The sequence below is a fragment of the Pseudoalteromonas sp. NZS37 genome (assembly GCF_015864265.1).
In the GTDB taxonomy this organism is placed as follows: Bacteria; Pseudomonadota; Gammaproteobacteria; order Enterobacterales; family Alteromonadaceae; genus Pseudoalteromonas; species Pseudoalteromonas arctica.
The window spans coordinates 115,344-173,014 of sequence record NZ_JADYXL010000003.1 but is presented as its reverse complement, the minus strand read 5'-3'; the positions used below and the strand labels follow the sequence as shown (position 1 = coordinate 173,014).

At 39.1% G+C, this 57,671-nt stretch carries 52 protein-coding genes and 1 pseudogene (2 of these 53 cut by a window edge); 17 read left to right on the top strand and 36 right to left on the bottom strand.

Annotation, left to right across the window (positions count from 1 at the left end; all coding sequences use genetic code 11):
• Positions 1-1,157: the 5' portion of an alpha/beta hydrolase gene (locus I6F47_RS06730; RefSeq protein ID WP_197183549.1), read on the bottom strand. Its footprint begins 625 nt before the window's first position; the window shows 1,157 of its 1,782 coding nt (coding positions 1-1,157); the start codon lies at positions 1,155-1,157; its stop codon lies off the left edge, out of view.
• Positions 1,158-1,327: 170 nt separating this feature from the next.
• Between I6F47_RS06730 and I6F47_RS06725 the strand changes: the two genes are divergently transcribed.
• The 3 genes from I6F47_RS06725 to I6F47_RS06715 all read left to right on the top strand — a co-directional run bounded on the left by I6F47_RS06725 (position 1,328) and on the right by I6F47_RS06715 (position 9,334).
• Positions 1,328-3,352, top strand: a complete 2,025-nt coding sequence (locus tag I6F47_RS06725) for a winged helix-turn-helix domain-containing protein (protein WP_197183548.1) — start codon at positions 1,328-1,330, stop codon at positions 3,350-3,352.
• 322 nt (positions 3,353-3,674) lie between these two features.
• Positions 3,675-6,335: a glycoside hydrolase family 16 protein gene (locus I6F47_RS06720; RefSeq protein ID WP_197183547.1), complete on the top strand. Its 2,661-nt coding sequence runs from the start codon at positions 3,675-3,677 to the stop codon at positions 6,333-6,335.
• A gap of 65 nt (positions 6,336-6,400) precedes the next feature.
• Positions 6,401-9,334, top strand: a complete 2,934-nt coding sequence (locus tag I6F47_RS06715; RefSeq protein ID WP_197100817.1) for a TonB-dependent receptor — start codon at positions 6,401-6,403, stop codon at positions 9,332-9,334.
• Positions 9,335-9,385: 51 nt separating this feature from the next.
• Here the strand turns inward: I6F47_RS06715 and I6F47_RS06710 are convergent, their stop codons facing one another.
• The 8 genes from I6F47_RS06710 to exaC form a co-directional block, all read right to left on the bottom strand.
• Entirely contained in the window at positions 9,386-10,858 is a 1,473-nt protein-coding gene (locus I6F47_RS06710; RefSeq protein WP_165721693.1) for a S41 family peptidase, read from the bottom strand.
• Positions 10,859-11,031: 173 nt separating this feature from the next.
• Complete coding sequence (locus I6F47_RS06705; RefSeq protein ID WP_165721694.1) at positions 11,032-11,403, bottom strand: DUF3703 domain-containing protein; 372 nt, start codon at positions 11,401-11,403, stop codon at positions 11,032-11,034.
• 104 nt (positions 11,404-11,507) lie between these two features.
• A complete protein-coding gene (locus tag I6F47_RS06700; protein WP_165721695.1) occupies positions 11,508-12,746 on the bottom strand; it encodes a cation:proton antiporter in 1,239 nt (412 codons plus the stop codon).
• A 189-nt stretch (positions 12,747-12,935) separates the two neighbouring features.
• Positions 12,936-13,484, bottom strand: coding sequence for a DoxX family protein (locus I6F47_RS06695; protein ID WP_165721696.1), 549 nt, complete (start codon positions 13,482-13,484; stop codon positions 12,936-12,938).
• Between the two features lie 24 nt (positions 13,485-13,508).
• Positions 13,509-14,336 carry an HvfC/BufC N-terminal domain-containing protein gene (locus I6F47_RS06690; RefSeq protein ID WP_165721697.1) on the bottom strand — a complete coding sequence of 276 codons (828 nt, stop codon included), beginning with the start codon at positions 14,334-14,336 and terminating at the stop codon, positions 13,509-13,511.
• Positions 14,336-15,259 carry an MNIO family bufferin maturase gene (bufB, locus tag I6F47_RS06685; protein ID WP_165721698.1) on the bottom strand — a complete coding sequence of 308 codons (924 nt, stop codon included), beginning with the start codon at positions 15,257-15,259 and terminating at the stop codon, positions 14,336-14,338. Before bufB ends, I6F47_RS06690 begins: the two co-directional genes overlap by 1 nt.
• Positions 15,249-15,596, bottom strand: a complete 348-nt coding sequence (locus I6F47_RS06680) for a BufA1 family periplasmic bufferin-type metallophore (protein WP_024591926.1) — start codon at positions 15,594-15,596, stop codon at positions 15,249-15,251. The genes bufB and I6F47_RS06680 overlap by 11 nt, the downstream gene beginning before the upstream one ends.
• Positions 15,597-16,343: 747 nt before the next feature.
• The gene (gene exaC, locus I6F47_RS06675; protein WP_197183546.1) at positions 16,344-17,864 is read right to left on the bottom strand and encodes an acetaldehyde dehydrogenase ExaC; all 1,521 of its coding nucleotides are present in this window, start codon (positions 17,862-17,864) and stop codon (positions 16,344-16,346) included.
• A 172-nt stretch (positions 17,865-18,036) separates the two neighbouring features.
• Between exaC and I6F47_RS06670 the strand changes: the two genes are divergently transcribed.
• On the top strand, positions 18,037-18,930 hold the full coding sequence (locus I6F47_RS06670) for an AraC family transcriptional regulator (RefSeq protein ID WP_024607712.1): 894 nt from the start codon (positions 18,037-18,039) through the stop codon (positions 18,928-18,930).
• Positions 18,931-19,014: 84 nt separating this feature from the next.
• On the opposite strand, the gene I6F47_RS06665 is transcribed toward I6F47_RS06670, so the two are convergent.
• The 4 genes from I6F47_RS06665 to I6F47_RS06650 all read right to left on the bottom strand — a co-directional run bounded on the left by I6F47_RS06665 (position 19,015) and on the right by I6F47_RS06650 (position 21,458).
• The gene (locus tag I6F47_RS06665) at positions 19,015-19,467 is read right to left on the bottom strand and encodes a nuclear transport factor 2 family protein (RefSeq protein ID WP_197183545.1); all 453 of its coding nucleotides are present in this window, start codon (positions 19,465-19,467) and stop codon (positions 19,015-19,017) included.
• 157 nt (positions 19,468-19,624) lie between these two features.
• Positions 19,625-20,005, bottom strand: coding sequence for an STAS/SEC14 domain-containing protein (locus I6F47_RS06660; RefSeq protein WP_024605388.1), 381 nt, complete (start codon positions 20,003-20,005; stop codon positions 19,625-19,627).
• Positions 20,006-20,103: 98 nt separating this feature from the next.
• Entirely contained in the window at positions 20,104-20,796 is a 693-nt protein-coding gene (locus I6F47_RS06655; RefSeq protein ID WP_165721701.1) for a cupin domain-containing protein, read from the bottom strand.
• Positions 20,797-20,837: 41 nt separating this feature from the next.
• Positions 20,838-21,458, bottom strand: coding sequence for a glutathione S-transferase family protein (locus I6F47_RS06650; RefSeq protein ID WP_165735586.1), 621 nt, complete (start codon positions 21,456-21,458; stop codon positions 20,838-20,840).
• A gap of 389 nt (positions 21,459-21,847) precedes the next feature.
• Here I6F47_RS06650 and I6F47_RS06645 point away from each other — a divergent pair, with 389 nt between their 5' ends.
• Positions 21,848-22,366 carry a TetR/AcrR family transcriptional regulator gene (locus I6F47_RS06645; RefSeq protein WP_024597781.1) on the top strand — a complete coding sequence of 173 codons (519 nt, stop codon included), beginning with the start codon at positions 21,848-21,850 and terminating at the stop codon, positions 22,364-22,366.
• A gap of 88 nt (positions 22,367-22,454) precedes the next feature.
• Here the strand turns inward: I6F47_RS06645 and I6F47_RS06640 are convergent, their stop codons facing one another.
• The 5 genes from I6F47_RS06640 to I6F47_RS06620 all read right to left on the bottom strand — a co-directional run bounded on the left by I6F47_RS06640 (position 22,455) and on the right by I6F47_RS06620 (position 29,292).
• Entirely contained in the window at positions 22,455-23,924 is a 1,470-nt protein-coding gene (locus I6F47_RS06640) for a carbon starvation CstA family protein (RefSeq protein WP_197100832.1), read from the bottom strand.
• Between the two features lie 257 nt (positions 23,925-24,181).
• Positions 24,182-25,099, bottom strand: coding sequence for a carbohydrate kinase family protein (locus tag I6F47_RS06635; protein ID WP_076924267.1), 918 nt, complete (start codon positions 25,097-25,099; stop codon positions 24,182-24,184).
• 2 nt (positions 25,100-25,101) lie between these two features.
• Positions 25,102-26,625: a mannitol dehydrogenase family protein gene (locus I6F47_RS06630; protein WP_165721705.1), complete on the bottom strand. Its 1,524-nt coding sequence runs from the start codon at positions 26,623-26,625 to the stop codon at positions 25,102-25,104.
• Positions 26,626-26,685: 60 nt separating this feature from the next.
• Positions 26,686-28,407, bottom strand: a complete 1,722-nt coding sequence (locus tag I6F47_RS06625; RefSeq protein ID WP_024591939.1) for a purine-cytosine permease family protein — start codon at positions 28,405-28,407, stop codon at positions 26,686-26,688.
• Between the two features lie 210 nt (positions 28,408-28,617).
• Entirely contained in the window at positions 28,618-29,292 is a 675-nt protein-coding gene (locus I6F47_RS06620; RefSeq protein WP_165721706.1) for an HAD family hydrolase, read from the bottom strand.
• 427 nt (positions 29,293-29,719) lie between these two features.
• Here I6F47_RS06620 and I6F47_RS06615 point away from each other — a divergent pair, with 427 nt between their 5' ends.
• Complete coding sequence (locus I6F47_RS06615; RefSeq protein ID WP_024593258.1) at positions 29,720-31,246, top strand: catalase; 1,527 nt, start codon at positions 29,720-29,722, stop codon at positions 31,244-31,246.
• Between the two features lie 99 nt (positions 31,247-31,345).
• The gene (locus I6F47_RS06610; RefSeq protein WP_165721707.1) at positions 31,346-31,861 is read left to right on the top strand and encodes an ankyrin repeat domain-containing protein; all 516 of its coding nucleotides are present in this window, start codon (positions 31,346-31,348) and stop codon (positions 31,859-31,861) included.
• Positions 31,862-31,933: 72 nt separating this feature from the next.
• Here the strand turns inward: I6F47_RS06610 and I6F47_RS06605 are convergent, their stop codons facing one another.
• Positions 31,934-35,089, bottom strand: a complete 3,156-nt coding sequence (locus I6F47_RS06605; RefSeq protein ID WP_165721708.1) for a M1 family metallopeptidase — start codon at positions 35,087-35,089, stop codon at positions 31,934-31,936.
• Complete coding sequence (locus tag I6F47_RS06600; protein WP_024593255.1) at positions 35,083-35,946, bottom strand: ABC transporter ATP-binding protein; 864 nt, start codon at positions 35,944-35,946, stop codon at positions 35,083-35,085. The genes I6F47_RS06605 and I6F47_RS06600 overlap by 7 nt, the downstream gene beginning before the upstream one ends.
• Positions 35,947-36,289: 343 nt before the next feature.
• On the opposite strand from I6F47_RS06600, the gene I6F47_RS06595 reads away from it, so the two are divergent.
• On the top strand, positions 36,290-37,798 hold the full coding sequence (locus I6F47_RS06595) for a sensor histidine kinase (protein ID WP_165721709.1): 1,509 nt from the start codon (positions 36,290-36,292) through the stop codon (positions 37,796-37,798).
• Positions 37,792-38,472: a LytR/AlgR family response regulator transcription factor gene (locus I6F47_RS06590; protein WP_165721710.1), complete on the top strand. Its 681-nt coding sequence runs from the start codon at positions 37,792-37,794 to the stop codon at positions 38,470-38,472. The genes I6F47_RS06595 and I6F47_RS06590 overlap by 7 nt, the downstream gene beginning before the upstream one ends.
• A 61-nt stretch (positions 38,473-38,533) precedes the next feature.
• Here the strand turns inward: I6F47_RS06590 and yddG are convergent, their stop codons facing one another.
• A complete protein-coding gene (yddG, locus tag I6F47_RS06585; protein ID WP_197183544.1) occupies positions 38,534-39,448 on the bottom strand; it encodes an aromatic amino acid DMT transporter YddG in 915 nt (304 codons plus the stop codon).
• A gap of 448 nt (positions 39,449-39,896) precedes the next feature.
• On the opposite strand from yddG, the gene I6F47_RS06580 reads away from it, so the two are divergent.
• The 7 genes from I6F47_RS06580 (at position 39,897) to I6F47_RS06550 (ending at position 47,502) form a co-directional block, all read left to right on the top strand.
• Positions 39,897-40,550, top strand: coding sequence for a TetR/AcrR family transcriptional regulator (locus tag I6F47_RS06580; protein ID WP_024597735.1), 654 nt, complete (start codon positions 39,897-39,899; stop codon positions 40,548-40,550).
• 3 nt (positions 40,551-40,553) lie between these two features.
• The gene (locus I6F47_RS06575) at positions 40,554-41,036 is read left to right on the top strand and encodes a putative 4-hydroxy-4-methyl-2-oxoglutarate aldolase (RefSeq protein ID WP_197183543.1); all 483 of its coding nucleotides are present in this window, start codon (positions 40,554-40,556) and stop codon (positions 41,034-41,036) included.
• Positions 41,037-41,373: 337 nt separating this feature from the next.
• The gene (locus tag I6F47_RS06570) at positions 41,374-42,579 is read left to right on the top strand and encodes an amidase family protein (protein WP_165721713.1); all 1,206 of its coding nucleotides are present in this window, start codon (positions 41,374-41,376) and stop codon (positions 42,577-42,579) included.
• A complete protein-coding gene (locus I6F47_RS06565) occupies positions 42,576-44,159 on the top strand; it encodes a gamma-glutamyltransferase family protein (protein WP_165721714.1) in 1,584 nt (527 codons plus the stop codon). The genes I6F47_RS06570 and I6F47_RS06565 overlap by 4 nt, the downstream gene beginning before the upstream one ends.
• Positions 44,147-44,971, top strand: a complete 825-nt coding sequence (locus I6F47_RS06560) for a sulfite exporter TauE/SafE family protein (RefSeq protein WP_024593246.1) — start codon at positions 44,147-44,149, stop codon at positions 44,969-44,971. Before I6F47_RS06565 ends, I6F47_RS06560 begins: the two co-directional genes overlap by 13 nt.
• Positions 44,972-44,974: 3 nt before the next feature.
• On the top strand, positions 44,975-46,204 hold the full coding sequence (locus I6F47_RS06555; RefSeq protein WP_165721715.1) for a pyridoxal-phosphate-dependent aminotransferase family protein: 1,230 nt from the start codon (positions 44,975-44,977) through the stop codon (positions 46,202-46,204).
• A 14-nt stretch (positions 46,205-46,218) separates the two neighbouring features.
• Positions 46,219-47,502: an allantoate amidohydrolase gene (locus I6F47_RS06550; RefSeq protein ID WP_165721716.1), complete on the top strand. Its 1,284-nt coding sequence runs from the start codon at positions 46,219-46,221 to the stop codon at positions 47,500-47,502.
• A gap of 118 nt (positions 47,503-47,620) precedes the next feature.
• Here the strand turns inward: I6F47_RS06550 and I6F47_RS06545 are convergent, their stop codons facing one another.
• From I6F47_RS06545 to I6F47_RS06480, 14 genes are all read right to left on the bottom strand, one after another.
• A complete protein-coding gene (locus I6F47_RS06545) occupies positions 47,621-47,923 on the bottom strand; it encodes a hypothetical protein (protein WP_033023834.1) in 303 nt (100 codons plus the stop codon).
• 44 nt (positions 47,924-47,967) lie between these two features.
• On the bottom strand, positions 47,968-48,216 hold the full coding sequence (locus I6F47_RS06540) for a DUF1272 domain-containing protein (protein ID WP_197100837.1): 249 nt from the start codon (positions 48,214-48,216) through the stop codon (positions 47,968-47,970).
• A complete protein-coding gene (locus tag I6F47_RS06535) occupies positions 48,210-48,572 on the bottom strand; it encodes a 2OG-Fe(II) oxygenase (protein WP_101216351.1) in 363 nt (120 codons plus the stop codon). Before I6F47_RS06535 ends, I6F47_RS06540 begins: the two co-directional genes overlap by 7 nt.
• A gap of 223 nt (positions 48,573-48,795) precedes the next feature.
• A complete protein-coding gene (locus tag I6F47_RS06530; protein WP_197117236.1) occupies positions 48,796-50,334 on the bottom strand; it encodes a glucan biosynthesis protein in 1,539 nt (512 codons plus the stop codon).
• Positions 50,335-50,836: 502 nt separating this feature from the next.
• The gene (locus I6F47_RS06525; RefSeq protein WP_007584346.1) at positions 50,837-51,133 is read right to left on the bottom strand and encodes a YcxB family protein; all 297 of its coding nucleotides are present in this window, start codon (positions 51,131-51,133) and stop codon (positions 50,837-50,839) included.
• A 501-nt stretch (positions 51,134-51,634) separates the two neighbouring features.
• Entirely contained in the window at positions 51,635-51,952 is a 318-nt protein-coding gene (locus I6F47_RS06520) for a hypothetical protein (protein ID WP_165721719.1), read from the bottom strand.
• Between the two features lie 114 nt (positions 51,953-52,066).
• A complete protein-coding gene (locus I6F47_RS06515) occupies positions 52,067-52,369 on the bottom strand; it encodes a hypothetical protein (protein WP_165721720.1) in 303 nt (100 codons plus the stop codon).
• A gap of 129 nt (positions 52,370-52,498) precedes the next feature.
• Positions 52,499-52,846, bottom strand: coding sequence for a hypothetical protein (locus tag I6F47_RS06510; RefSeq protein WP_024593237.1), 348 nt, complete (start codon positions 52,844-52,846; stop codon positions 52,499-52,501).
• A gap of 553 nt (positions 52,847-53,399) precedes the next feature.
• Positions 53,400-53,804: a GNAT family N-acetyltransferase gene (locus I6F47_RS06505; protein ID WP_024593236.1), complete on the bottom strand. Its 405-nt coding sequence runs from the start codon at positions 53,802-53,804 to the stop codon at positions 53,400-53,402.
• A 327-nt stretch (positions 53,805-54,131) separates the two neighbouring features.
• Entirely contained in the window at positions 54,132-54,554 is a 423-nt protein-coding gene (locus I6F47_RS06500) for a hypothetical protein (RefSeq protein ID WP_024593235.1), read from the bottom strand.
• Positions 54,555-54,632: 78 nt separating this feature from the next.
• Entirely contained in the window at positions 54,633-55,031 is a 399-nt protein-coding gene (locus I6F47_RS06495) for a hypothetical protein (RefSeq protein WP_165721721.1), read from the bottom strand.
• A 265-nt stretch (positions 55,032-55,296) separates the two neighbouring features.
• Positions 55,297-55,662 carry a hypothetical protein gene (locus tag I6F47_RS06490; RefSeq protein WP_033038240.1) on the bottom strand — a complete coding sequence of 122 codons (366 nt, stop codon included), beginning with the start codon at positions 55,660-55,662 and terminating at the stop codon, positions 55,297-55,299.
• 163 nt (positions 55,663-55,825) lie between these two features.
• A complete protein-coding gene (locus I6F47_RS06485) occupies positions 55,826-56,338 on the bottom strand; it encodes a hypothetical protein (RefSeq protein ID WP_024596157.1) in 513 nt (170 codons plus the stop codon).
• A 105-nt stretch (positions 56,339-56,443) separates the two neighbouring features.
• Positions 56,444-56,836 carry a hypothetical protein gene (locus I6F47_RS06480; protein WP_331458553.1) on the bottom strand — a complete coding sequence of 131 codons (393 nt, stop codon included), beginning with the start codon at positions 56,834-56,836 and terminating at the stop codon, positions 56,444-56,446.
• Between the two features lie 269 nt (positions 56,837-57,105).
• On the opposite strand from I6F47_RS06480, the pseudogene I6F47_RS20755 reads away from it, so the two are divergent.
• Positions 57,106-57,347: pseudogene (locus I6F47_RS20755) on the top strand (IS110 family transposase); the annotation flags it as partial.
• 15 nt (positions 57,348-57,362) lie between these two features.
• Here I6F47_RS20755 and I6F47_RS06475 read toward each other — a convergent pair.
• Positions 57,363-57,671: the 3' portion of a hypothetical protein gene (locus I6F47_RS06475; RefSeq protein WP_165721722.1), read on the bottom strand. 105 nt of this gene lie beyond the right edge of the window; the window shows 309 of its 414 coding nt (coding positions 106-414); the start codon falls outside the window, past its right edge; the stop codon is at positions 57,363-57,365.

The following is a 57,671-nucleotide window of genomic DNA, read 5'->3' as shown; positions in this document are numbered from 1 at the left end:
TTTGCACTGGCAAAGCTAACAATAATTAGCTCCTTTTCATTAAGCAGTCCTAACGTTTTATCTAATGCAGGCACAAAAGAAGCATACGATGGTTGCTCAGCAGGGCTACTAAAACCGCTTCCAAAGCGTTCTATGACGTGTACACGATGAGTTTTTGCTATCAATGGCTGCAGTAAAGCAAACCAAGCACTGTCACTATGAAAGTTTTTATTAAAGCCCGATAAAAGAATAATCGCGGGCCCCGAATGTTCAAGGCCCATGCTACGTACATGTACATCGTTTTTTTGTTGTTGATCAACGCGATATAATTTTGAGTAGGTATCGAGTTTAGTTTTACTTACTGTATCAAAAAAGCTTATTAATTCATCCGTGGTGTTAAAACTACTAAATGCCCAACTATGCCCACCGCCTTCAATTGCTACCAATTGGTTGATATAGCTATCATTTTTAAATGTATATTTAGCGATTGCCTGACTTTTTTCTAATTGTACACCCGAATCAATACTGTTTTCTTTGGCTATTAGTTCAATAGCAAGCCTACTTGGGATTAATCCAAAATTTGAATGAGTTTTACCTTCAAAGGGTAAAGTCTGATCATTTGTGCCATGTACCATCATGTAGTTGGTGTGATTTACTATCTCGCATCGTTGAGACAACTGCTCTGACATAGGTGAGGCAACTGATGCTATGGCCGCAAACTTTAAACTACTATTACACATTAAATTTTGTGTAAATAAACCTCCTTGAGAAAACCCGACCGCAAAAAGCTCTCCATCAATAATGTTGTATTTAGCTTTAACGTCATCAACAACATTTTCGACAAACACTAAATCATTAATGCCTAATCGATGAGGTTTATTGCAATCACATCCTTCATTCCACTCTTCAACTTTTGATTGTGGGTAAACAACTATATAATTTTCTGATGCGGATTCAAACGCAGCCATACTCTGCATATTTTTAGCGCTCTGCCCAGAACCATGAAAAGCTAATAAAAGCTTATAAGATTTTTTTGTATCAAAGTTATTACGTGGTGTTGCAACATAATAACTTCGATTTTTTAATTTAACTTTAGTTAAATCCTTGGGCTGGGTACTTGTTAAACTCGAATCCTTATTAGTACCATTACAACCGGCCATTAATAATGTGACAGTCATTATTTTCAATAATAAATATAAATAAGTACGCATCTTCTCTACTCTCATTAAATATGAGTTGGTAGCAAATCATATACTTATTTGTTGTTGCCATAGTTGACGCTTATGTTTTTGTTATATTTATGTTATGTTTTAAAAAGCAATGTAATTTCAATATGATAGAGAACCCTATGGCTGTCCATATTTCTGGTGTTATTTTTGACGAAGAGCAGCGAACATTAAAAAATGACAGTCAAACTAGAAAACTTGAACCAAAAGTATTCAGTTTATTAATTACTTTACTAGCAGCTAATGGGAAAATTGTCACTCGAGACCAACTCATAGTTGAAGTCTGGAATAATCGGGTTGTAGGTGAGGGGGCGATCAATCGAACCGTGTCTTTATTGAGAAACCATTTTTCAGCGTTAACTAATGAAAATATTATTGAAACTGTCCCAACTCAAGGGTATCGGTTAGTTGCTACTGTAACGAACACAGATATTTCTCACGATGAAATGCCTGTTGAGCAAAAGGTTGCTTTTAAAAGCCCATCATTCAAGAAACCTGTGCGCAATATCAAAAAAGCATCAATTATTGCAATTATTATAGCTCTGCTATTAATTACCCTTTTTAGCACACTCTTCAAAGTTGAAAAATTAATCACGCCAAATAAATTATCACTTGTTAGTGCGCCATTGATTGGTTTGCAAGGTAGAGAATATAAGCTCTCGGCCACCCAAACTGGGGGACTCATTTTGTTCCATCACCTTGATGAGGATGACCGTCAATCGGTTTATTTATATGATACAAAAACACATACTCAAAACAGTGTACTAACAAATTCGTTGGCGACGATAAGTGCTGATGGAGAATACATCGTTTATGCAACACACATTGATGAACAATGTTTAATTTCGACTTATCATGTACACACAAAGAAAAAGCAGTTTTTATTTTCATGTGATGAGTTTCCCACCTCACTAGCTTGGGGGAAAAACAATACATTTTACTTCAATAAACGTTTTAGTAAATCTCATCCATATCAAGTATATAGCTATAATATAAACACGAGTAGATTAAGACAAATTACAAATCCAAGTAGTAAAAACAATACCAAGGGCGATTTTGATTTCTCCTACAATCACCATAGTAATCAACTTGCTATTGTTCGTTATATAAGCGAAAACGACTCAAAAATAATTATTAAAAATGAAGAAGAAAAATTAAACGAATACGTAGTTAATCTGCGTGTAAAAAGCCTTGTATGGCATTCTAAAAACAATACTTTGGTTATCGCAAACAACAACACTATTTTCTCTTTAGAAGCCGCGAGTGGTGAATATTATTCGATAAAAAAATTAGATTTTACAATTAACTCTTTAGCTATTATCCCAGCTAAATTGAATGCCTCGCTATTAGTAAGTAGCCTCAATGTCGTAAGCGAAATTGTAAAATATAACACTATTAACAATAGTCAACATGTGTGGCAGCAAAGTGCGCGCACAGAGCTGCTTCCTCGTATGTATGCAAACACTCAAACTTTTTTGTCTACGCGTTACAAAAGCCATCACTTTTGGAGAGTTGAAAATGACGAGGCCCAATTAATTGATATCGATTTACCCTTTGATCTACAGTTTGTCCGCTACGAACTATCTGATGATGGCAGCCGTATTTTATTTACTAAGCACGGCGATGTTTTTGAACTAAATTTAAATAAAAATACCTATCAAAAAGTGTTTACTAAAAACCACAATAGTTATGTTGCTAATTACGACGCACAAAATAACATTATTTATAGCACAAACGCTTCTGGACAATGGCAACTGTGGTTGTATCAACGAAGTACCGATACACACAGTCAATTAACTTCAAATGGGGGTTATAGCGGCAGAATCGTAGATCAATACCTCTATTACTCTAAATTTAATGTAGATGGTTTATGGCGTAAAAATTTAACAGCAACAAGTGAAGAACTTGTTATTAAAAATTTCAATCGAATCAACTGGCTCAACTGGCAAGTTATTGGTCACCAATTATACTTTTACCGAGAAGCAACAGGAATTTGGACTTTTAATATCAATACTCAAAAAGAGAATTTGATCATGCCAAAACCTGATGGTTTTGTTCACCAGTATACAATGGCGCCTGATCAGCAACATATATTCTGGGTACGCCTAAAAACCATTCAAGGTGATATTTATCAATATACCTTTTAATTATAGTTTTTAAATACAGGTCGTGTGTTTTTCAAATATAAAATAGTAAAAATGCTTTACTATAAGCTTTTTAGCAATACATATGTAAATAAGTAAACTGCTTACGCTCCTCGTATTTATGTATTTTTCAGTCGTACAACTGGTCTTACCGTAAACTAATTGTAAATAAAATAAACAAATATGTTGACCATTTGCGTACTCCACAATATCATTTGTAAGCGCTTACAAAACACATATCAAAATGTAAGCGCTTACAGCATGAAAAAACAAAGCTCAAAAAACAATTAATCTGACAATAATCTGTTGAAACCGGGGTTCAGTTATGAACATTGAAACAACGCACATTACACGTTTACTTGCCGCTATCTCTTTAGTTACGTTAGCTGGCTGTGGTGGCGACTCTGCCACTAAATCAAATTTTGAAAATGTAGATGCCTCTGAGCCAGTTTCAGATTGGCAAATGGTTTGGAGCGACGAGTTTGAAGGCTCAGCCATTGATACAAACAAATGGAACTATGAATTAAACTGCGATGGCGGTGGTAACAACGAGAAACAGTGTTACACCGACAGCGAGCAAAATGCATTTATTGCAGACGGTGTGTTAAACATTGTTGCCCTACCCGCTGAGGAAGGTGCAGAAAAACCTTACACTTCAGCACGCTTAAATACGCGTTATAACGCCGACTTTACGTATGGCCGTTTTGAAGTGCGCGCCAAACTTCCATCAGGACAAGGTAGCTGGCCAGCATTTTGGATGCTACCAACTGATGAGGTTTACGGCACTTGGCCTCGTTCTGGCGAAATAGATGTTTTAGAATCAGTAAACCTTAAAACACCGGATGAAGACGGCGGTATAGAGTCTAGTATCCACGGCACCCTTCATTACGGACGCGCGTGGCCAGATAACAGCTATACAGGGCAAGAATTTAAATTCCCTGAAGATACTAATCCTGCTGATGACTTCCACACGTATGCTGTTGAATGGCAAGAAGGTGAAATTCGCTGGTACGTAGACGGTTACCTTTATGCAACTCAGCGTCAATCTGAAGTTCGTACTAATGCAAGTGGCGAGGCTGTAGGTCTAAAACATCGTGGCTGGTTTGCAGAATATTTTGAACAAGGTTCTGGCGAGCTTGAAACTCACTGGGATAGCGCACCATTTGATAAAGACTTTCACTTATTGCTAAACCTAGCAGTAGGTGGTGACTGGCCTGAAAACGTAAATGATTTAGGTGTAGATGCTAGCGCATTTGAAAATGGCCAAACCTTTGCTATTGATTACGTACGTGTTTATCAATGTGCATCAAACCCTGAAACAGGTAAAGGCTGTGAAACTATTCGCCCTGGTTACAATAGCCTAGATGATGCTTTGCTTGAAGGCGATGCACCAATTCCTAGCCCACCTTCGACAGGCATTGCAACACCATTAACTATTTTTGGTGAGTCATTTAATCCAAACTGGCCTGCATGGGATTGTTGTGGTGGTTCTACTCCCGCTATTGTTGCAGATGAAACCCAAGGTGATGTAGTTGAATTTGTAGTAGGTGCAGAACCCACAGTAATGGGCTTTATTAGCCGTGAAATTTTTATTACTGACGAAGCAGGAAAAGCTAGCCCATTTGATGCATCTCCAATGCTGGATGAAGGTTACGTTCGCTTTAAAATGAAAGTAACAAGTGCACCAGGCACAGCTGATGCAGCTTGGCTTGTAAAACTTGAAAGTAATGAAGGTTCTAGCGCAGTAGAAATGCCAATTACAGATAGTCTTGAAGGCGTAAGCCCTGTTGTTGGCCAATGGCAAACTTATACATTTTTACTAAAAGATTTAGATGCTGCAGATTTAGATATTAGCGCAATTGATGTGATCATGGTGTTTCCAGCATGGGGCGCAGGTGAAGGCGCTGTTTATTTAATTGACGATGTTGAGATTACTCAAGATAACTTAGGCGTATCACCTGAGCTTACTATTTTTGAAAATGAGCAAAATCTAGCATGGCCAATGTGGGATTGTTGTGGTGGCTCAACCCCAGTTGAAGCCATGGATGATGAAGAACATGGTCTAACCGCAGAGTTTAGCATTGGTGCAGAGCCTACTGTAATGGGCTTTAATAGCCGCACATCGTCAGGTGGCGCAGGCGAATCGTTTGATGCTAGTAGCATTTTAGATGAAGGTGTTATTCAATTTGATTTAAAAGTAACCTCAGCGCCTAGCGATCCAGCTACACCGTGGTTGTTTAAAGTTGAGTCAAATGAAGGTGACTCTGCAGTAGAGCTTGAATTAACGGCAAGTGTTGAAGGCGAAGCACCAGTTACTGGCGAGTGGCAAACATATACATTTAAACTCTCTGATCTTGCAGCTGCTGGCTTAGATGTAAGTACTATAGATGTATTAATGATTTTCCCAGCATGGGGTGCAGGTGAAGGCTCTGTTTACCGTGTAGATAACGTTAAAATTTATAATCCAAATGCAGCGCCAGCTGCAACGGGTGAGCTTACTGTATTTAAAGATGCAGCGGCCGAGCAATGGAGTATTTGGGATTGTTGTGGTGGCTCTACACCAACAACAGAAACCGATGATGACGCGCATGGCGCAGTAGCGCAATTTAGCATTGGTTCTACTGCTACAGTAATGGGCTTTATAGCTGATGAAGACGTATCGTTTGATGCCTCTGCAATACTTGAAAATGGTGTAGTTCAATTTGATATGAAACTAGTCTCTGCGCCTTCAAATATTGATGCTCAGTGGCTATTTAAAATTGAATCAATTGGTACATCAAGCGCAGTAGAGCTTGCTTTATCAAGCAGTGTTGAAGGCCAAGCACCTGTAACGGGCGAATGGCAAACATACACCTTCCCTCTTCAGCAATTGTTTGATGCAGGCTTAGACATTAGCGCATTAAACGTAATTATGGTTTTTCCTAGCTGGGACATGGGCGATGGCGCGCTTTACCGTATAGATAACGTGATTATTGCAAATCCATAAAACACACACCAATGGGCGCTTAGCGCCTATTGCTACACAACAACATTTTATAAAGCAGAGCTATTATGAACACATTCAATTTTAAAAAGAGCCAACTTGCGGCTTCTGTGTCTCTCATCATTGCTGCGAGCACATTAAACACAGCTATCGCTGCAGAAGCAGACATATCAGCAAAGCCTGATGTAGAAATTATTGAAGTAAAAGGTATTCGTGGTTCACTTATTCGTTCTATGGATATGAAACGCGACTCTTCGGGTATTGTAGATGCTATCTCGTCTGAAGAAATGGGTAAATTCCCAGATACAAACTTAGCAGAATCATTACAGCGTATTACCGGTGTATCGGTAAGCCGCGCTAACGGTGAAGGTAGCCAAATTACAGTACGTGGTTTTGGTCCAGAGTTTAACTTGATTACCTTAAATGGCCGCCAAATGCCGGGCACAGGTTATACACGCTCGTATAACCTTGAAAACGTTGCCTCTGAAGGCGTAAGTGCGCTTGAAGTGTTTAAAACAGCTCGTGCAGACGTGCCAAGCGGTGGCTTAGGTGCAACGGTTAATATTTCTACTGCGCGACCTTTTCAAAAGCCAGGTCAAAATTTTTCGGCAACCGTTAAAGCAAACCACGACTCGTCGAACGAAGCTGGCGATGACGTAACACCAGAGTTTTCTACTGTTTACAGCAATACCTTTGTAGATGACACTTTTGGTTTCGGTTTTTCATTTTCGCACCAAGAGCGTGACTTTCAAAAACAAAGTGCCAATATTCAAGGCTGGCAGGCAAACGTAGACTTACCTGAATTAGATAGCAGCAACGTAGTTGATAACCGCACAGATTCTGCAGGTAACTACTACTTCCCTAAAGACATGAACTACTCTATTGAAGATGTAGAGCGTGAACGTACAAATGGGCAAGTTACTTTTCAATACGCACCGGTCGATGGCTTTGTAGCAACACTTGATTACACAGCAAGTAAAGCTGTAACTGGCTCTCAAAGCATTGGTTGGGGTATTTGGAACGACTTTGGTAGCAATATAAATGGCTACGAACTAGATGAAAATGGCACTGCAGTATATGCAGACATTAGCGGTAATGACGCGTCATTCACAGCTAATAAAGGCACTACAGAAGTAAAAGCCCGCTCTCTTGGTTTAAACCTAGATTGGGAAATTAACGACACGTGGCACGTAGAGCTTGATTACCACGACTCTAAAAACGAAACCGATAACGGCGCCGACAACGGGCTGGGAAGTGCAGGCCAAGTAATTTTAGGGTCTGATCAGCTAGCTAATAAAATTTATGATTACCGCACGGGCGAAGTACCTAGTGCACAAGTTAATTGGTTAAATGGCACAAGTGAATTAACGCCTGGCGAAATTGATTCAAACTTTAGTCAGTTTACTCACTCGCCGGGTGAATCAAACATTGAACAATTACAGCTGCACACAACATGGTATAACGAAAGCTATGACATTGGTTTAGTTAAAGTTAAATTTGGCGCATCACGTACAGAACAAAACACAGGTGGTTACACCGCGTGGAGTGGTTTAGTAGGTGGCCCAGGTTTTAACCCATCATATACAGAAATATTCCCAGACGGCATGTTTACCCGTAATGATACATCAGGCCTTTTAGATCAGTTTGATGGCGGCGGCAGTGACTTACAACCTGGTTACTACTATACCTATGACTTTGACGAAGCTGTTGCACGCCAAATTGCTTACTTAACGGCAGATGTTACAGGTGGCGATGCATATGCCGCTAATGCATACGCAGACGGAATAGATAGCGAGAGCTACGTAGAAGAAATCACTAATAGCTTTTATGTTCAATCAAGCTGGGAGTTTGACGTAAGTAACTACTACGTAAAAGTAAATGCAGGCCTACGCTATGAGCAAACAGACGTAACCAGTACTGTACGTCAACGCGTTGAAGATCAAGTTAACTGGATCAGCGCTTCAGAGTGGATCATGCAATACGCTGCTGGCGGCGATGATAACTTCTTAGAGCAACAAGGTGATTACGATGTTTTACTGCCTTCAATCGACGTAAGTGTTGATTTAACTGAAGACGTAGTAGCCCGCGTATCTTGGGGTAAAACAATGTCGCGTGCACCACTAGGTAATCTAGCCGGTGGTCGTAGTTTAACAGGCAGCCCAAAACCAGGTTCTCGTACAGGTGGCCAAGGTAATACAAACTTATTACCGTTTGAATCAACAAACCTTGATTTATCACTTGAGTATTACTACGCAGAAGGCAGCTACGCATCTGTTGGTTACTTTAAAAAAGATGTTGATAACTTTATTCAAACCACCATTACGCAAACCACTATTGATGGCTTGCACGATATTTTAAACGGCCCTCGTTACTTACAAGCCGTAAGCGATATTGAATCACGTGGCGAGCAAGCAACAACCGACGCTATTTTTGCACAAATGATTGCCAGCGGTTACGGCAATGCAAATGGCGTTATTGAGCCAAACAGCGACGATCCGCTAATTACATGGAATATTAGCCAGCCACAAAACACCGACAGTAAATCGGTAGATGGTTTTGAAGTTGCAGTTCAGCACTTAATTGGTGAAACCGGTTTTGGTGTTGGTGTTAACGCAACATTTGTAGATGGCGACGTTGAATTTGATAGCGAAAGCCTAGATCAACAAGCACCGCTTACAGGCTTAAGTGACTCAGCTAACTTCCAAGGCTTTTACGAAAAAGACGGCCTATCGGTTAAAATCACTTACGCATGGCGCGACTCATACCTAATTGGTGTAGGCCAAGCACAAGGCTCAGCTGATGCACCGCCGCAATATGCTAAAGCCTACGGCCAATGGGATATGAGCGTTAACTACGATGTAAACGAAAACGTAACGGTATTTTTTGATGGCATAAACTTAAACAATGCAACCGAAGAAGGTTACGGACGTTACGAAGAGCAGTTCTTATTTGCTAATCAATACGGTCCGCGTTACTCAATTGGTGCACGTTACACGTTCTAAACTATTTCCTAGTTAGAAGGTTAAGCCGCTTGTTACAACAAGCGGCTTTTTTTATAGCGTTTTTATTTGCTCAAGCAACACATTGGTTGTCCAATCAAGGCCGTTATACGCCACATCGGGTTTGTAGTAAGCCCCTGCCCCTCGCGCTCTGTTTACGTATACTTTGTTAGGTACAATCACTTTGCCTAAGCCTGAAGGTAAATCAGCTAAACGTACCTCCATATACATAGAATCAGCACTACTTGGTGCACCAAATAACGTTGTATTTTCAAAAAGCTTAAACTTATCAAGTGCATCTAAACAAGCACTAGCACATTGCGGCGGAACAATAACAAACACCTTGGTTTTAAAGTCACTCACTAAAGGTGTATGTGGTATGTTATTTAGCGTATTAGTTTCTTGTTCTACATAAAACGGGGCATCATTTTCAAGTGATAGAGCCATGCCAGCAGCGACGGTTTTAAGAGTTTTCAGTACTTCGGGTTGATCTTTTACAACGCTAAATAAAGACTCTACATAGTCAGTATTATCTTTTGATGCTCTCCACCATACTTGCGTGTTTTGAGAAGTATTATTTGCTTTTTGCTCTACTACTTTTTGGCCCCATAATCCTTTTGCTATTTGTGAGCTCCAATAAGATGAGCCACCTTGGTTATGGCGCAAATCTAATACCACGGCTTTTGCAGTAAGTAGCTTGCTACGCTGCTGTTGTATTTTTTCAAATACTTTATTGTAGGCAGCAGTTTGTTTTTCGGTTGATGAAAAGCTAGGCATAGCAATCCAAGCAATGTTTTTTTCAGGCCAGGTTAAATCAATGGGGAGTTCATCACCGTTATAAGCATTTTCTAAATGCTTGCTTGCTGACTTAGGCCTCACAGACCAATTTAATACGTGTGTATAGGTATCGCCATTGGCTTTAACAAATTCGCATGCTTTTAGGGGAGTTAAAAATGGATTGCCCTCGTCAATTAGTAACCGCCAACCTTGCTGCCACCAGTGCCCAGGTTGTGCCACTTCACTATGAAACTTAAATATTCTCTCACGCATTAAGGTATCAGTGCTTTGCCCATCACATTGGCTTACAACCTCGCCTTTGCTAATATTGCTGGCTTCGCTGTAATACACTTTTAGCGCATCACCTCGCCAAACAGCACTAAAGCCTGGCCAGCGGCGCGCGGGTCTATCTACGCTTGAAAACGCACCAGCATGACCATCTTGCAACACAGTGCTAAGGCGTGCAATTGCCGCAACATGAACTTGCGGTCCGCTCGCTTGAGCCGACAATGTAAGCGCCTCTGCTTTTGCTTGTTTTAATAAATCAGGGAAAGTTGGGTTATTAACATCAAACATACCAGGGTGATTTTGTGCAGATATACTGTAAGCAGCTTCTATATCACTATTTGTAACACTGCGCCACTGCTCTGGCGTTGTGGGTACAGCTTGCTCATGTCCAGCATTTACAAGTGGTGATAGTAGTAAAGTTGGGAGTAATACATAGTTGATTATTTTTGTTTTTATAGTCATAAAAATCCATTTAATTATTAGCTTTTTAAACATGCTAAGTTAAATATAAGCTGACAATAATGCAAAGTTTACTTTTATTTATAATTAAGAGCTAGTTAGCTAACTGAAGCATTTTTAAAAATTAGTCGGGGAAGCTATTTTTCGCCAAAAATGAAGTACTAATCAATAATGCTTTATTGTACATCTGATTTAGCGCGTGCAATATAATCTGAATACTCAGCAGAAATAGGCATGACTTTGAAGGGGCTGACGTTTGCCCCGCCGGTGTTACCGCTGGGAATTAATCCAAACGCAGTTTTGGTAGCTGCTCCAGCAATACGAAATGTCTGTCCTAAAAGCTCACGTAAATCGTTATGCTTAAACGCCCAGCAAAACATCAATATATGCACTTTAACATGAAAATAAGTAGATTCTTGACCGAGTACATGAGCATTTTCTAAATGCTCAAATGCCTCTATAAACTTGCCATTTTTATTAGCTAAATGAGCTAAATCTAATTCGGCATTTACATATGGTTTTATATTTCTAGTGAATTGACTAAACATACTTCTATCCTTGTAAGCGCATAACGAGTATTTAAAGCAACTCGTTTATAATCTATGTTTATTAATACACAAACCATAGCTGAGTTCCTATTTTGGTTCAATTGCTACTTTTGTTTTTTTAGTTTTGCGAGCTCTCTTGATTTAATCTTTAGCACTTTAATTTTAGCGCCGTACCAATTAGCCATAGGTGCTGCTGCAATACCGTGTATTAAAGTACTCATCCATACAGCGTTAATCGCAACAATTAAAACTGAGTGACCGTACTGGCCTAAAATATCTTTAGAAATAATAAGTGCAAAAAGCGCTGTGGCAAGACCTCGAGGTCCAAAGAACCCCATGAACACTTTTGTTAATACTTTAGCTTTAGTGCCAATTAACGATAGGTAAATAGCAAGAGGCCGTACAATAAATATACTCACTAAAATATAACCAACAACAGGGAGAGTTAAATTCTCAACAGCTGAAGGAAGTAAGCCAAGTCCAATAATAACAAACGAAGTCCATATTAATATTTGCCCTTCACTCTCAGTAAATTGGTATATAAACCGACAATGGCCTTTTACAATATTACCAAAGGCTAAACCTGCAACAAACGCTGATATAAATCCATTTCCTCCCAGTAAACTTGCCATTAGGTATGATGTGCCGGTAAGTGCTAAAACACCAATGCCTTCATATATAGTCGATGATATTTTTTTTGACTCAGAGTATAAAAATAAACGTCCGCTCAAGTACCCCATTAATGCGCCAACCAAAATACCTATAAATATTTGGCTAAATCCAAACACTAACCATGACATTTCATTTTCTTGAGAGCCGGTTTCCATAGCAACTATACTGGCAAAAAATAAAATAACAGGTAATGCTAGTCCATCATTTAAACCGCTCTCAACTGATAAACTTTGTCGCTCGTTTAAAGGTACACTCTCATTACTAACAACCGCTTGACCTAAAGCTGCATCAGTCGGTGCTAAAATTGCCGCAACTAGGGCTAGCATTGCCCAAGGCCACTGTGGGAAGAATAAATAAGCAAAGCCTGTACCAATCAAAATACTCAACGGCAAACCTATCAATAGCATTCTTAAAGGCCATGTATTTTGCCTTTTTAATCTTCGTAGGTTTATTTGTGAAGCATCTAAAAATAATAATACAACTAGCGATATTTCTGCTATTAAATACACGGTTTCATGTGCATCGCCTATATTAATAAGTCCAGCCTGTGATACGGCAAAACCAATACCCAAAAATACCATTGGTGCGGTAATAATGGTTGTGGACAGCTTTTTAGCTAGCATAGAGTAAGCACTAACTGAGAACAGAAGAATGAGTAATCCTATTTCCATTGGGAAATCCTATTAGGCATGGCTTGGTATTTTTATTAGAAAATATCAGGGTTGAGGTTAGTTATATTAAATCAGCACAATTTATTGAATTAATTTGTATAAGCTTATTTTTAACTCTAGTCTAAATAATAACCGGCACCTAAATGATATTAGCCTGCCGGTTACTTTTAACTTTTAATATGCAAAAGCTTATTTAGCTGCTGCACGTTTTGCGTCTAAACCAAGTAACTTATCAATAGACAAAAAGCCAGGCCCACGAGCAAAAATCACTAATAATGAAACAGCCCACCACGATGCCGGATTAATCCAATGATCCAGTGTAGGAAAAACTGCAAGCTGAATAAACAATGTCATACCAATAAGGCCCAGTGCTGCAAAGCGAGAAAACAAACCGATAATCAGTAATATTGGAAGCAGTACCTCAACAACACCAGCAACCACAGCAAGCGTTTCAATTACTTTTACAAGAAATGAGCCATCAACATAATCTAATGTTTTTGGATCACAAAGCTGCAAGGCACCTTCTCTAACAGGATCTGGACAGAAAAATTCGTATTTAAATAGGTCGTATTTATCAACATTAAATTGTAAAAAGCCATCCCATTTGCTCAAACCAGAGTCGAGGAATACTTTAGCCACCATAAAACGAAGAAAAAACAGCGCTATGGGCTCTAAGAACCGCGATAACTGCTCTCCCATCTGCACGTACAGTTGTTGTATTTTTTTTATCATGCCCATATTTGTTCCTACTCTTGTAATGTACTAATTGATTTGGATTTCTAATAATTCATTTTGTAAGCATGCTGTAAAAGCTTCGCTCACTTCAAAGTTTTCATCTACTGTTATTGCTGCATCAAAAGCTTCACCTAAAGACCTACTTGTACCTTGTAGGGCCTGCATAAGTGCAACTTCTGCGATAGAAAGAGAGCGGGCTTGCACCGCACCTTGCAAACGCCATAACATAATAAAATCCTCAGCAGAGGATTTAGTTACAACGACATCATTATTATTTGTTTTTAGCGAAATCCATTCAAAAAAAGCAGAACCATTCACACTAAGTAATAGTACGCTGGGGCTAAGCTTTACATTAAGCTCGGTAAGCTCAATACCTTGTTTCATTAGTTGAGTAATATGCTCTATAGTTAGCGCTTCACTTGAATCAGCGCTCATCAAACTCATTAGCCACGTGTAATCTAAATGCGCAATATCAACTAAGTTCATGTATAGATTTGATGTGCTTTGCTGATTTTCAGTAACTTCTAAAATATGTTTATTTTCAAGCTCACCATCTTTAATCAAATCGGCTACAAAGCCAGGAAAGCTTAGTCCGTATCCCACCAAAGTGCCCTGCTCTGGCGGAAAACGGTCAACATAAAGTCGTGCCATTTTACGAAAGTTCTCACTACCTACTTTTTTTTCACACATAGGAAAGTTAGCTATTAATGCATCAACACAGCCTTTATAAAACCCGTTACGATACACAGCTAACCTTTTAATATGCGATGGATTTTCGCAAAAATGCTCCATTTCACTTGGATCGCCCGTTCGCAAATAGCGAGTAAAAGCATCAATATATTGGTTGGTACTCATCAGCGAACCACTTCTTTATGAGATATATTTAAGCGACTTTGTAGCTCACTTTGATTCAAATAGCTTTGCGCAGTTTCCCGCTCGATCATAAGCTCTTCAAACGATGGAATATTCGCATCTCGCTCAACAAGTACTGGTCGCTGACCAAATATCTCAATTGCTTGTTCTAGCAAATCCCATACAGGAGTCGCTACCGGTGCTGCATGGCTGTCTATCAGTAATGACTGACCAAGAGCTGGATCAGGATCGTGCCCTGCAATATGAATTTCTCCAACAAGCTCAGCAGGGATCTGCTTTAAATAATCAAGCGCATCAATACCCGTGTTTTTACTACTGATATATAAGTTATTAATATCGATAAGTAAGCCGCATCCAGTACGCTTCGCTGCCTCAACTAAAAACTGAGGTTCATCCATATCACTTATAAAATCTAAATAGTTACTTGGATTTTCAACTAATATTGACCGACCTATGCCCGCCTGGTAACAGTCAATACCATTAATTAAAGACGCAAGTGCATCTTGGGTGCGAGGTAACGGCATTAAGTCTGCAAAATATTTGCCATTCGACTTAGACCATACAGCGTGTTCAGATACCAGCACTGGCTGAAATTCATCAATTAGCGCTTTTACCCGTTTAGTATGAGCAAGCATAGCTTTATGATCAGAGCCTAAAGAGCCACCAACACCATGAAAACTAATATCAAAGTTTTCACGTACAGCTCTGAGATAATTTAATCGAGGACCACCTGCCACAAAATAATTTTCTGTATGCACTTCAAACCAAAGATTATTATTTGTAGATGGCAGCTCTACCTGTAAAGCTAAAATGTCGTCAAGATGTTCTGGTTTTAAACTAAGACCTGCACCTAATTGCTCCCCAGCAACAATGCACTGGGGAAAACCTGCTTTATTAACCTTCAAGCGAACCTTTACCATTAGGAGTTACAACTGATTCACATACACCTTTAGGTGCATATGTCCATGCGTTAGCTTGGAAGTCTGTAGTTGAAGTGCCTTCACAACTCGTTCCTGCACCTGCTTTACAATCATTTTCACCCGCTAAAGCAATACCAAAACATTTATCTTTACGACCGCGAACTTTATCACCAGCTACCCAGCCTTTAAATTGCTCTTGTACTTTTGCTGAAGCACCTTCTGCAACGGTTAATTGACTGTTTGGACCTGCCACAGCACCCGCGCTTAAAACTGCTGCTGATGCGCCGATTAATAAAGCCTTAGTTAAATTTACTTTTTTCATTTTTATGCTCCGGATTAAAATATTTTTTCTTGTTTTATCAATGATTGTTAATAATACCAATCCGCAATAATACTTAATCATTTTGCGGGGCTAAACGTGTCGCTACCTGCGTTAAAAAATTCTCATTTAGAACAAGTAAATAGCGAATTTTTTGCCTAGCTATCAACACGTTTTTCCATCCTCAAAATAAATCACTTAATTAAGCGAATTGGTATAAAAACACTCATATTTTGATAAACAAGCACAATGGAGATAAGCAATATCGCCGTTTTATCAATTTAATAGACCTATCGTTGTTATAAAAACTTTCAGATTATTTGCTTACAATGAAAAACAACTGTAAACAAGAAGTAAATATAGTGGACTAAGCAGTTAATACAAACATTAGAAAAGCTAATCTAATTGTTTTGATAATGAATAAGCTTGGAAAAGTTCATATTTAGTGGATTAGATGCATTGAGACACTTTGTTTTGGCAATGATCTACAAATAGAAATTTACTTAACTGAGGAAGGATAAAAATATTATTTAAAGGCTGCTTATATTTACACCACTCTATACTCGCTAAATTAGCGTTTTTTAAGTAGGACTCGTAAACACCGTCATTATAATGTTATTTTCTGCAACGCTAAAATGTTGGACTACATGGCCATTATCAACGGTTGATTGCCTATAAAAAAAGCGCTACAAATAGGTAGCGCTGGCATTATTACTTAATGGTTGTTTATTTAAAGCTTAGGCTCTTTATTTAAAAGAAGCCGAGCGGATCTTCGCTGTAGCTCACTAATAGGTTTTTAGTTTGTTGGTAGTGCTCCAGTGCGAGTTTGTGCGTTTCGCGCCCTATTCCTGATTTTTTATAACCACCAAACGCAGCGTGTGCTGGGTACATGTGATAACAGTTAGTCCACACTCGCCCTGCTTCTATTTTGCGACCCATACGATAAGCACGATTCATGTTTCTGCTCCACACACCTGCACCTAAACCAAACTCAGAGCCGTTGGCAAGCTCGAGGGCTTCGGCTTCATCTTTAAAGGTCGACATTGAAATAACAGGGCCAAAAATTTCTTCTTGAAACACACGCATATCGTTTGTGCCCTTTAATAACGTAGGTTGTATGTAGTAACCACCGTTTAAGTCATCACTTAGCTGCTCTACATTACCGCCAGTGAGTACTTCAGCGCCTTCTTTTTTGCCTATTTCAATGTAGCTCAGTATTTTATCAAATTGCGCTTTTGAAGCTTGTGCGCCAACCATAGTTTCGCTGTCTAGCGGGTTTCCGCGTTTAATTTTTAAGGTACGTTCGAGTATTCGCTCAATAAACTGCTCGTAAATGTCTTCTTGAATAAACAACCTTGATGGGCACGTACACACCTCGCCTTGGTTGAAGTAAGCAAGCACGGCGCCTTCAATAGCTTTGGATAAAAACGCATCGTCTTTTTCCATTACATCATTAAAAAATATATTAGGTGATTTACCACCGAGCTCGACCGTTGAAGGAATAATATTTTCAGCAGCGCATTTCAAAATATGTGAGCCCACAGGCGTTGAACCCGTAAATGCAATTTTAGCGATACGCTTGCTTGTTGCCAGTGCTTCACCCGCTTCTTTACCAAAGCCGTTTACTATATTTAATACGCCTGCAGGGAGTAAATCGCCAATTATCTCCATTAAAACTAAAATAGAAGCTGGTGTTTGCTCAGCCGGTTTTAAAATTACACAGTTACCTGCAGCAAGTGCTGGCGCTAGTTTCCAGGCGGCCATTAAAATAGGGAAATTCCACGGAATAATTTGCCCAACCACACCTAGTGGCTCGTGAAAATGATACGCAACGGTGGTTGCGTCTATTTCACCTATAGTGCCGTCTTGCGATCGTAGGCACCCTGCAAAGTAGCGAAAGTGATCTGCCGCTAGCGGAATATCAGCAGCGAGTGTTTCACGAATTGCTTTACCGTTATCCCATGTTTCGGCAACAGCTAGTAACTCTAGGTTTTGCTCAATTCGGTCGGCTATTTTTAGCAGTATGTTACTTCGGTCGGTCACCGACGTTGTGCCCCATTGCTCTCGCACTGCATGCGCTTTATCGAGAGCCAGCTCTATGTCGTCTTTGTCTGAACGCGGTATTTGGCAAAATACCTTACCGTTTACTGGGCTTATATTATCAAAGTATTGGCCATTTACTGGCTTCACCCACTCTCCGCCAATGTAGTTCCCGTATTGTTGTTTAAAGTTTACGAGTGCGCCATCGCTACCTGGATTTGCATATATCATGTGTGTGCTCTCTTTATTGTTGTTAGCTAAAGGTCGAACATTTATATAAAACAAAATGCTTTATATTTAATCAATGTTGATTGACATTAAACTAACAAGTACCTAAAAACTTGATTAGCTGTCCACAAAAGTTGTCTGTGAGTCCAAACTAATAAAAACCTAAAGGATTGATATGCACACATCTCAGTTAAACAAAAAACGCCAACAACTTGATGTATTAATAGAAAATAAAGTCACATTCGCTGCAGATAGCAGTGAGTTGAGTATTTACGACACGTATCAAAGCGCGCAAAAGGTAGCACTGCACTCAAACGAGCTGCTGTTTTGTGCCATGCTTAGCGGCAAAAAGGTAATGCACGTAGAAAGCAGCCAATACCATAAAGCATTTTTACCACACGAGTCGTTTGTATTAGCGCCAGAGCAAGGTGTTTTAATTGATTTTCCACAAGCATCAATGCACGCCCCAACCACCTGTTTAGCCATTGAAATTAGCACAGATAAAATAACGAGCGTGGCGAATGCACTTAACATGCAGCAAAACTTTGCACACGATGGCTTATTTGAATATGTACCTCAGTTAGTACATACCCAACATAATATTCAAACGCAGCAATTATTAGAGCGCATGGTGCATTTATTTAGTGAGCAAGGCGCACAGCGACATTACTTGATTGATTTGTCGTTGAACGAATTGATCACCCGTTTATTACAACAACAAAGCCGCGAGCTATTGCTAGCTAGCTGCGATAAGCCACGCCTTAAAACAAAAGTCAGCGATGCCCTGCTTTATATTGAAGAACACTTAAGTGAAACGCTCGACATAAATACCTTATGCAAAATAGCATGTATGAGCCGAAGTAAGTTTTATCAGCAATTTAAACTCGCATTTGGCACTAGCCCAGCCCTTTGGCAGCAACAATTAAGACTTAAAAAAGCACGTACTCAGTTACTACAAGGCCATGCAATTAGCAAAGTTTGCTTTGATGTTGGATTTAATAGCGCGAGCCACTTTAGTCGCCTATTTAAACAAACCTTTGGCATTGCGCCTAAAGAATGTCGACATTAGCCCTAAAGGGGCGTTACCTGTACTGGCTGATGTAATTTAAATGATTAAAGCCCCATATTACAGGGCTTTAAATTAGAGTTAGATCTATTGCTTTATAAAGGTGACACCTTTAGGTATTTCATCTTGGGGTAACCGAGTAGAGTGCATTTGCGATAACAACCATTTATCGCCCACTTTTGATACAACAACGCTTTCTAACCAATAAATATCAATACTTCTTTGAGTGTTTTTAATATTGGCTTTATTCCAGTAATTAATAAATGCAACATCACCCACTACACGCGAATTTATAACACTAAAATAATTAGTTCTTATAAAGTCAGAAGGCTTAACTACATTTATAAAGTCATTAATAGTCCACACTTCACCGTGCTCTAAAAGTAAAAATGAATCATCAACGGCTGCACGCATTTGCGTGTGGTCAACGTTAGAAACAGCCAAAAAAAGATCGCTCACCGGCGTGAATATGTTGTTATCTTTTGCATGTATTGATGTAGAAAATATCAGGAATGTAATAAAGGTAAGTACTTGTTTCATTGTTTTTATAATATGTAATTTACTCAATAATAATGAGTGTATTTTAATAGAGCAGTATTAACAATTGAAATAAAGCGAATGTAACTACTTAATAACGTTACCCATAGAGCAAAAAAGCACTCTATAAGAGTGCTTTAATTTAAGTTTTTAAACCAGGCTATTCGTCTAGCCAATCTATGGCTGCGGTAGCATTTTCAAAGTATTGAACCTCACCCGATATAAACCAGTTACCTATTTTTGCCATTCGAGCTTGCCACTCTTTATTACCGTAAATAGCTACTTTTTTAAATTCTTTAGAGTGCTTAACACCTAACTTTAAGTCATCCCACGCTGCGCGTACTTCCCAACCTTCAAGTTCGCTACCATCTATTAAGGCGTTCACGACTGGATGCTTAACTTCGCCAAGAGCTGAATTTATCATTGGGGTAATTATTTTGTAGTCGTCGTGAGTAAGCGTACCAACGGCTTTAAGTTTTAAAAAAAACTCTCTTCCTGCACGTTCAAGACCAATCGATAAACCATGTGTTGTGTGTACCATTACTGCTCTCCTTAAATAGGCTGAGCGGTAAAAGTACACCTTCTAAAATTAATTAGTCCTGAACTAAATCAATAAATAATCTCAAATAAACGACTGATTTACGCATTTTGTACGCGAGATATCTGGTTTTCTACATCAGTTAAATGGCCCGTTTTAAGCCATACTTTTGCGCCATTACTTCCCGCCTTAACGTTAATGGAGCTATTAATAGGCACTCTTAACCAACTGTTTTTTACAAAGGTATCGGCTTGCTCATCAAATGAACCTTCAAGTACTAGCAGTTCTGCTCCACCTTTTGCGTTTATAACCATGCTGGCGTTGGGCTTAAAGTGCAGCAAGCTTACCTCTTCAAAGTCGTCTTTGTACAAAGGAGTTACAGCTACATTTTTAAAACTAGGGTGCGCCGTACTTTGCATCAAGTCCGTTTGTAAACGCACGTGGGTTCTATCATCAGGCTGAAACTGCCATAACTTTACAAATATAACGCAGCCATTTTCAGACCCCGGTTTGTGCTTTGATTGCGGTGGGTTACGGATATAAGAACCTGCCACAAAGTCACCATGCTCATCTTGAAATACCCCTTCAAGTACAACAAACTCCTCACCGCCGGTGTGTACATGCGGCGAAAATTCACTGCCTGGTGCATAACGAACAATGGTCGTGGCGCGAGCAACTTCGTCGCCCACACGGTCCAGTGCTCGTCTATCAACGCCCGCCATTGGCGATGCAACCCACGGGAGCGTTTCGCTGTGTACAACAACTCGTTTACTAAAATCGGCAGCAATTTTCATATTTGGCTCCTAACCGTAACTCCACTTAAACTTTAAACTAATTACGCCGCAACACTTGGGCGTTTTGCTACTTTTTCTTGCCATGCTAATAAATGAGTTAACTCATTCGGGATTGCTATTTGTGCAAATCCAGCAAATACCAGCCCAGCATACAATGTAATATCAGCAATACTAAACTGCTCACCAGCAACAAACGCCGACTGCGCTAGTACATCATTAAAATAGCTAAACCCTTGGCGTGCTTTTTCACCTTGTTTTTCACCCCAAGCCACATTTTGATACGTTTCAAGCTCTGGACCTAAGCCATCAGTTGCATGATGAAAGTAAGTTGCCACAGCGTCAAGCACCATAGACTCTGCACGCTTTTGCATCATGTTAATTACTGCTCGCTCTTTTGCGGTTTCACCCATTAAAGATGGGCCTTCAAATGCGGTATCAATATACTCAGTAATAGCGGTACTTTCTGATATAAACGTGCCGTCATCTAGCTCTAATACGGGCACACCTGCTAGTGGATTCTTAGCTAAGAAGGCTTCTGTTCTGTGCTCACCATTTAATAAATCAACAGGTACAAACTCAACATTTGCAGTGGCATTTTTTTCAGCTAAAGCGATACGAACACGAAGTGGATTTGGAAAGTTTTCTACATCATAAATTTTCATAGCAATCTCTATCTTTATTGTTTAAAAGTGAATTAGTGGCAGAAACCTACCTACCGATAGGTAATTTATAGTATTAAACTAAATTTAAGTCAACGTTTAAATTTTTCTGATGTATAGGATTTAACTTAATTCATTGTAAAATTAGGGGGTTGCTTAAAAATAAAATCGCTTGTAAATAACTACCTACTGGTCGATAATTTTACTATACCAATTGCATTAAATAGGTGACCTATTATTACGCTAAGAAAATAGCGCAATAACAAGGCGAAAATTATGACATATAGTTGTTCTATATGAGTAATTTTTAACGCAGTTAGTAAGTTATTTAATGCGATAGAATGATCATGTTTTAATAAAATTGGTATTGCTACGGATAGGAAATATTAAAAATGAGTAAAAAAGAAGCTTTATTAAAAGCAGCTGAAAACAAGGTACGCCTTGGCGGGTACAGCAATTTTAGTTTTAGAGAGCTTGCCAGCGAAGTTGGAATTAAAAGCGCCAGTGTGCACTATCACTTTCCGACTAAGGCCGATTTAGGTGCAGAGCTTGCTCATCAATATACAAATTCTTTTTTAGCTGCGTTAGGCGAGCCAAGCGAGCTTAAAGCCAGCGGTAAAAATCCTATTGATGTGTACACTCAGCTTTTTAGAAGTGCTTTAGTTACCGACCGAAAAATGTGTTTATGTGGGTTACTAGGAGCCGAAAGCGATAGCCTTCCAGATAAAGTACGCCTTGAAGTAAAACGCTTTTTTAATCAAAACCTAACATGGCTTAGCGCTGCGCACCTAGCTAATGGTGAGCTTAACCCTACTAAAGCGGCTATTCAAACAGTGAGCTTGCTTGAGGGCGCTATGATGATAAGCAAAACGCTCGACGATAACAGTTACTTTGAACTTGCAACTCAGTAATACCTAAATTTAGTGCACAAAAAAAAGCGAGCTATTCATTATGAATAGCTCGCTTTTTTAATGCTTGAAATAACTTATGTGATTATTATTAAACCGCTGTTGGTTTAACTTTATGCTTAGAGTGCACAATTGCTAAAACAATTAAGCCAATCACTGTCACTACAGCGCCAATAGGTTTACCTAAATCGCTTGATAAGTTAAGACCAATTGCTGCAGTGCCAATATAAGAAACCGTTACCGCTGTTGCTATAACAGCAGGAACACTCGCAATCCAGTGGAATGCTCCACGGTCAAACAAGTACTTAGTGGCAAGCCATAATACGCTTGTAGAAAGCAGCATGTTTGAAAATGCAAAGTAGCGCCAAATTAACGAGAAATCGAGTTTCGTCATAAAGTATGCAATAGCAAGTATAGGTACCGCTACCAATAAGCGGTTACGTAAACTTTGCGGAATATTAAACGCATCAACAACGGTTAAACGTAGTGAGCGGAACGCTGTATCGCCAGAAGTAATCGGGAAAACGGCTACTGCAATAATTGCCATTATACCGCCAAATACACCTAAGTAACTGTTAGCTACATGGTTTACAACTAAACCTGGACCACCTTGATCAAGCAATGTTTTTAAGCCAGCGTAACCATCTGGGAACGCTGCAATACCTGCAAGTGCCCATACACAACCAACAATACCTTCACACATCATAGCGCCGTAATAAACTGGGCGTACGTATTTTTCGTTAGTTAAACAGCGCGCAATAATTGGCGCTTGAGTAGAGTGAAAACCACTAATAGCACCACAGGTAATTGTTATAAATAGCAATGGCCACGTTGGTAACCCATCTGGGTTTGGTTCTAAAAAGTCATGTGCGTGGTCAGCTTCAAAGTAAGCTAAAAAGTCACTTGGAACAGGCAAGTGCGGCGCATTAATAAGTAATGAAATAGCAATTGCCACTGTCATTACAATCATTAGCGCACCAAAAATTGGGTAAAACTTTGTTATTATTTTATCAATTGGTAGCAAGGTAGCTAAAAAGTAATACGCTAAAATAGCAAGTACCCAAAAGGTGTTATTTGCCAGTATTGTACCTTCAAAAAAATCAAGGTTACTTAACAAACCTGCAGGGCTCATAATAAATACTACACCTACAAAAAACAGTAGCATGGCAGTAAATATAAGCATAAAGCCTTTAAATACCACATTGTAATAATGGCCTGCGATTTCTGGTAAGCTTTTACCATCTTCTTTTATACTCATTACACCTGAGAAGAAGTCGTGTACAGCACCACCTAAAACATTACCAAGTACAATCCATACCAATGCAACAGGTCCGTATAAAGCACCTAAAATTGGGCCAAATATTGGACCTACGCCTGCTATGTTTAAAAACTGAATTAAAAATGCTCTTACAGGATGAATAGCTACGTAATCAACACCTTCGCTAAAGCGTTTTTGTGGTGTATCAACGGTTGAATCCAAGCCTGCTTGCTTTTCAACAAATGGGCTATAAAACTTATAGCCCAGTATTAAAATGGTAAGGCAGATAAAAAAGATGATCATAAAGCACGTTTCTCTTTTTGTATGTGTGTTATAGAGCGCATGTGTGTCGCCCCGCCTGTTCAATCCGTGAATAATCGACGATTTTATCAAAGCGTCATAACCCTAACAATAAGACGTTTAGCTAATACAATAATCGATATAAGTCACTATTTACGCAACATGCACACTTAACACTCACTTATCGCCTACGTCTTATTTTAGGCACAAAAAAAGCGGTTAAACTTTTACGTATAACCGCTTTCACACACAATGTTTTTTTAAAGTGGGTTCATAAACTCACTAATTTGTTGATGCGTTAAAGTAGGTGTTGCACCAGAGCTTTCGGCGACCATAGCGCCAACAGCACATGCAAAGTCAACGGCATATTGCGCGTCGTCGTTGCTACAAAGCTGATATATTAACGAACCTAAAAACGAATCCCCTGCGCCAACAGTATCAATTACGCTAATTAAATAACCTGAATTATAAAAATTATCGCCTTTGATTGTTAACAAAGCACCGTGGCTACCTTTGGTTACACATAAGTAATCGGTATTTGTTTGCTGTGCAATAAACGCTAAATTTTGTTCAAGCGAATGAAACTTACAACCCATCGCTTTTGCTATTTCGTATAGCTCTTCATCATTTAATTTAATAAAGTCTGCTTTATTCATTAAATCTACAAGTGTTTCTAACTTGTAATGCGGTGCACGCAGGTTTACGTCAAACACTTTGAAGTTTGCTACATCAACTAATTGATTTAATGTTGCTAAAGACGCTTCGCTTCGCCCAATTAAGCTGCCAAATACAAATACATCGCTACTTTTAACTTTACTAAGTAACTCATCTGTAAGCGCTATATTATCCCACGCAGTGTCTGCAACTATTTCATAACTTGCAGAACCTCCACTGTCGAGCGTTACCTCAACCGTGCTAGTTTTTTTATCACTATTGATAGCAATGTATTCGCAGCTTACGCCTTTGCTAGTAATTTCGCCTAGTAGCTCAGCGCCTAACTCGTCGTTACCAACAGCGCTGATCATATCGGCTTTAATGCCTAGTGAGTTAATACGCACACACATATTAAGTGGCGCGCCACCTAAGCGTTTACCTGAATCAAAACAATCCCACAGCACTTCGCCAAAACAGCTAACACTTACGGTTTCACTTGATTTATGATTAATTAAAATGCTCATAATTAGTTACTCTTTTGATCAAGTACAGCCTGCATAATGGCTTTAATTTTACTATTAGGTGCATACAACGCAGCAATCGACTTTTTATATTCAGCAGTAAATGCTTCGTTATGCTCAAGCTTACCAAACAAGCTCGTTAACTTTAAAAATGCAGACGGGCTAGTTTGAGTCTCTTGCGCGTAAGAATTAAGCTCTTTGTGCATCGCATCTTGAATTTCAAGCTTTTCGCCGTTTTCACTTAAACCCTTATCGCTGTATAAACACCAAGTTGCAATAACAAGCGTTGCCAGTGATACATCTCGACCTTGTACTAGGTTTTCGTTAATTGTGGCAATTAAAAACTTAGGCAGTTTAGCTGAGCTTTCACTACAGATACGCGCTAGGCTGTCTTTAATATTAGGATTAGCAAAACGCTCTATTAACGTATCTTTGTAGCTTTCAAGGTCAATGCCTTCAAGTGGTTCAAGATTTGGCGTTACTTCTTTATCCATAAAAGCACGCAGGTATGTGGCAAATAATTCATCCGATACCGTTTCATCAATAGTGCCATAGCCATGGATTGAACCTAATAAACCAAGCACAGAATGCCCTGCATTAAGTAAGCGTATTTTCATGGTTTCATAAGGCGTTACATCAGTAACAAACTGTGCACCAACAACGTCCCAATTTGGGCGAGAGTCACTAAATGTGTCCTCTATTACCCATTGTGTAAACGACTCACAGGTAATTGGCCACTCGTCGCTAACACCATATGCATCAACCACGTAATCAATATCACTCTTTTTAGATACCGGTGTAATACGGTCAACCATCGCATTTGGAAACGATACGTTTTGCTCAATCCACTCACTTAGGTCTTTGTCTTGCTCTGTAGCAAAGGCTAAAAGCATTTTGCGTGTTACGTTACCGTTGTGCTGAATGTTATCGCACGACTGCACTGTAAATGCGCCTAAGCCTTGCTCTTTACGCAGTTTTAACGCAGCAGTAATGTAACCAAACGCTGTAATTGGGTCGTTCGGGTTATTAATGTCGTTAATAATATCTGGATTACTGTAATCAAACTCGCCCGTTGCAGGGTTAAAGTTGTAGCCGCCTTCGGTAATAGTAAGCGACACAATTTTAGTATCGCTGTGCGCTAACTTATTAATTACCGCTTGTTTGTCCTCTGGAGCAAACAAAAAGTCGATCATTGAGCCAATTACTTTGTTATCTATTTTACCGTCTGGGTGTCTAACAGTAAGCGTATAAAGGTAATCTTGCTGCTTTAAAATATCACGCAGACCACGGTTACCCTCTAAAAGGCCAACACCACATATGCCCCATTGCTCAGAGCCTGGAGTTTTTAAAAGCTCGTTAACATATACCGCTTGATGAGCACGATGAAAACCGCCCACGCCAATATGAACAATACCGGCTTTAACTGCGCTACGGTCGTAGGTTGGTGTATCAACATGGCTTGGTAATTGAGCCAAGCTTTGTTGGTTTAGCCCTGTAACTAGAGCGTCAGTGTGTTGATGTTGCGTCATGGTGCGACCTTACTAAACAAAAATAAAATATAAATTACGATACTGTATTACGATAAGTAATTACGATGCTGTATTGAGTACTTTATGGCGTTTTAACGACCAGTACGCAGTAACAAAATAAATAACAGTACAAATAAAACAGGCTATTTCGAACTGCGATTTATTAGCGCTGTACATACTCATAGTTTCACTGAAAAACATTACTTGGCTGGCAAATATAAAAATAATAACCAGTGAAACCGTAGAAACCGCATTAAGTACTTTGGTAAATACAGAGCTGTCAATTACTGGCTTTGGAATGTCTTTAGCTTCAGCAGCTTGATATTCTTTAATATCACGTTGCTCTTGCTCTTCTGCTTCAATCTCTTGTGTGTAATCTTCACCGGCGCCGTATTTTTTAGCTAAAAGCGTATAAATAACGATTGTGAAAATCCACGTAGGAATAAACAAGTAGTAAAACGACATTACATCAATAGCATTTAAACCAAAGCCAAACACAAGCGCTAACGCCCAAGATGCTATAGCCGGTACGCTGCGGGTAATGTTTTTATATTTAGCCCAGTAACGTGTTAGGCCAATTTTAGGAAATAACACATGTTCAGCAAACACAATGCCGCCTACTGGCACAACTAATAAGCCTGCGTAGGTAAGTAGCGGAAGCATTTGTGAAAATACAAACGGGAAACACGCAATAATCACGGTTACAACACCTACAATAGCAGTTGTGCGTTCACGTGATTGATTAACAAATATAGATTGTGCTGCAAGACCTGCACGGTAAAGGTTTGCGTTAGCTGTAGTCCAACCGGCAATAATTACAATAACAAAGCCAGTCCAACCTAATGCATGGTATGCAACATCGCCCGGATCAAGTGATGAAATAGTTGTTTTAAGTAATACCGCAACACCTGCGCCCATAATACCGGCAGAGATCCACGCTAAGTAATGACCAAAAAACATGCCCACGCCAGAAAACAAGCCATAGCTTTTGCGTTTAGCAAATCTAAAAATAGCCATGTCGATTAAACCAAAATGAGTAATTGAGTTAGCAGCCCATGCAAAGCCAATCACTTCTAATAGGCCAATGCCTTTTTCACCATCGGCATTGGTGCCCGTCCATATGGAGGAGTCGCCTATGGTCATAAAGTCGCTAAAGCTAGTTAAAGAGGTAGAACCTAATACGTGATTTGAAAGCTCAGGGAATAACGCGAACGAACCTGCAATAAATATAACAAATAGCCACGGCGCGCACAGTTTCGAAAAGTCAGCAACCGTAGAAAAGCCATACATCGCAACAAACACAACAATAGAGCCAACAGCTAAAACAATGGCTACAAACCAAAAGCTATTTGGATACCAATCAAGTTGCGCAGGTATATCAAACAAAAACCGCACGGCGGTGGAGGATACCGTGATCATCGCGGCCGATATAACACTAAAAATAACCACGTTAGCCCAGTTATAGAGCTTGGTCATTGAGTTACCAGCAATTTTGTTTAAGTAGTTATATAAACTTAAGCGGGTTTCTACTGCAATGGGTGCAGTAATCAGCCACCAAGAACACATTGCTAGCAGGTTACCTATTAATAAACCCAGTAGAATGTCGATGGTTGAAGCGCCTAATGCAACAAACGTTGCACCAATAACAAATTCAGTAGCCGCAACATGTTCGCCAGCATATAGCCCTGCAAAATGTTTCCAGCCATGAAGCTTATTATTAGCAACAGGAAGTTGCTCTTCGTTTACATCTTTAAATGTTTGTGTGTGTGGACTCGTTGCCATGGTATTTCCTATTGTTAACAGCAAAGTACTTAATACCTAAATACTTCGCCTTTTATAATTTGGCTTATAAACGCATGATGTTTTGCCATGTTTTGTTTTATTTTTAGTAAAGCAAAACCATCTACATTTATATTTTTCGTTTGCTTGCCTGTCAGTGTGTAAGGCGAGCAAATCGCGTTTAAAACTTTGTTTATTTAAAAAGCTGCGTGTTTACTGCTTTTTAAGTGCAGGGTATGCACTAAAAAAATCTTGCCAATGCGTTAAATGATCAACATTTGGGTAAGCACTGTGTACATGATTAACAGAGCCTTGCATATGTTGCCCACCGCTGTAATGCAGTACTTGCATGTTAGCGTCAATTCCTGCATTTACGCCGGCTTTACTGTCTTCAATCACTAAACAATGCTCTGGCTTTACACCCATTTGTTTAGCTGCATATAAAAATAAATCGGGTGCTGGTTTGCCACGCTTAACTTCGCTGCTGGTAAAAACCGTATCGCTAAAGTACTTACTTAAACTCACTACGCTCAACGCTTTTGCGGTGCGTGCTGGGCTGCTGCTAGTAGCTATACAAATAGGCACAGCTAAATTGTTAAGTACGTCTTTTATACCGTCAGTCGTGGTTAGTCCTGTTTCAAATTCGTTTAACAGTGCCTCGCGGTAGTCACCTTCAAAGCTTTCAGGAAGAGTGACATTAAATGCATCCGCTATTTTTTGGCTTACTGTTTTAAAGTTGCAGCCTAAAAAGTGTTGCTGTACATAAGCACGGTCAATACCAACGCCTTTTTCAACAAGCATATTAATGAGTACTTGTGCGCTTAAAATTTCGCTATCAATAACAACGCCATCACAATCAAATATCACTAGCTCAATGTTAGTATTCATCTTGTCACCTTATTAAAACTGTTTGGTTTAGCTAATTTAAGTATAACGAGTTAAGCGCGATTAATATTGTGCAGCTTTTTAGTGCAACTCAATAATGAGCATAAGCCCACCGATTGAGCATATTCCCTTTATTGCACGAATATGTCAACACACTGTAAGTATAAAACGCACCAGCTTGGTGAAAATACACTCAGATAAAACTAAAAACCTTTGTATTTAATCAACTTTATAAAAGCATATTGCGACCAAGGTCGTAGTAAAAAAATTCCGTTAACGTAAAAAGTGCTCCTGTTAATTTATTTCATCTGTTTTACAAATCACATCAATCTAATTAATCAGTTTTACCGAAGTTAATAAAATCAATACTATCGTTAACAGATTAACAGCCTGCACCACTGCCGGCACTTTTAAATAGATGAGGTCGACAATGAATACTCAAATAAACAAAACAAAATTAACACTAACTGCACTAGCACTTGCAATGGCATTACCGGCAAGCGCAGCGACAACACTTACTAAAGATAACGGCGCAGCTGTTGGCGACAACCAAAATTCAATTACTGCGGGCGAACGTGGCAGTGTATTACTAGAAGACGTGCAACTAATTCAAAAGCTACAACGCTTTGCACGTGAGCGTATTCCTGAGCGTGTTGTGCATGCTCGTGGTACTGGCGCACACGGTGTGTTTGTAGCATCAAAAGAGCTAGACGATTTAACAATTGCAGCACCGTTTGCACAAGCAGGTAAAGAAACAGACGTATTTGTTCGCTTTTCATCTGTAATCCACTCTAAAGGTAGCCCAGAAACACTGCGTGACCCACGTGGCTTTGCAACTAAGTTTTACACAGACCAAGGTAACTGGGATTTAGTCGGTAATAACTTACCTGTGTTCTTTATTCGTGATGCGATTAAATTTCCAGACATGGTTCACTCTTTAAAACCATCTCCGGTTGATAACATTCAAGATCCTAACCGCGTATTCGATTTTTTCTCGCATGAACCAGGTTCTACACAAATGCTAACGTGGGTTTACAGCGACTACGGTACACCAGCAAGTCTTCGTAAAATGGACGGTTGGGGTGTACATGCATACAAAATGATTAATAAATCGGGTGATGTTAAATACGTTAAGTTTCATTGGGTAAGCCAGCAAGGTATTGATAACCTTGACGCAAAAGAAGTGGCAAAAGTACAAAGTCAAAACTTTCAGCATTTAACACAAGATTTATACACTGAAATAAACAGAGGCAATTTCCCTAAATGGGATCTGTACATTAAAACGCTTGATCCATCGCAACTTGATGACTTTGATTACAACCCGTTAGATGCAACAAAAATGTGGTTAGACATTAAAGAAACTAAAGTAGGAACAATGACCTTAAACCGTATGCCAACTAACTTCTTCCAATCTACGGAACAAGTAGCAATGGCACCGGCAAACATTATTCCAGGTATTGAGCCTTCAGAAGACCGTTTATTACAAGGTCGTATGTTTTCTTACGCTGATACACAAATGTACCGCCTAGGTGCTAACCACCAGCAATTGCCAATTAACCGTGCAAAAGTTGAAGTGGTTAACTACAACCAAGACGGCGCAATGAATATTGGTAACACGACAAGCAATGTGAACTACCAGCCAAGCCAAGAAAACGTAGCTGAAAACCCAATTGCACGTAGAAGTAACACAGAGCTTAAAGGCTTTGTACAACAAGCCGCGATTAAAAAGCAGCAAAACTTCGCGCAAGCAGGTGTTATATACCGTGGTTTTAGCAAGCAAGAACGTACAAACCTAATTAATAACCTAGCAGGTGATTTAGGCAAAGTGCAAAACAGCAGTGTTAAACACAAAATGCTTAGTCACTTTTACAAAGCTGATAGCGAGTACGGTACACGCTTAACTAAAGCTGTAAACGGCGACCTTAAAATGGTTAAACAACTAGCCGCTAATTTATAAGCAACTAGTTAAAAGCAATTAGTCCCAACTAAATAGCTATTTAAACCACAACCATGAGGAAGGAATAAACCCCTTCCTCTTTTATAAGAGACAATTGTTATGCGTAATTTATTAATTATAGTCGCTCTATTTCTGAGCTTTACCAGTAGCGTTTACGCTCAAAATACATCAGATACACAAACACCCAGTTCGCAAGTTGAAAGCCAACATTCTGCAAAAACTCAATACGATAGCTTATTTGCTTATTACTTTGCCGCAGCACGTACAAACGACACCGCTGTAATAGAGCAATTTGTAGATGCTGGTATTCCTATCGACAGCTACAACAATAAAGGCTACACCGCGTTAATGATTGCTACTTACCATGGTAATAAAAACACGGTTAACACACTTTTACACTTAGGCGCTAATGCCTGTCTAGAAGATAACCGTGGCAACACAGCGCTAATGGCCGCTATTTTTAGAGGTGAATTTAGTATAGCTAAAACACTCGTATCACTTGATTGCGACAACGCGCATCAAAACAAAGCCGGTCAAACAGCCGAGCAATTTGCACAAACATTTGGTCAACAAAAAGTTATAGAGTTACTAGCGCAGGTAAATAATGCAAAATAATCTGCACGCAACAAAAAGCCCTAAAATAATAGGGCTTTTGATTTACTAAATATATGTTCAAATTAAACGTACTTACTCTAAAAACAGTGTGTTTATTAAGCTTTCTTGTTCTTTTCCAGCTTCATGTTTTAATGCTCGTATAAAATCCATAGAATTGGCGGGACTGTTTGGATAACCATGATTTTTCCAAACCAACTTGAGCGCATTAATAATGGGTTCATCCCCAATAGCAGCGCGTAGCTTAGCAAAGACAATGGTTGCTCGCGAATATTGGTCAAAGCTTTGTGTAGCATCAACTAAGGCTGTTCGCTCCTTTATGTTCATCAGCATACTTTGCTCATAGCGTGTTGTTTCATACTCAACCAGCGCTTGCATTGTCGCTTTCCCATAACGCTGCTCTATAACAACAAGCTCAATATACTTTGCCATAGACTCCACTAAAAAAGCGCTATCTGAACATACCCCATTACCAATATCATGGCCAAACCATTGATGCGCGGTTTCATGAACTGCACGGCGATAGCGTTGATCAAAGCCTGCATTAGCGCTTGGCTTTGATCTAAAACCAACACTGTCTTCAATAAGTATAAGTTGCGGCAATGCATAACCTGTAGCACCAACACTAGGCGAGCCTATTAAACTCAATTGTTTTGCTCTATAAGGGCTTATATTATTAAGCCATTTTATTGTATCGCCCATTGCGCTAAGGTTTACAGCTATAGACTCCGCTCGTGCTGGCTCGTTTTTATCTTTAGCAAACACGTTTAATATCACGCCATTTTGCTGTTTGGTAACAGGGGAATAAGGCACCGTCACCCAAGCTGGGATTGCATTTATGGGTGTACGAGTCTCAAAATGAAATATTTCGCGGTCATCTTTGCTGGTACGTGATATTTCCTCTCCTTGGGTTATAACCTGATAACCCCTTGTTGTACTCACTTTACTCGACATAGTAAGCCACTGGTAATGAGTACTTGCTTTCGCCGTTTTAGCAAATAGCTTCGTGGGTCTAATCACCGACTTCACTTTAAGTGCGTGTTGCTGACGAAGTATAGGATCGGTTAATTCATAATTATCTTGATAGCCAACAGTCGGTAATAAAGGCACTGATCGTATATAGCTAAATTCAGGGGTTATTATCTGATGGCCTCTTACTGGCCAAAGCTTAGCTTGATGAACATCAAACCGTGTAACTAGTTTACGTATTTCTCCTGGCTGCATTTCATTCTCAAACTTAAACACAGCTTGATTAAGCAAGGGAAAGCTTTTAGCCCTTTGCGCGCCATCGATTTCAATATCGGCCCATTTATAAAAACCAGAGCGCCCAACCAATATCTCTTTAATAGGGGCTTGATGGGTGTTTTTTAAGGTATATATTAAGGAAAAATGAGCTTGCTGCTGATGCGGATAAAAGTCTACATTAGCATCAATGTGCATAATGCTTGGCTGTGATACATTGCGCCATTGTGAGAATGCTTTTTCGTATTGTGCTTTAAATGCCTCGCGTTTATGCGAGTTGGTTAAAGGCTTCTCCTCAACCAGTCTTAAATGTAATTGAGTAAATAGTGCCACAGTGATAAGTAAAGGAATAAGTAACCAAAAATGTTTAACCCCCATTACTCTTTGGCTCAACCCGGCACCTCGGTGATTAAAAATCCCCGTAATTATAACTAAACTAATACACGCCACTAACCAAACTGATATATAAGGCCAATAACTACTTATACTTGCACGATAATCCCAAAAGTTATCAGGTGCCTGCAAAGGTGTCCAACCAACACTCCACAATGTATGCGTAAGACCAAGATAAGTCATTATCGGTGTAAATTTAATCAGTAAAATAACAGCAATTAGCAAACCCGCAATAAGCTGCGAACGACACAAATTAAATACACACAAAAATACACACGCAATAATGGCAAGCACAATTGCCATCAAAAATAAAATGGTTAAATGTACTTCAAATTGATATGCACTGTGTAAAAACCACTGAGCTGCACTTGCCCCTAATAAGCTCATTGTTAAAAAAAACAATATCATAGTACCTAGGGCCAATAACTGACTGTTTAAAAAGTAATATGTTTTGAGCGGTGTGGCAGCGATCAGCTCAGCTATATTATAGTATTTAGCGAAACAGCTTACTTGCCAGCTCCACAAAGCCATTAATAAAGTGCCAAACAACAATTGCATATCAAATGCATAATAACTGATCGCATCAAGGCTTGTGGTGCTCATAACACTCATTGGTTCAACATAACCAGACGACGAGGCAACACTATTAAAAACTATCACCGGCCAAACAAAAATAATCAGTAAAGTAACAGGGTGTGAAACCAAATTAACCAGCGTAATTTTGTATAAACTGGCCATCATCAAAAATGGTTTTTTTGTGACTTTCGCTGTTTTATATTCAGCGGGTTCTAACGTGTTGTAACGAACGCATTCGTTATTATTTTTACCTTTTTGACTCTTTAATAATGTGTTTTTTTTATTTTTACTAAAAGTAATATAAAAAATACCAACAGCAAGCATACTCACAACAACGCGATTAATAGCAAATGAAGCTCCTAATGAATTGGTTAAACTGTTTATTACGGCGGTGTATGCAAAAGGGTCAAGCCAAACAAATAATGTATAAAAGCGATTGCTTATGATACTACTTCCAGCAAGCATTGGATTTCCGGTAATACTTGCAAGCATTATGTAGCCTATCCACAACACCGTAAAAACAACATAATTGGGCAATGAATTAGCTGATTTATGGCAAACAAAAAAGGCAATAACAACTAAAAAGCAGCTATTTGGTAACAATACTAAAAAACTATTATATACAGTAAAATAAACCATATTTGGTATATAGCCCAATTGCCTTACATGCATGTATATCATTACTAAATCGCTAATTAAGCTGATAATAAAAACCAAGCAAATCAGTAAGCATACTCTTGCTAAACTGCGCTTAAATAAACTAGTTTGCGTAGCATAAATAAGCTCCTGCATTGACGCGTGCTGATCTCGTAAAAATATAACGGGCGCCAATACTCCTACAAGCACAGGTAACTGCATCATTTGTAGCATTGTAATATTTAACTTAAATTGTTTTAACGAATCAACTTCAACTGTTGCAAGCCCAGAGGACAACATAACCGAAAATATTAAAGGAACAATAATGCACAACCAAACAAGTGGTTGGCGCACTGCATATCGCCACTCATTAAAAATTAACATGTTTGACTTCCTTCATTGAGTGCAAAAAAGTACTTGTCTTGAAGCGTAGCGGGCGAGTTTATTGCATTTTGTGCAGGCGCTGTATCTGCATAGACACGAAATGACGCTCTACCATAGCGATGGCTCTTACTTAATACATGCTGATTTGGTATGCCCGTAGGTAAACTTTCGAGCTGCCAAATCTTACCTTCTAAAGGAACTAGTAACTCTTTTACGTCACCGCTTTGTATGAGTGCTCCTTGATCTATAATGGCCACGTAGTGACATAAATTTTCTACATCTTCAACAATATGGGTCGATAACAATACCAACCTATTTTGACTAATACTAACGAGTAAATTATTTAAACTTTCTCGTTCCACAGGATCGAGCCCAGCAGTGGGTTCATCCATAATAATTAGCTTTGGGTTACCTAACAAAGCCTGAGCCACACCAAAACGCTGCTTCATTCCTCCCGAAAAATTAACGACCTTTTTATTAGCAAACTGAGTCAAATTGGTTAGCTCAAGTAAACTATTAATTTGGTTTTTGCGTGCATTACCATCTATGCCTTTTAATACGGCAATATGCTCAAGTAACGCCCGACAACTCATGTTGGGGTACACGCCAAAATATTGTGGTAAATAGCCTAGCTGCGATCTAAGCGCATCTGGTTGGCTAATCACATCAAGGCCATTAAAATTAATATGTCCGGAGTCGGCATTTTGTAAACACGCGAGTGTGCGCATAAGTGTTGATTTACCCGCTCCATTAGGGCCAAGTAGACCGACCATACCGGCGGGTAGAGTGATCGTCACATCATTCAAAGCCTGCGTACCATCTGCGTATTTTTTGTTGATATTTTTCAGTGTAAGCATTAGTTTCATCCTTAATTGGTATAGCACCAGCTTAAGAAAGCAAGTCAATACAAGCGAGAAAATAATGGTTAACGTATTGAAATAAATGATGAACATAAAAAAGTAACGTTGGTCATTTAAATATGACCTTTCATCATTTAAATAAACGGCCTAGTATGCTTAAAACGGTTATTAACCCTATGAAATTAAATAATTATTTTAAAAATAAATTATGATTGAAACAGTTTTATGGATAAACTAGCGCGCTCAGCGTAGTGAATTGTGCAAAGGTAATGTTTAAAATAAAAAGACAATTTTATCTAAGCGTACCCGCTCAGAAACTATAATAAAAACGGAGTCACATATGCAGCAAGCCAATACACCAATATGGCAACGCTTTAGCATTACCCAGCTAATAATTTTTTTACCGCTAATAGCCGCTATTATGCTCGACTCTCATATACGCTTTTTGTCATCACATATGGATTCAACTAGCCAATATCTGACTATTAATATTCAACTTTTTTTACAGTGTATTCCCTTTTTTATTGCCCATGCGTTTGCATATCGTTTATTACTTACACCCGCAATCATAGTTTGGCTGTTAGGCTTTTTAGCCTATCCATCTCTCTTGCTAGTATTTAATAACCAACTTCTTAACTTTTCGCAATGGCAATATCTTGATGCACAATGTTGGACACTGTGCGCATCTGCAAGTGGTATATGGCTTATTACTAAACGCACTAATAAAAATAACAATGTGTTGAGTAATAAATGGCTTAAATCCTTGTTTTCACTTGATACAGTCGTGTTTATAGTACTTTTAGGTTGGGCAATAGTTACATCAAGCATACTCAATACGCACACTGATCCTATGTTAAACCAGCCTATTGAGCCTGTTATTGATGTTTATAAAGTATTCACACAGTTTGATACTTTTTTGGGTTACCTTTGGCAAATTACTGTTTGTGCCGGATTAGTATATGGAGTGTATTTATTAAATAGATATTTATTAATACGCTACGTATTAACCTATCATGGCGTATTAATATTTTTGTTTGCAAGTTTAATAAGCCTCGTTGTACTTACACCTATATTAACATCGTGCTTGCTACTGTTACCTATTAACGATTTACCCTCAGGCATTGCTAACTTAACACCAGGCGGTAATGATAATATTTTCAGCCCTGAAAATTATCAGTTCGTATTTTTGTTTTTAGCTATAAGCACACCGATTATTTTAGCGTTTGAACGACAGCAACAACACGTTCAAATTAGCAACATTGCCCAGCAACAAACAAAAACAGAGCTAATGCTACTTCAGCAGCAAATTAACCCTCATTTTTTATTTAATACATTAAACAACCTTTACGCGCTGACATTAAAAAAAGCAGATAATGCACCAGATCTTGTTATGCAATTAGCTAATTTACTGCGTTACAGTGTTTATGAAGGCCAAAAAGCACAGGTGAGTTTAGAAAAAGAAATCAATTACTTAAAAGGTTTTATTGCATTACAGCGTTTGCGAAGCGCTGAGCGCTGCAACTTTGATGTGCAATGGCCTGAACATCAACAACACTATTTAATTTCGCCGCTACTGTTAATAATGATTTTAGAAAACGCGATAAAGCATGGTGTAGAGCCCACGTCACAAAAAGTAACGGTTGTGTTTAAAATCACCATGGCCGATAACATACTAACGCTATTTTCCTCTAACCCTATTCTACCTAATAACAATTCAGAGCATGGGATGGGACTTAACAATTTACGCCGTAGGCTAACTCTTTTATATCCAAATAAGCACACATTAATTATTAATGAAAATAAAAACCTTTGGCAAACCACACTTAAATTGGAGCTGGCTGCATGCTAAACACAATAATTGTTGATGACGAGCCGCTCGCGCATGACGTTATACTGCATCATTTAAGTGCCCATAAAGATATTAATATAAGCGGACAATACCTTAACGCTAAAGATGCATTATGTGCTTTAGCCACATCATCTATTGATTTGTTATTTTTAGACATAAACATGCCCGAACTATCAGGGATTGCATTACTAAAAGTGCTCGCGAATCGACCACAAGTGATTATTATTAGTGCGTATCAAGAATATGCTTTAGCCGGTTTTGAACTTGACGTAACTGACTACCTACTAAAACCAGTCTCTGCGCAGCGCCTTGAACAAGCACTCAATAAAGTACGGAAAAAAAGAAAACACATAACGCTAAATCCCAAGGCACCTCTGACTATTACGCTTAAAATCGATCGTGAAAAACATAAAATTCAATTAAGCGATATAGACATGTTTGAAGCGTATGGTAATTACGTAAGAGTATGGCAAGGTGAAAAATCATTACTTGCAAGCAGTACTCTCAAATACATATTGCAGGAACTTGATACTTCATTTATTCAAGTCCACAAATCTTACGTGATTAACAAAAATAAAGTTGTTGCGTTAAGTAATGAAAGCGTTCAACTAGCATCAGGCGTGTCAGTTAAAATTGGCAAGTCATTTAAACAACAAGTGCGCGACATTATTTAACCTGAGATCTTATTTTATGTTTATCTAAAACATAACTTTAAGCTTTTCCCTAACACCGGACCTAAAATTTAGCACTTAACCTTTGCGGCTTTTCTCGCGTTACAAAGTAGCAAATTAGCGAGCCAACCGTTACCAGCACAACACCTTGCCAAAACGAAGCACTCAGCGTAATAGATAAATACAGCGCTGAAATAATAGTAGAAAACACCGGTGTAAAGTACGAAAGTGTGCCAAGCAGCATTAAGTTACCGCCAATAATAGCTTGGTTCCACAGTGCATACCCGCTCCCTACCACTACTCCTGCTAATAGCAATGTTATGCTTGAGCTGAGTGAAAACGTTAATGGCGCTTCATTACTAAAACCATATTGCGCCCATAAACTCATTGCCGTAACAGTAAAAAATAACGTAATGGCATTTTTGCCATTACTCAGCTTTTGCGTAACCACACAATAAATAGCCCATATAAACGCTGCAGTTAATGCCATTAAATAAGTAGCAGGATTATCAGCAAAGTTAGCTACAAGCGTATCGAGTGACATTTCTTGATCGCCCGTAATACACCAAGCAACCCCTAAAAAAGCAATAATCATGCTTGGGTAAACCCAGTAACTTACTTTTTTGCGACCGATAATAATAGAGAGCAATATAGTTAGCGTGGGCCATAAATAATTAATAACCGCCATTTCCATTGCCTGATGACGGCTATTTGCCATACCAATAGAAAGCGCCAAGCAAATTTCGTACGATACAAATAATAAAGTACCTACTACCAAGTAGCGTCTTGAAAACCCACTAAACTTAGGCACTCCCATAACCAAAATTAAAAATATCGCACTGACAGAGTACATAGCCGCAGCACCACCGATGGGGCTAAACAACTCAGAAATATCCCGTAGTAATGCAACTAAGCAACTCCACAGTAATATTGCAGCAACTCCATAAAGCGTGTATTTATTTTTGCTTAAAAACTCCATTTGCCAATCCAAAAGTACTACTCGTAAATTTGAAACTAAACTAACAGTAATTATTTAATTAAACAATTAGGGTCTGTTGATCTTTCAAGGTTAAATTTGCAGCAGTCTGTTTGGTATTTAGGCAAGGCAGAGCCTATATAGTGTGGTTATTCCCCATAAATGGGCGATAACGTAGCATTAATGCTAAACAGGCGCTGCCCAAAGGGTTCTTCCTAGGGACTACTTACTTTTTGTTGCTCGGTTTTTACTTAGCCCACTAGGTTACAAATCTCGCGCCGCGATTAAATAGCCCCTAGTTTGAACAAATTTTAATCCGCAAAGATCAACAGACCCTAAAGTTTATAGCTTAAACCTCTTCCCCTGTTTTTTACATTCACACTTTTTAGTAATTGACCTTTTGGTCAGTAAAGCTACAATCAATCAATACGTTAAACACGCAAACTCAACAATGACCACACAAATAAAACCAAATAAAAAAGAAGTAACACGCGAAAAAAACCAAAAACTAATTTTAGATGCCGCCGAGCAATTGTTTTCGCAATTAGGTTACGACGGAGCAAGTATGAGCATGGTTGCTAAAGAAGCGCAGGTGCCAAAAGCTAATATTTTGTATTACTTTAAAAGTAAAGATGGTCTGTACGAGTCTGTGATCGACCGCATAATAGCTAATTGGAACTTAGGGCTCGATAACGTCACAATTAACGACGATCCAGCTACCGTGCTTTATAACTATATTAAAAGTAAAGTAATACTCGCCGTAAATCAGCCAATGCAATCTCGCTTATTTGCCAGTGAAATACTGCGCGGTGCCCCTTATTTACAAAACTACTTTAGAACCAATACCCGCCCTTGGGTTAAGCAAAAAGTTGATGTACTTCAAGCGTGGATGGACGCAGATAAAATGGATAAGGTTGACCCCTACCATTTGCTCTTTACTATTTGGTCTACCACGCAGTATTACGCCGACTTTCAGGCTGAGGTTTTACTCGTAATGAACAAATTAGAGTACGACAAAACCGATGTGGCACAAATTACGCAATCAATTGCCCACATAATTTTAAAAGGTATTGGTCTTAAAATACCTGAGCAAAGTGAGACTTAACCCATGACATCCTTTACTACACCCGATTTATTTGACGATCATCGCGATAACGTGCAAGTAGCCGACAGTGGCCTTTATCACTTTGGTAAAAAAACCACGTTTTATGGCAAAGTAGTTACAGTTACCTGTCCAGAAGACAACTCTTTTGCTGCCGATATATTGCATGAAAATGGTGAAGGTAAAGTATTAGTTATAAACGGGTTTGCGAGCAAACGCTTTGCGTTTATTGGCGATATTATGGCTGAGCGTGCCCTAAATAATGGTTGGGAAGGCGTAATAATAAATGGCTGTTGCCGAGATATAGAAATACTCGCCACGATGAACTTACCTGTAATGGCGCTAGGCTCAACACCGCGTAGTACCTTAAAGCGCGGCTTTGGTGATAAAAACCAAGCTGTTACCATGCTTAGCACCACCATGGAACCTAACGATTGGGCTTACGCCGATATTAACGGTTTAATCATCAGTAAAACGTCCCTTATTTAGCGCTCACAACCATATAAATAAAGACCAATTTGGTGCACCTGCGCACCAAATTGGTTTGTTTTAGCTCATTTTAATACCACTATTTTTACAGCCCATATTTACTAACCTCATACAACTCGCCAAATCCTGACCAATTGGACAGGATTTTAATTTGTGGCATTCCTCTTGCTTAGGTTTTAAACAATATAATAAGCTAACCGATTAAAAAGCGGATTAGGCTCTGTAAAATAAAAACAAGATGTTACGCAGTGAGCTGAAAAATAATAAAAATTAATCCGTCTTTTTAATCACTCTAAATCTGAACTGCTTGGTCAGATTTTTTATAACGAGTGGTGATATGAGTAGCAAAAATAATAATACGACCGGTATTTTTTGTGACCATGGTCCTAAGGCATGGCAAACACATTACCAAGGCACGCTTATTAATAAGCGTCTTGCAATAAAAGATGTATTTGCTGTTAAAGGTGAGCGCAACAGCGCAGGTAACCCACACTGGTTTAAAGCAGCAAAACCGGCCCAGCAAACAGCAAGTGCCGTAAATATGTTAATGGACGAGGGTTGTAGCTTTACAGGCTTTACCCATACCGATGAGCTTGCTTACAGCTTAGAGGGAAATAACATTCATTATGGTGCAGCACAAAACCCTAAATTAAAAGGGCATACTTGCGGTGGTTCGAGTATGGGGTCTGCTGCATCCGTTGCTGCTAACTTAGCCGATATTGGCTTAGGCACCGACACTGGCGGCTCAATTAGAATACCCGCCAGCTATTGTGGTTTATTTGGTATAAGGCCAAGCCATAACGTGATTGAAAAAGACGGCCTAATACCGTTGGCACCGCCTTTTGATACTATAGGTTGGCTTACCCAAAGCGCCGAGCTATTAAGCAGCGTTGGCGATGTATTATTACCACAACAACCTATTAATAAAGTAAATACGCTGGTTATTTGCGAAGCACTCTTTGAACTTGTTGACTCCTCTTTACAAGCACCACTGGGTAACCTTTTAGAAAAAACCAAACCTTATTTTAATCATCATATCGATTTTAAGCTCCCCAACGTTGGTTTACTAAGTGAGCTTGCCGATACCTTTAGAATATTACAAGGTCGTGCGATTGCTAAAACGCACCGAGACTGGCTTGAACTCCCAGATCAGCTTTCTCATTTTGCGCCAGCAATTGCGGCTCGTTTTAAAATGGCACTGGCTTTAACCGAGCAAGAAGAACAAGAGGCGTTAAAAATACAGCACGAGTGGCAAACAATAGTCGCTAAAAACCTAAACAAACACAGCTGCTTATTTTTACCCACCACACCCACAACCGCACCTAAATTAGGCGCCGACACAAGCGCCTTACGCATGCAAATTATTACGCTTTCGGCAATTGCGGGCCTTAGTGGCTCAGCGCAAGTGCATTTACCGCTGGCTGATTTAGCAAATGATCATCCTTATGGTTTTTCACTAATGATGAGCCACGGTAACGATAAAAGCCTACTTGCTTGCGTACAACAATTAGCTGCACACTTTAAACAGGACACACCGGCATGACCACACACAACATTGCATTTACCGCGTCTCACTTTTCGGCCACTGAGGCGGGTATAAATATACTAAAACAAGGCGGTACAGCTACCGAGGCTATGGTAGCCGCAGCAGCTGCTATTAGCGTTGTATATCCACATATGAACTCAATTGGTGGCGACAGCTTTTGGCTTATCGATAATCCCAATCAAAAAACACCCACCGCTATTGACGCCTGCGGCCGCGCAGCAACTAATACAACACCCTATAACTCGCACACGCAAATACCAGAGCGCGGCGGATTAAGCGCACTGACTCAAGCGGGTACAATACGCGGTTGGCAAAAAGCGCTTGAGCTTGATGAACACGCAGCACTGCCACTTTCAAAAATTTTAGCGCCCGCAATAAAACTTGCTCGCGAGGGCTTTACCGTTACAAAAAGCTTGCAGGCAGGCTGCGAAAAACTAGCCGCTGCTAACAATACCAATGACGCGTTTAAAAACCTCTACATACCCAATGGCAAACCCTTGCAAGCAGGTCAGCATTTTAAAAACCCTAAACTTGCAGCAACATTTGAGCACTTAGCAAAACAGGGTTTAAACGCATTTTATGAAGGTGCACTTGCCAACTCATTTGCCGCTGATTTAGCCAAAGCAGGCAGCTCGATTACCACAGATGATATTGCAAGTACCCAAGCCGAAGTAGTTACCCCGCTAAATGCAAACCTAAGTGGTATTGACTGCTACAACTTACCCGCGCCAACACAGGGCGTGCATTCGCTGCAAATAATTGGTGCCGTAAATAAGTTAAAGCATTTAGCTAAAACCGATGCCGACTGGACACACTTAATTGTAGAGGCAACCAAGCAAAGCTTTACCCATCGCCCTACCCTTTGGGCTGATCCTGAAGTATTAGGGGACGATTATAAAAACGCACTAACCGATGATCGCTTAAGCCAACTTGCTAACAATATTGATATGGCCAAAGCCAAAAAATGGCCATTTAACGCAGAGCCTGGCGATACAGTGTGGATGGCTGCAAGAGATAAAAACGGGCAATTAGTAAGCTTTATTCAAAGTATTTACTGGGAATTTGGCAGCGGAATACTAATGAGCGAAGGCGGCTTTGTGTGGAATAACCGAGGTTTAAGTTTTAGTTTAAACAATAAAGATACCAATAACCTTGCCTCAAATAAAAAGCCTGCACATACACTTAATCCAGCAATGGCAAAGTTTAGCGATGGTCGCCGACTTGCTTACGGAACAATGGGCGGTGAAGGACAACCACAAACCCAAGCCGCTGTTTTTGCAGGCTACGCATGGCGAAATAAATCAATAAAACAAGCAATCAGCGACCCTCGTTGGTTACTTGGACGCACATGGGGCGATACAAGTACAAATTTAAAAATTGAAAAAGGGTTAGTTTTTCATATAGAACATGAATTAAATCAACGTGACCACGATTGGGTAAGCGTTGATAATAATAACGAAATGATGGGGCACGCTGGGGCTATTTTAGATACACCTACACGCCTTGAAGCTGCAACAGATCCTCGTTCAGATGGACGTGCAACAGTAACTACAGCAGGAACACAATGTCAGAAATAATAAACCAATGGCCAATAGTAGCGGCCTTAATAGCAACCGGTATTTTTGCCGGAATTTTAGCAGGACTTTTTGGTGTAGGCGGCGGTATTGTTATCGTACCTGTGCTGTATTTTTTACTGCAAGGTTTTGGCGTAAGCCCAGAGTCGGCAATGATGATAGCCACCGCCACATCACTTGCAACCATAGTACCTACTTCGCTTTCATCTATTCGCTCGCATCATAGCAAAGGGAATATTGACCTTGCGCTAATAAAATACTGGGCACCGTTTATATTAGTTATGGCGGTAGTCGGTAGTATTATTGCTCATACCGTTCGCGGTAACGCATTAGTGCTCATGTTTGCCTGCATTGCTATTTTAGTCAGTTTAAACATGTTATTTAGAGCCGGTGCACCCGCGCTTGTAAAACAACTGCCAGGTAAATTTGGTCAAGGCGTTATGGCAAGTATTGTAGGTGGTTTGTCGGTAATGATTGGCATAGGCGGCGGTACTATTGGCGTACCTATGCTAAACGCATTTAATGTACGCGCCCATGTTGCAGTAGGTACTGCGGCCGTTTTTGGTTTATTGATTGCGCTACCTGGTGTTATTACCTTATTAAGTATTGGCACAACGCCAACCGATGCTCCCCTAGGTACGTGGGGGTTGGTTAACCTCCCGGCCTTTTTTCTTATTATTCCGCTGACTATTTTATTTGCACCTATTGGCGTAAAAATTGGTAGCAAGCTGGATCAAAAACAACTAAAACGCGCTTTTGCCGTTGTCTTAATGATAACCGGCATTCGCATGCTCATTCAGACTCTGGGAGCCTAAAATATGTTTAATAACACGCAAGTTCAAACCTTAAACCCACCACAGCGTTTATTAATGGGACCAGGCCCAATTAATGCAGATCCTCGTGTTTTACGTGCTATGTCGGCGCAACTTATAGGTCAATACGACCCAGTAATGACCGGTTTTATGAACGAAACCATGGCGCGTTACCGCGAAATTTTTAAAACTAAAAACGAATGGACCATGCTAATAGATGGCACATCGCGCGCAGGGATTGAAGCCGTATTATGCTCAATTTTACGCCCAGGCGATAAAGTACTAGTGCCAATTATGGGGCGCTTTGGCCACCTACTTGCTGAAATAGCAGAACGCGTTGGCGCAAAGGTGCACACAATAGAAGTACCGTGGGGCGAAGTGTTTACGCCAGAGCAAATCGAAGAAGCCATTGTTGATGTAAAACCCCATGTACTTGCTATGGTACAAGGCGATACATCCACCACCATGAACCAACCTCTTGAGTATATTGGCGATATTTGCCAAAAGCACGATGTACTATTTTATTGCGATGCTACCGCATCTATTGTGGGTAACGAACTTCCTGTCGATGAATGGAAACTCGATGCACTTTCGGTTGGCCTACAAAAATGTTTAGGCGGTCCTTCTGGGTCAGCGCCATTAACACTAAGCGATAAATGCGCCGATTGGATCCAAAAACGCAAAAAGGTAGAAGCAGGCATTCGCACGGCCGACCATACCGATGGCACAGAACCCTTTGTGCGCTCTAACTATTTTGATTTAGGTATGATCATGAATTACTGGGGAGAGGAGCGCCTAAATCATCATACCGAAGCCACTAGCATGCTGTATTGCGCCTCAGAATGCGCCCGCATAGTCATTGAAGAAGGCGTGGATAACTGCGTAGCGCGCCACAAATTACATGGCGATGCCATGCTAACGGGCATTCAAGCACTCGGCTTAAATGTATTTGGCGATTTAACACATAAAATGAACAACGTACTGGGAGTGTATATACCCGAGGGCATTAATGCCGATCACGTACGCGGACAAATGCTAACCGATTTTGGAATAGAAATTGGCACCTCGTTTGGACCACTTCATGGCAAAATTTGGCGTATTGGCACTATGGGCTACAACGCCCGAAAAGACACCGTACTACAAACATTGGCAAGTTTAGACGCTTGCCTACATGCCAACGGTTACAAAGGCCCTAAAGGCGAGGCCGCCATTGCAGCCCTTGCTCACTATAAATAAAAAAAGGATTTAGCATGACGATTGTAAGCCCACAACACAGCCCTTTATTAGGTAAAGAACGTGCCAATACCCACGCAGCACGCGCTTTATCTCGCTGTAAAACCCTCAGCGCACTATCGCAAATGCAAGGCGGCATTCACCGAGTGTACTTATCAAAAGAGCACAAAGAGTGTAACGACGTTACTGCATCGTGGATGGTTGAGGCAGGCATGCAATCGTGGCAAGACGAAGTGGGCAACCTTTGGGGGCGGCTTAAATCATCAAACCCACATGCTAAACGTTTAATTATAGGATCGCACCTCGACACAGTACCAAACGCAGGTGCATTTGATGGTATTTTAGGTGTACTACTGGGGATAGAGATTGCAGCGCTTGCAAATAAGCTAAAGCTCGACCTGCCCTTTCATTTAGATGTAGTGGGCTTTTGCGATGAAGAAGGCACTCGCTTTGCCACAACTTTAATTGGCTCAAAAGCACTCGCTAACGAGTTTGACCCACAGTGGCTAAATATACAAGATACAAGCGGTATAACTATGCGCCAAGCCATGCTCGACTTTGGCTTAAACCCTAACGACTATGCAAAGGCCGCACTAAACAAAAACGAATTACTAGGTTACTGGGAAACTCATATTGAACAAGGGCCAGTACTCGAATCGGTTAATCAGGCGTTAGGCGTTGTAACGGCTATTGCAGGGGCAAAACGCGCCATGCTTACCCTAACAGGTCAAAGTGGTCATGCGGGTACAACCCCTATGAATTTACGTCAGGATTCCCTAGCTGGTTGCGCTGAATTAGTAACCGAAATCGAAAAACTAGCAAACAATGCTAAAAATGGCGAAGTTGCCACCGTAGGGCAAATACAGTCGCGCCCCGGCGCTACAAACGTGATTGCAGGCAAAACAACCATAAGCCTAGATGCACGCGCACAAAGCGACACCGATCTCGCTAACTTACTAAGCGCCATACAAAGCAGCGCTCAATCTATAGCAAGCAAACGCAATTTAACGCTTGATTGGCAATGGACTCATGCCGCCGATGCCGTTGCGTGTGATACTCAAATTCAGCATTTGTTTTCAAGCGCATGTAAACTCAATAACCAAGCATCGCCTTCACTTGCTTCAGGCGCTGGGCATGATGCAATGGCAATCGCGCCTATTTGCCCCATTGGCATGTTATTTATACGCAGCCCTGGCGGTATAAGCCACCACCCTGCAGAAGCAGTTATCGACAGCGATGTAACAAAGGCACTCAGTGTAATGTACAGCGCGCTTTTACTTTATGTGAAAGAGTGTGAGTGATTTTAAGGTAATCGAGTAAACCAAGTATATTAACTTGGTATGCTTAGGGGCTTAAACCTCCTCAAAGTCATTTGGAGGTTGTTACTAAATGCAGGAATATTCGTTATTTAAAGTAGCTTTATCGGACTGCCCTTTGCTCTTTTAGGCTAAGGCGTTTATGTGAGCTATATACATGTTGAATGTTTGTACCATTAACCAAATATGCATCCATTTCAACGGTAATTAAACCCGATAATGGCTTGATTTCTAGAACACCCAACTCACCTAAATTTGCAGATAGTAAAGTATTATTCCTAATAGCTAACAAAGTTTTGTCAGTATCTCGTAAGTCACCATTCACATATAATTTAGCACCACTAAACCAATTGTTAATTATTTTAACTTTGATTGACTTAATAGTAAATTCAAAGGATTTTCTCATCAGATCTCCATATTCAGAAAATGTAATTATTATACTTTGTGTTCTTATGTGTTTGGCGCACAAACACTTTCGTTTAATACCCGCTTAGTCGATGCTGGGTAATCTTTTAGTGCAGCCAAAGGGCGAATTGGCCGCTGAACCAAATTACCTGAGCAGTTTGGGCACACGTTATTTAACAGCGTTTGGGCACAGCCAGAACAAAATGTGCATTCAAATGAACAAATAAAAGCCTCTGTGGACTGTGCAGGTAGATTCTTATCACAACATTCACAATTAGGTCTTAAATCTAGCATTTAGAGCTCCCTTTTATCCACCCAATGCTGAGTAAATATCTATTACCTTTTATAACTTTTGATACCTGATGCTCACTTACATCAGGGCGGAATAGCTTAACCCGCTTTGTTTCAAATATCGGATCACTGCAAATAAACTCACCACCCAAATCTGCTTTTTTAAGCACTATATTCAATCGATAGTGTTTACCAGATTCAACTTTGTCTGTGTGTGGTGCTATTTCACTTCCTTGTGGGAATTTAAGCAAATATGTATCAAATTTAATTGGCCACGTAGCACCACAAATCAACATTTTATCGTAGCCTGATTTTTGTCGGCCTCGCTCCCAACAAAATAATTTACTCAAAAAAAACATACAATCCCTCGAAACAGCTAACAAGCTGCAGGTTAACTCGTTTTTTATTTTTATTGATAAACAAACCATAGCCGAGTTCATATTTTGATTCAATCGATTATTGTATTTTACGTGGGATATAAAAGAGAGTTTTAATGGTGTTTTGATTGGCGTTTTAAAAGACATTATGGTGGCTATAATTACCTAGCAAATCAAAATATAGCCACCCGTTTTACTTTAATGCTTATTTAATCGTTACCTTTGCATCACTTACCCATGTTTCAGTTATAGCTTCATCATTTTTATCAACTAAATACGCGCGTATGTTCACCGGATTGTTGTTAGCTTGTTTGTAGTCAAACGCTAATCGCCATTGGTTTGTACCAACTACCGGATAAACTCCAATAGGTTCTAGTATTTCACCGTTGCTGGCTTCAACTATCGGCTTTATACCACTTTTGTTATCTAAGCCTTTAAATACTGGACCTTCAAAATCAATCACCATTTTGTTAACGCCTTCAGGAATTGGCTGGCCGGGAATTCCGCCTAAGCCTTGGCGAGTATTTACAACGCTTGCAAGGTTTTTTGATTTTGGATCGAGTGGACGCCACTCAATATCATAAGAAAAGGTAAACTCATCACCTTTGCGCGCCTCTTTTTCGGGCACCCAATAGGCCACAATGTTGTCAAACGTTTCATCTTTTGTAGGAATTTCGATTAACTGTACTGCGCCTTTGCCCCAATCGTCAGTAGGTTTAATCCACGCTGATGAACGCTTATTGTAAAATACGCCGTCGTCTTGGTAGTTATTAAAGTCACGATCTCTTTGGATTAAACCAAACCCTTTTGGGTTCTCATCAATAAAGCTATTGGTCGACACCGACTGAGGATTATTTAATGGGCGCCAAACGTATTGACCCGATCCTGTGTGAATAGCTAAGCCATCGCTATCGTGAATTTCAGGGCGCCAGTCTTTAGCTTCTGTTTTATCTTTTTGTGAGTACCAATACATACTAGTTAGCGGTGCTACACCTAAGCGTTCAACATCGGCGCGCATATACAAATTTGCCGTTACAGAGGTAATATGGCCTTTAGCTTCTTTGTTATCTTTGCTTAAACCAAATCGATAAGCACCAGTGATAGAAGGCCCTTCAAGCAATGCCCAAACAGACACACTTTCACCTTTTTTCTCTGCGGGGCCAATCCAAAATGCAGAAAAGCGCGGGAATTCTTCTGGCTGATTCATACCCGTATTAATTGCAATACCTCGGGCTGACAGTCCATATTGCCCCTCTGGCCCGTCGGTACGAAAATAAGACGCACCTAAAAAAGATATCCAATCTGGTTTCATATCTGGGCGCATTATTCTAAAGCCTGCAAATCCAAACCCTTCTGGGAGATCGTGAGCAGGGCTGTCATCAGGCATATTAAAAACGTCATTACTAAAAGGTACATTTTGAACCTGATTTTTATCGTCTCTGATGTAAATACTTACTGGCTCTGGAAAATATCGGCCAGGGTAAAATAATTGTACGGGCGCCTTTTTTCCACTTGGATATAAGGTTTCATCTTCTTTAAAGCGTATTTTCCAGTGTTCGTCATAGGTAATTTTATCGATTAACTCCGGCGCTGGCACCTTAGTTGGCGTATAGGGCTTTTCGGCTGAGGCTTTTGCCAGCGCTTTTAAGTCTTCGAATGAAAACTGCGTTTTATCTACTGCTTCTGTCGCGTAAGACGACATCGAAGTGCTAAAAATAATTGCGATAAATAACTTTAATTTCATAAAAAGAATGTCCAATAAATTGAGTCAAATAAAAATGGGAACGCTGCACGAACGTATGTTTAACTTAAAGTTCTGTATGGATATTACGTGACGTAATATGAACTAGCGTTTACTAAAGTATTGTTATTTGACTACAGGACCTCCCATAATTAATTTGTTTTTACGGGAATTAATTTTAAGGGCGATTGCGCGCGTTTAATGATATCGCTGAAGTGAAAATAAACGGAAATAGCGCAGTTTATTGGACGAAGCCGTCAAGAGGTATGGATATATTTAGATTTTAGTTGCCCACTATTCCAAGGCAAATACTTGTAGAGTGGCTGGTTTTTCTATTCGTTGTAGTTACATAGTTGATTTGGGCTAAAGCGTATTATAAGCAGTAAAAAGTGAAGGGTAAGCCTATATAGAACTGTGGTATTTAAATTGATAAGGATTACATTTAAGTGTTGAAAAACAAAGAGGCTCACCACTTTTAAAATTTGCAATTAATAGCTAAATTTGACTAGTCGTCCACCTCAGGGCGTGTTGTTACGTGTTTGTTCATCGTAGCTAAAAGATCTTCTTTACATTTATCAGGTTTCAACGACTCAGGGTTGAAAATTATGGCAAGTACTTTATCAACATATACATAGATTGAACCATTAACTTCTTCGATATGCTCTACAACATCCCAGTCATAAAAGTTATAACCATATTGGTGGATTTCTTTTATACCATCAGCGCTTATTTCAAACTCTTTAGGACCAATCATTATTCCATTTTCATTTGGTGTAAAACATTGTGCAATTTTCACTTCCATAAATTTACTGAGAGCGACGTAAATAAAAAATAAAATGGATAATGTGAAAACAGAAAAGAACAACTTATTTTCTATTCCGCCAGACTGAAACTGAAAGAAAGACATAAAACTAAAAGTTAGCACCAACCAAAGACACACATTTTTAAGCATGGGTATCCATGTATAGGATTTCAACACCTTAGATGCTGTGTGAGCGTAAAAAGCGTCATAGTCGGCTTTAGATGTTTTAATTTTAAGATTCAAAAGATTCTCCATAATCTGAGATACGTATAATTAGCCTGTAGATTAACTCGTTTTTTATTTTTTATTGATAAACAAACCATAGCTGAGTTCCTATCAACTTAAAATCAATTTACCCATGCATTTATTGACCGTAATATTCCGCTTTTTATTTTAAAGAGAATCAGGCTTAATAAAGCCAAGTTGTTTACCATTCTATAATTGATAATTTCCGTAACGGTTAGAATAAGGTCACCCTAACTGCCCTTCATCATTAGTCATTCAAAACGCCTTTAACTGTATTATTTTTTTAAGACGTTTTTTAATGACCTTTTGCTCGCAATAAAGCCCGATAAAACCACCAACAGCAATTGAAGCCACAACCAACAACCAATATAAAGAGCTGTTAGATTCCTGAATACCCGAAATATAAAGGTATAAGTTGAACGGGATAATAAAAAATAAGCTACCTAGTACTTTAATGAATTCCCTAAAAAGCTCTGTATCAGACTTTGCTTTGTCGATATGAGAGTTAATAGTTTCATTTGATATCTCATTTAGCTCTGGGTATGTTTTTTGTAACCAATTTAAATAATTCAATTATGCATCCTTGTATTTTTATATCTAGTACTGCCTTAAATAGGCAAAATATATTTGCTAAAGTAAGCGACATAGCAGTAAAAACCAGATTTTTTTGTTCTGCTTTACGACTTGTTATACGTTTTTACTACTCACTATTAGATTACAAGCTATCACCACATCAGATCGGTAATACTCTACAATTTCAGCTAACTCTTTATCTGATTTAACTAAGAACTCAGCGGAACATCTTTCTCTAACATGAATTAAAGGTAAATGATCTGTATCAGATGAAATTACACCAAATACATGAAACTCAGTATTCCAGCATTGACCATACTTTTTATTTCCAATTTGACAAAGATTCATAACTATATTTAAGTAATCATCATCGCTTTCAAGTAATTTGGTAGCAAGTCTAATTGCATCATCAAACATTTTATTTACACCGAGCTTTAGAAGCGTATAACGAGGCTGTAGAATAGCTCTAACAGCCAAATAATAGTAAGTTAAAATAGAGACGCAGAAAAATGTTATTTGTCCTAGTTTATTACTTGTTATAAACCATTAACTACCAAATTCTCGGCTAACAATTGCTGCGGGGACAATATCTTCTGGTAGATCACTAGAAGCCTTTTGAGCAAAGTCACCAGCCATACCAAATACTTTGTCAACTGGATCGACTTTCACTCCGTTTTCGACAGCTAACTCCAGAAGTTTCTTGCCGATATCGTTACAAGAACTAACCCAGTTTTTTGGTAATTTCCCCACAGTGATTTTAGGCTGACAAACTAGTTTAAAAGTTTCTTTACCTTCTTGTGTTTGAATTGAAACATCAACGAACCCACTTTTATATGGGTTAGCGAATACACTAGAACTAACCAGAATTATTGCTCCGACAAATATTTTTTTCATGACACTTCCTTATGGTTTATAACGGGCCTATAGATTGGCTCGTTTTTTATTTGTTTTTATTGATAAACAAACCATAGCTGAGTTCCTATTTTGGTTCAATCTTTTACTGTATTTTACGTGGAATATAAAAAGAGTTTGGTGTTGTTTTAATTGACGTTTTGGAAGGAATTACTGGAAAATTTGGTGTGGGTGTTTTTTTACTCTGATGGGCAAAATATATTTGTTAAAATAAGTGATGCAGCAGAAAAAACCTAGCAGTTGAGGATCATCATAACGTTGGTAATATTCCACTTTTATTTTAAAGGAAGTTAGGCTCAATGAAGCCGAGTTATTTACCATTTTTTAATAAAAATTGTTGTCGTCTATCGGGCTACCAATTACTACTTTCATCTTGTCAATACAGCTCAGACTTTTGCGTGATGCACTTTCATGGATGTAACCTAACTCACTGCTATCATTGATAATTGACGTAAAAGTCAGAATGGGTGTCATCCTAACTTTTAGCGCTTGCTGCCCACCTCAGCGCGTGTTGTTATATGCCGCTTTAAACTTACTATAAAGCAACTTCCATTTTAAAGTAAGAAACATCAGCCTTATAAAAACGTTCCCCGTATGGCTGCATACCGAAGCGCTGATAGAAACTTAAAGCTGATTCTCTAGCATCACACCAAAAAAAAATTACAACCGTATTATTAAGAGAGTGAAGAATAAACTTTAGCATTTGAGAGCCAATGCCTTGCCCTTGATAATCAGTTTTAGTAGCAAACTTACGTAGGCGAGCTTTATCTGATTTTATGTATACGGAGGCAACACAAACAAGCTCGTCATTAACAAAGGCACCAAAATGCATTGCGTCATGATCGCCATCAACATGGCAATATTCCGGAGGCTTGTTTGGCCAAAGAACACTTTGTCGAAGCGGGATTGTTTGCTCCCAGGAAATATTGCGAATTTCCATATGATTTTGCAGAGCCTCCATTGGCTTATAACGAGCCTGTAGATTAACTCGTTTTTTTATTTGTTTTTATTGATAAACAAACCATAGCTGAGTTCCTATTTTGGTTCAATCTTTTACTGTATTTCACGTGGAATATAAAAAATTGTTAGCTGTTGTTTTAATTGGTGTTTTGGAAGGTATTACGGGAAAGTTTAGTGTGGTTGGCTTTTTACTCTTTCTTTCATTGTAGCTCAGCTTTTTGCGTGATTCATTTTTATAAAACTCACTTAACCCGCTGCTTTAATTTATTATTTATGTAAAAGTTAGAATGAATTTCATCCTAATTCTTTAGCTTTTGTTTAACTCTATTTTTGAAACGTAAAATACAATACCAGCAACAAGGCCTACTATAGAAAATAAAAACAATTGTAAAAAGCTATATCCATAACCTATTAACGTAATTGAACCATTTTCGACCAATACCTTACCATTAATAATTGAGCTATCTAAACCTGAAGGGAAAACAAAAAAGAAAGAAACTAAGCAAGTAGATATAACTGAAGATTTGAGCACTGTATTTAGCGAATAATCACAACTTTTAGTGATAAATTTATAAATTGGAAATGCTGTTACTGGAACTAAAATTAGAACAACTATTAACGTCCAAATAAATATACCAAAAGGAATAATAGTAAATTTCATTTCAATTGCCATTGGCGCTAAAAATGCAACAACTAAAGAGGCTAAAATAAAGCTAAATATTGTTCTCAACTCGAAACCCTCTTAGAAAGCTAACGCCTGCCATAACCGATTTGTGGCGCTCTTGTACTAATCCGGTTAATGGTTTTGTTATATAGCGTCAGCGTCAAGTCCAAATTTTTTCTTGTTTAAAACTAGCGCTGCCAGCACAGTTACTCCTAACACTGTACCAACAGGGAACATGAAGAGTAACAATGTTGAATATATTATTAGTGCCCAAAAAAGCCACTTAGTTCGATAGTTTAAGCCCACAACGGAAAATGTTAAAAAGCAAAGTGCAACTAAAAATAAGATGAACCCTGTTACTGTAGACAAAGCTGTTGATGACATTTCTTCTTGTGATATTTTAGGTTCATTACTTCCAAACAGCGTTATCTCTTGAAATGAAGAGGACATAATTAAATACGAATCAACAATTCCCCAAAGAGGTGCCCAGAAAAGCAATAATCCCAAAACTGCGACGTATTTCCCTATAGTTTCCTTGTTCATCATCTCTCCTCACGTTGTTACATAACGAGCCTGTAGATTAACTCGTTTTTTATTTGTTTTTATTGATAAATAAACCATAGCTGAGTTCCTATTTTGGTTCAATCGATTACTGTATTTTTACGCAGAATATAAAAGGGTTTGATGTTGTTTTAATTGGCATCTTGTAAGGTATTACGGGTGGTTGAACAGCTTTAATTTAGGTTGAAAGGGCTTACTCTTCTTAGTGCGTAGCAAAATTTAGGATGGATGATGTCAAATTATTTTGTTATGTTTTTTTGTACAGATAATACCTAAACAAAAAGGCTTGGAATAATGCCGCCAAACCTAATATTTGAGGGGTGTTATTAAACAAGCCATCAACCACAACTATTAGTGGTATTGCGATATAAAAAGCATAAGAGCCGTTAGTGTACTTTTTTGAAAACCAGTGAACAGGAAAGCCAACCACTAACCAACCAACGATAGAAATTAGTAGGTAAACGCCAATATAAAGTAAAAAAGTAACGGCAAGTCCAGAAATATCACCAAGTGATGAAGGTGCCAGCCCATTGAATAAAAACCATACAGGGATTCCTATACCAACATAGCCAATACTTTTTATTACAGCATTATCCCAGTTACTTGAATTCAACTACGGACTCCCTGAAAACATAACGAGCCTTTAGATTAACTCGTTTTTTATTTGTTTTTATTGATAAACAAACCATAGCTGAGTTCCTATTTTGTTTGTAATAATGTTCACCAAGAGCAAAATGTATTTTTATCTTATTTTAATTATTCTTATTGGCTACTGGTTAAATAGCCTTTCGCATTTTATTTAATAACTCGTAGCATGCTTTATACAACAGTATTTCCATGTCTTCGTTATGATACAAAGGACCCCAACGAAAAAAGCCTCTTAAGCTAAATTTTTTAGCTATGAATTCGCGCCACGTAACAGATTTAGAAACGCTGAACGTTTTAATCGTTTTGTTGTGTTTAATGTTATACAAGCGCGATACTAACTTAACTTTTGGTCGCCAAAATAGCGGAATAATAGCTGTATCAAAATCTATAGTGAATGCATCACCACCATGCAAAGTAACTATAACAACATCTAAACCAATATCTGACTTTTTAGGCTCTTTAATAGACGAAATACTGTGAAGACAAAAAATATCTTCAAGCTTCTTGTGCATATGATCTTGTAGTGAATCGCCCGTTATATAAAAAAACGACTCTACCTTAGAAAAATGGCTGTTATTAGCTACAGCTAACGATCCCAAATAAACATTTGGCTTTTCAGAGCTAAACCAATCGAATAGCAAATTTAAATTCCTTTTTTACTTATGCCGAATAAATAGGCCGTAAGGTTGTTATCTAAGGTTAGGATGAAAGAGCAAAAACCAGCTTTTTTTGTTCTGCTTTACGATTTATTTACCCTCAACTCTTTTACGACGTAATTGAATACCAAGTAATGTCCCTAATAAAACAGCAATAACATGCAGAAAAGCTGGAATTAAATATATCAGAGGATCCATTGATATTTCTAATAAAATGTATAGTAAGGCACCGACACTTAGATCAATAAACCAATAAACCGCCTCAACTAAAAAGGCTTGTTTATAGGGGCTCACTGTTTGCTTATAGCCTAGGTAACAATAAACGATTAAAGAGGTTACAAATCCGAGGACGTAATAAGTAAAAGTTAATGAGGTACTTTGAGTCATTTCATCAAAGCCAACAATCTTTGTTGCTATTGTTGATAAAGCAACTAGCAATAAATACAAGCCTACTGAAAAGAGTACAATCCTAGAGTATTTCACGATAATCCTTTAGCAATACAACGAGGCTGTAGAATAGCTCTAACAGCCAGATTCAATTAATTAGTTTCTTTAATCTTAACGAGCCTGTAGATTAACTCGTTTTTTATTTTTTTGATAAACAAACCATAGCTGAGTTCCTATTTTGGTTCAATCGATTACTGTGCTTTTACGCAGCATATAATGAAGTGTTTGGTGTTGTTTTAATTGGCGTTTTGGAAGGTATTACTGAAAAATTTAGTGTGGGTACCTTTTTACTCTTTCTAGAATGAGCAGGATTATCTGTGCGTTATTTATTTTGGGCTAAAGCACCGTTAATTGACCAAGATAGTTGGCAGCAAGGAGCCAAAGGAAAGCCCTATAATACCATCATCAGATCATTGGCATTTAAGGGGATACGAATACTATTTAGGTGCTGGAAAGCACATAGCCCTACGATGAATCAACTTACTTAACTGCATTAAAAAGTAAGGGATCACCGCTGTTAAAATTTGCGGTGGAAAGTGAGCTTTAGCGCTTGCTGTCCACCTCAGGGCGTGTTGTTAGTTTTATTTTGTGCTGATTGAAAATAATGAACCGACTCTCCAATCGATATTATCCCCGATTGCTGACGCTGTTTTATGCAATGCTGCGGAAAATTATCTCCTGAACCACAGATACCACAATTTTGGCACTCACATAGATAAGTTTTGTTCTCTAATTTATAGACATTTAACTCTTTTTCACCACATTGAGGGCAGTAATCAACCGACTCAAAAAATTGTTTCTTTTGCATTTGAAGCGCATCAATAGCCTTTTTCCTTGTTTTCGCTATTAAAGCAAATGCATCTGCATTCAT

Excerpts from the sequence above, each read along its gene's own strand:
- I6F47_RS06725 (WP_197183548.1), top strand. The coding sequence starts at position 1,328 with ATGGCTGTCCATATTTCTGGTGTTATTTTTGACGAAGAGCAGCGAACA.
- I6F47_RS06720 (WP_197183547.1), top strand. The coding sequence starts at position 3,675 with ATGAACATTGAAACAACGCACATTACACGTTTACTTGCCGCTATCTCT.
- I6F47_RS06715 (WP_197100817.1), top strand. The coding sequence starts at position 6,401 with ATGAACACATTCAATTTTAAAAAGAGCCAACTTGCGGCTTCTGTGTCT.
- I6F47_RS06710 (WP_165721693.1), bottom strand. The coding sequence starts at position 10,858 with ATGACTATAAAAACAAAAATAATCAACTATGTATTACTCCCAACTTTA.
- I6F47_RS06705 (WP_165721694.1), bottom strand. The coding sequence starts at position 11,403 with ATGTTTAGTCAATTCACTAGAAATATAAAACCATATGTAAATGCCGAA.
- I6F47_RS06700 (WP_165721695.1), bottom strand. The coding sequence starts at position 12,746 with ATGGAAATAGGATTACTCATTCTTCTGTTCTCAGTTAGTGCTTACTCT.
- I6F47_RS06695 (WP_165721696.1), bottom strand. The coding sequence starts at position 13,484 with ATGGGCATGATAAAAAAAATACAACAACTGTACGTGCAGATGGGAGAG.
- I6F47_RS06690 (WP_165721697.1), bottom strand. The coding sequence starts at position 14,336 with ATGAGTACCAACCAATATATTGATGCTTTTACTCGCTATTTGCGAACG.
- I6F47_RS06680 (WP_024591926.1), bottom strand. The coding sequence starts at position 15,596 with ATGAAAAAAGTAAATTTAACTAAGGCTTTATTAATCGGCGCATCAGCA.
- exaC (WP_197183546.1), bottom strand. The coding sequence starts at position 17,864 with ATGATATATGCAAATCCAGGTAGCGATGGCGCACTCGTAAACTTTAAA.
- I6F47_RS06670 (WP_024607712.1), top strand. The coding sequence starts at position 18,037 with ATGCACACATCTCAGTTAAACAAAAAACGCCAACAACTTGATGTATTA.
- I6F47_RS06665 (WP_197183545.1), bottom strand. The coding sequence starts at position 19,467 with ATGAAACAAGTACTTACCTTTATTACATTCCTGATATTTTCTACATCA.
- I6F47_RS06660 (WP_024605388.1), bottom strand. The coding sequence starts at position 20,005 with ATGGTACACACAACACATGGTTTATCGATTGGTCTTGAACGTGCAGGA.
- I6F47_RS06655 (WP_165721701.1), bottom strand. The coding sequence starts at position 20,796 with ATGAAAATTGCTGCCGATTTTAGTAAACGAGTTGTTGTACACAGCGAA.
- I6F47_RS06650 (WP_165735586.1), bottom strand. The coding sequence starts at position 21,458 with ATGAAAATTTATGATGTAGAAAACTTTCCAAATCCACTTCGTGTTCGT.
- I6F47_RS06645 (WP_024597781.1), top strand. The coding sequence starts at position 21,848 with ATGAGTAAAAAAGAAGCTTTATTAAAAGCAGCTGAAAACAAGGTACGC.
- I6F47_RS06640 (WP_197100832.1), bottom strand. The coding sequence starts at position 23,924 with ATGATCATCTTTTTTATCTGCCTTACCATTTTAATACTGGGCTATAAG.
- I6F47_RS06635 (WP_076924267.1), bottom strand. The coding sequence starts at position 25,099 with ATGAGCATTTTAATTAATCATAAATCAAGTGAAACCGTAAGTGTTAGC.
- I6F47_RS06630 (WP_165721705.1), bottom strand. The coding sequence starts at position 26,625 with ATGACGCAACATCAACACACTGACGCTCTAGTTACAGGGCTAAACCAA.
- I6F47_RS06625 (WP_024591939.1), bottom strand. The coding sequence starts at position 28,407 with ATGGCAACGAGTCCACACACACAAACATTTAAAGATGTAAACGAAGAG.
- I6F47_RS06620 (WP_165721706.1), bottom strand. The coding sequence starts at position 29,292 with ATGAATACTAACATTGAGCTAGTGATATTTGATTGTGATGGCGTTGTT.
- I6F47_RS06615 (WP_024593258.1), top strand. The coding sequence starts at position 29,720 with ATGAATACTCAAATAAACAAAACAAAATTAACACTAACTGCACTAGCA.
- I6F47_RS06610 (WP_165721707.1), top strand. The coding sequence starts at position 31,346 with ATGCGTAATTTATTAATTATAGTCGCTCTATTTCTGAGCTTTACCAGT.
- I6F47_RS06605 (WP_165721708.1), bottom strand. The coding sequence starts at position 35,089 with ATGTTAATTTTTAATGAGTGGCGATATGCAGTGCGCCAACCACTTGTT.
- I6F47_RS06600 (WP_024593255.1), bottom strand. The coding sequence starts at position 35,946 with ATGCTTACACTGAAAAATATCAACAAAAAATACGCAGATGGTACGCAG.
- I6F47_RS06595 (WP_165721709.1), top strand. The coding sequence starts at position 36,290 with ATGCAGCAAGCCAATACACCAATATGGCAACGCTTTAGCATTACCCAG.
- I6F47_RS06590 (WP_165721710.1), top strand. The coding sequence starts at position 37,792 with ATGCTAAACACAATAATTGTTGATGACGAGCCGCTCGCGCATGACGTT.
- yddG (WP_197183544.1), bottom strand. The coding sequence starts at position 39,448 with ATGGAGTTTTTAAGCAAAAATAAATACACGCTTTATGGAGTTGCTGCA.
- I6F47_RS06580 (WP_024597735.1), top strand. The coding sequence starts at position 39,897 with ATGACCACACAAATAAAACCAAATAAAAAAGAAGTAACACGCGAAAAA.
- I6F47_RS06575 (WP_197183543.1), top strand. The coding sequence starts at position 40,554 with ATGACATCCTTTACTACACCCGATTTATTTGACGATCATCGCGATAAC.
- I6F47_RS06570 (WP_165721713.1), top strand. The coding sequence starts at position 41,374 with ATGAGTAGCAAAAATAATAATACGACCGGTATTTTTTGTGACCATGGT.
- I6F47_RS06565 (WP_165721714.1), top strand. The coding sequence starts at position 42,576 with ATGACCACACACAACATTGCATTTACCGCGTCTCACTTTTCGGCCACT.
- I6F47_RS06560 (WP_024593246.1), top strand. The coding sequence starts at position 44,147 with ATGTCAGAAATAATAAACCAATGGCCAATAGTAGCGGCCTTAATAGCA.
- I6F47_RS06555 (WP_165721715.1), top strand. The coding sequence starts at position 44,975 with ATGTTTAATAACACGCAAGTTCAAACCTTAAACCCACCACAGCGTTTA.
- I6F47_RS06550 (WP_165721716.1), top strand. The coding sequence starts at position 46,219 with ATGACGATTGTAAGCCCACAACACAGCCCTTTATTAGGTAAAGAACGT.
- I6F47_RS06545 (WP_033023834.1), bottom strand. The coding sequence starts at position 47,923 with ATGAGAAAATCCTTTGAATTTACTATTAAGTCAATCAAAGTTAAAATA.
- I6F47_RS06540 (WP_197100837.1), bottom strand. The coding sequence starts at position 48,216 with ATGCTAGATTTAAGACCTAATTGTGAATGTTGTGATAAGAATCTACCT.
- I6F47_RS06535 (WP_101216351.1), bottom strand. The coding sequence starts at position 48,572 with ATGTTTTTTTTGAGTAAATTATTTTGTTGGGAGCGAGGCCGACAAAAA.
- I6F47_RS06530 (WP_197117236.1), bottom strand. The coding sequence starts at position 50,334 with ATGAAATTAAAGTTATTTATCGCAATTATTTTTAGCACTTCGATGTCG.
- I6F47_RS06525 (WP_007584346.1), bottom strand. The coding sequence starts at position 51,133 with ATGGAAGTGAAAATTGCACAATGTTTTACACCAAATGAAAATGGAATA.
- I6F47_RS06515 (WP_165721720.1), bottom strand. The coding sequence starts at position 52,369 with ATGTTTGATGATGCAATTAGACTTGCTACCAAATTACTTGAAAGCGAT.
- I6F47_RS06510 (WP_024593237.1), bottom strand. The coding sequence starts at position 52,846 with ATGAAAAAAATATTTGTCGGAGCAATAATTCTGGTTAGTTCTAGTGTA.
- I6F47_RS06505 (WP_024593236.1), bottom strand. The coding sequence starts at position 53,804 with ATGGAAATTCGCAATATTTCCTGGGAGCAAACAATCCCGCTTCGACAA.
- I6F47_RS06495 (WP_165721721.1), bottom strand. The coding sequence starts at position 55,031 with ATGAACAAGGAAACTATAGGGAAATACGTCGCAGTTTTGGGATTATTG.